Below are 54,279 nucleotides of genomic sequence, written 5' to 3' on the forward strand. Positions count from 1 at the left end.
GGCAGAAACATTTGGTTCTTCGCCCTGAAACTCAGCTGAAATCTCGGAAAGGTTATCGCTAAGTTTGTACTTCTCTGACGACCACACTACACCCCAAGATACTGCTGGGTCTTTCGCGGGCAAACCGTACCTGGTTTTGAGGTCTAGCATTAACGGCGAAGCGGTCTGACGTACGCTTTCAAACCTCATCTGCACCATGCATAGCTGCCCCTCAGGACTAAATACATACTCGTATGTATCGGCCGCGGAGGTCATCGAGGGGGCTTGTTTAGAGCTAAACATCGTGGTGCCGATGTTGTTACTTCCGACAGACTCTAGAACTGAATATTTTCCTAACTGCTCTTTGCTGATTCCCATTTTTGTGCCGGCAGGGCCGCTCCACGGACCGTCGTCCGAGCACCCGGAAAGCGCTACGCAAATGGCAATCGAAGACATCCATGATTTCACAGCGACCCCTCCTATAATTAAGCCCGAACTCTACCATTCGTGGCGCACGGCCACCATTGGGCAGGGCAGGCCTGTAGGCGCTACAGGCAGATATACCTTTCCACGGCTATAGTGGAATTTCACAACCCAATAAGAGAGAGCGTTATGAAACGATCAGTTCTGTTTGTTTTAGCCGGCTTAGTCGCGACTCCCATTTTTGCTGCCGATGATATGTGCACCATCAATCTACAGAAGCTGTCCGACTACAAGGCCACTGCCAGCACCTTGGGGCAGCCGCTGCTCGACCAGATCCGCGATGCGAGAATCGAGGCACAAAAAGCAAAGGCGGCAGGTGACACACAGAAATGCATCAGCCTGACTAACAAAGCGCTGCAGGATGTTGTGAACTCACAAAAAGGCCAGTAGCTGAAGGGACTGGACGCCCATGCTACTTAGGTCGCTAGTCGTCCATGCTTTCTCACAGGCACAGCAGTGGTCAGCGAATAACAGGCAATAAAAAGCCCGTACAGGCGGGCTCTATACAACACTAGGGACGCTGGTCATTCAGCGCGACTAATGTGAGGTTATGCTGAGTGCCTGTTCAATGGTTGGACGACGATACGTAAAGCCCGGCGCTAGGACAGGGCTCTCGCATCGATATGATGCTTGGCTCATCGGCGGTTCTTGTTCTTGTTCTTGTGCTTGTTGTTTCTCTTGTGATGCTTGCCACTTGAGTTGTGCCTGCTGCCGTCGTCGGCAAGGTTATTGCCTACTGCGCCGCCGGCAGCACCGCCAAGACCAGCGCCTATGGTGGAGCCAGTAGAGCCACCTAGTTTATTGCCGATAACCGAACCTCCAGCCGATCCAATGCCCCCACCAATAGCAGCTTCGGTTTTGTTGCCTTTTGGTGCGCCTATAGCGCTACCAGCAGCACCACCTATGCCCGCACCTACCGCTGCGCCAGTTGATCCGCCTAGTTGTTGGCCTACGATATTGCCAAGTGAGCCACCAACGCCGCCTCCAAGTGCAGCTGTGCCGTCTCCGGCGGCCATTGCGCTTTGAGAAATCAGAGCACCCAAAGCTAGGGACGCTATTGTCATTTTCATTTTTTTGAACCTATATGGGGTCAGTAGGCGCTTACGGTTTAAAGGACGCCTAGTATTAAGATCAACGGGAAAGCTCAAAGTTCTATGCAGTCAATGCCATGAAGTGAGTGGTTGTAACAAGATATGCCGTGATGGATTCGGCTGCAGAACTCCTCGATTTGTTGGGTGCTCTTGGGCAACAAAAAGCGCGTATACGAGCTAAAGTCGAGCTTCCTGGGGGAGGGTGATCAAGGAAGCTCCGGCTGGGCGAGGAACTAGATAAATACGGGTAAAAAAAGCCCGCCCTGGTGGGGTGGACGGGCTAATACCGAGAGGATGGAGCCTCGACTCAGTGTTTGGAGTCTAGGCGGGGTGCGGGGGATTGCAAGGGGTGAAAAGCCCAGCGCGGGCCGGACTTAGCTTCCCGTAGGCGTGGGCTTGGCTGTGCGAACGGACAGTTTCTACTTAGCAACTGACTTGTGATACGAAGGGGCACGGATGGCAGCGGAATCGCGTGGCATCTAGTGTTCCTTTTTAATTGGCTTCTTTTTTTTGCTGGTGTGAACTTTAACAAGGTCAGCAATTATGTTCTCGGCAAGTTGCTCATGACTTATAAATGGGACTATGTAAGCCCCCCATGGGGCGCGGGAAGTTATAGAAGAAATGATTTCCCGCAGGCTTCCGATAAGCATAGTAGAGATGTCAATAGCTATTTCTTTTCGAGCTTTATCCGCTAGCTTGTACAGGTCGGTATTGCAGTCAAATGTTGCATAAACATGGACGTCTAATTTGTATGGTAGGTTGTTTTCGATATGGTCGTTATTACTAAGTCCAATGTTTATTTGGATAGTATGCTCTTTGTCTTGGCTAGTGCTACTGCTAAGATTAATCTGTAGGTCCTCTACGGACTCATCTGTGTCGTGCTCGGGCACAGCCTCAATATTGACCTTAGGGAAGACAATCCACGCAGGACTTAATAGTAATTTATCCATGAGCTAGCACTTTGATTTGTTTTGGCGCATCTGCAGGAAGCGCGGTCCAGAGTTTAGGGTGCTTGTCTACGATTTTCTTTTTAGACGAAACAACTCCCATCCACTGTATAGATTCGTGAGGGTCAGATAGATGAATGCAAAGTTTGGTGTTTAATGCTTTTGATATTTTCACCATGGTTTCTATGGTGAAATTCGCATCACCTTTTAGGATTTTGGTTATATAAGCTGCAGAGCATCCGATATTTTCTGATAGTTCGGATTTTGATACTTTTTCTTTTGTCATTATCGAATGTACGGAAATCATAAAGTCTTGCTTTGCTGATTCAAACCAGAACTCTAAGCTTTCCTTGCTTTTAGATTTCAATGCGGCATAGCTGTTCATAGTGATCTCGATAATTCATGGGTCTTCTTTAAATAGAGGGACTTCTATATTAGCGTCTAGTAATTTAAAGTAGGCTCTTTTGATTTTTGTAGCGATGGCTTTCTCAGGAGGAGGGGTTTTTCTACCCTTTTTAATGAAACAGTGTGAGCAAATAACAATTTTATTGCCCTTGCCATAGAACCAAATGAGTCGTAAGTCGCCCTTAATAAACTCAAAAAGCTTCTCGTTTTCATCGATTTCATGGCAAATACCATCATTCAGCATCCTTTGGCCATGCTCGGAAAATTTACCAAGCATACTAATCAATCCAGCTATCGATTTCTGATAGTTAGATCCGAGGCTGATAAGAGACTCAGTCAGCGGGCAAAAAAACTCTCCGGCGGCATTGAGTTCTTGGGCTGCGGTTACTGTCCATTTTCCATCCTCTAAGATAAGCAGCCTCATCATGTTAACCTATAGGTTAATAGTAGTCTATAGCTAGATCTGGGGTGGGGTGAGGCTTCACATGGCAGGTTCTTGCTTCCGACAGCTGATTTTCGCGTGCAGGCTGGCACCTTTAACTCCCTGTAAAACGCATTTTGCGTAGGACCTGAATCCTACAGGATAACGCTGCACGATGGCTATTTGCGACCATGAGGCTAGGGGCACGCTTGTATTGGGGTGGTGGCGGGATGGTATTTTCTAACAGCCTTCGCCCTAGTGATGACTCCCGCCTTCACCTCATCCGCATACCCCGCCAACCGACCCTCCCCAGCCTGAAACAAAGTGCACATTTTCAGTACTGCCTGCGCATCCGCCTCATGCCCCGATTGACTCAGTCTCTCGGCGATCCTCTTCAACTCTACGGCCGACCACTTCAGGTCTGAGGCGATGCCCTGTAGGTCGCGCTTTCGGTCTTGTTCTGGTTTATTGAGCGCCATGAATCCCCCTGAAAGTCGTGACTACGCCAAATCACTCAGTCTTCGCCCTGGTGATGACCTCTGCCTTCACCTCATCCGCTAGCGCCGCAACCCGGTCCGCATCCTCATACAGCTTCGCAATCAGCTTCAGGACGGCCGCTACTTCGACATCTCGGCAGTCCTTGGTGATTCTGAGTACTTCGTCCGCAGCTTGCTCAAGGCCAAATACTAACTCCTTGAGTTCGTGGCGCAGCTCTGGTTGGGCGTGGTGAGGGGCATAGGGGGATTTCCCAGTTTCAAATGAACAGGGAGAGGATCAGTGGCAGTGCCGAGTTCCGGCTTTTTTATCGTTATGGCATCCCTGCTTATCGGTTCGACCGCCGTGAGCGATAGCGGACACAGATGTGATTGCCAGTGCAGCAGCCAGTATCAAGGTGAAGATTTTCATGACGCACTTCCTGTGGTTATTGAAAAAACTACAAATCCCCGCCGCGCCAGATGATTCGGCCTCTTGGACTAGAGGAGAGCGTCACTTACTCGGTCACTTCCGGCAAGAAGGCTTTAGGTATGGTTGGTACAGTCGCTACTCGGCCGTCCTTGAACTCAAACGAAACTGATTTCGCTCCGCCGAACGCTGTGGCATGACTCCACACCCACATCTGCGAGTCGCCTTTGCTTACAACTGAGTAGGGATTCCCCATCAGCTCGTAAACCTGCTCCTCGGTCATGCCGACTTTCACCTTGCTGGCTTCGCCAAATGTAAATGGTGTTCCGGCGCATGCAACCAGAAGGGCTGCCGCTGCGATTATAAGAACTGCTCTCATGCTGTTTCCTTGATGGTAAGGGTCGCTATCCAGCGCCGCCAACGCGCCAGATGATTCGGTCGAGGATGTGGTGCTCAGCCATTAAAGCCTTCTAGCGTTCCAAGCAAGCAGAACGCGGGCGTGGACTACCAGCGACTCAAGTTCCGCGCCTTTGATGTCGTAGGTTGGAAAGGCCTCGTTATCTGAAATCATGCGAATCATCTTAGGTAGCCTCTGCAATCGCTTGATGTAGAGCATTCCGTCGAGGGTGAAGGCATAGACACCATCAACCACAACCTCAGTGATGCCTTTATCGACAATCAGCGGGTCTCCGCTTGAAAACGTAGACCCCATGCTTTCGCCGAAGCCTGTAATGACCGCAAGATTTTCGGCGTGAGTGTAAATAATGCCTTGCTCGCGCAAGTACTCACTCCGGACGGTGATATTTTTCACCGTTTCAACGTATTCCTTGGGCGAAAATTGGCCAGGTCCCATCGACGCTCGCACATCGTATTGGGGGATGCAGATGTCACCTTGGCGAGGCTTTTCGATACCTACTGTTATCGCTGTTACTTCCTCATCCTGCGCTCCCATAGGGGCATCAAGGGCATATCTTGTCAGGCCAAATGCCTCTTCTATCTCGCGCGCAAAATCCTCTCCAATCGTCTTGGCGCCGTTTTTCTCTGGCTCAAAAAGACATCTAGATATGAAATTCTGCGGTTTTTTGAGCTTCTCGGCTAGGCGTGACTGAGCGCCACGAGCGCCTAAGCCGAACTCTTTGTCCATCAGCTTTTTTAAGTTGTGCCTGCGCACTTCACGAATATCCATGAGGTGATTCTCTATGGGTCATTACTGATTGGTAAATGACCATTCGGTATTGATTAAATGGTTACCGTGAGGTAATAATTGCGTATCACATAGGAGAACCGTGATGCGAACCAAGCACACCCAGCTTTTAGAGTGGCTAAAAAGCGCCTCAGATGAAGTCATTGGGCGAACCGGTACTACTCGGGGCTACTTGAAGCAAATCGCCTACGGCAACAAGCAAGCTTCAGCCGCGCTAGCTGTTTCGCTTGAGCGGGAGTCCCTTGGCGCTACTAGCAGAAAGTCCCTGCGTCCTGAGGATTGGAGCTTGATTTGGCCAGAGCTAGCATCTGCCGCCTGACACCCCCGTCTGCCGCTCCAGTGGACATATGTTTATCAATCCATCTGGCAGGGCGCTACGGAAACAGAGTTGAGGTTTTACGAATGGAAGATTTTCTGCGGGCCTGCCAGGGCGCCGTTCTGGATAACGAGGCGAAAGCACTGGCAGCCAAAATGGGGGTGCCACACGTAAGCCTGCTTCAGCGCGCCAACCCGGACAACGATGCTCATCACCTGACGATTGAGCATCTGTTCGGGATTTTGCTGCACACCGGCGACCTGCGACCGCTTGCGGCGCTGGCCAATGAGTTTGGCTTTGATCTGATATCGAGATCAGCGCCGGAGCCGCAAGCACTCACCAAGTCGCTGATCAATGTAGGCAAGGAAGTAGCCGACCTGACTATCGCAGTTCACCAGGCCCTGGATGACGACCACGTCAGCAGCTTCGAAAAGAGCTTGATCCGCCAAGAGATCAATCACGTTCGTCAAAGTCTCGATGTGATGGATGCGTCGGTTAAGGCTGCCTGAATTTCAGGCACAAAAAAGCCGGGATTACGGCCCGGCTCATTGCTACATCTGCGAGGCGATCATGAGTCCACAATTTATCCCCGTCAATACCCCTTCAAGTGTCGCGACACGTTTTGCTGATTCTGAAAACGTGTCGCGCGCTCATTTCGGTCGAGTTATCGGCTGATGAGCAACTTCAATGTCATTCCACTCAAAACGACCGGGGGATTCACCCGGATGGACAACAAGCTCATTGAAGCCCTGATGGTCGTCGACCTTCCAGGGCGTGAGCTGAAGGTGGCTCTGTTCGTCGCGAGAGCTACCATCGGCTATCAGGTGGCCGAGACCCGCATTCAGGCTACAGAAATCGCCAAGGCTACAAACGTGCACCCTGACGTTGCTTCCAAGGCTATCAGCCACTTGTTGAAGCGCCGCATCCTCTACCGCATAGGCGGATCAAGAGGGGATATTGGCATCAGCGATCCGTCTGAATGGGTTTACTTCGACCAACCAAAACAATGTCCGACTCAGACCATATCGTCCGACTCGGATCAAAAGGGCCGAGTCGTCAGCATCACGAGTCAGACCAAATCCGACGACTCCCTTCTTTATACAAAGAAAAACCCCCTATTAACTCTTTCTTCGAAAGAGATTAATCCGCCCCCAGCTGAATCTCCTGCTGTCGTGGAAGGCAAGCCAGCCCGCAAGCCACCGTTCGGCATGGTCCAGATGCTGGCCGACAACCCGCACCAGATCCCTGATCAACTGCTTGTGGATTGGCTGGCCCTGCGCAAAACCAAGCGCGCCGCCGTCAGCCAGACCGTATGGGGATCGCTGAACGCTGAACTGTCCAAGTGCGTCGAGCTGGGCATCACCGCCTCTGACGCGATGACTGAGGCGCTGGCTGCTGGCTGGCAGGGGTTCAAGGTCAGCTGGATTGTTAACCGCCTAACTCTGTCTGATCGGCCCCCAACCATTGCATCTGCTGGCCCCGATTTCTACAGTCAGGCATGGCGCACCGACATGAGCGACGAGCTATGAGAATCGTCAAGTCAGTCCTGCCTGCTGCCGCAAGCGCTGTACGGGCTGGTCAAGGTTATGTGCCGCCCCCCGTGCAGCTTGGCAGGGTCGACAACCAGACCGCAGAAGTGGTCGAGAAGATTTTCCGTCAGCTCAAGGCGATTTTCCCCGCTTGGAAAACGGCATGGCCAGACGAGAAGGCGCTCGGTTCTGCTCAGCGCAGTTGGACCAAGGGCTTCATTGACGCCGGCATCTGCGACATCCACCAGGTTGAGTTCGGTATCAAGCAATGCCGCAAAAGCGGATCACCGTTCGCGCCAAGCATCGGCCAGTTCATCCAGTGGTGCACACCCGGCCCGGAGGCCTACGGCATGCCTACCGCAGCTGATGCGTGGCTGGAAGCCCTGATGGGTACCGCCAGCCACGATACGGTGCGAATTGCGGCCAATGCGATAGGGCTTTTTGATCTGCGGGCAGCCAAGCAGGAAGACAAGGCGATGCGTGCTCGTTTTGAACGCAATTACGAAATCGTTCTGCGCCGCGCCCAGGCCAATCAGCCGCTAGACGGCAAGATCCTCACGGGTATTGGTCACGACAGTCAGAAGTCGGAGCTGGAGAGGGCTGAGGAGTACGCCAATCTCCGGCAGACCAAGCTTCTGGAAGTCCAAGGCATCCCATCTGCTGGCGGGGCCGCACGCGCCCAGTTGCTGGCACGACTGAACATCAAGCGCGAACCACAGCGCAGCAAGGAGAATTTCTGATGGCTGATGACGTCGATTTTGCAGACGAGCGTATTGAAAAAGAACTGGCCTCAGCCCTTGCTGCTCGCGTGGTTTACCGCGGCGAAAGCGCTCATGAGTGCGAGTGCGGCGAAGTGATTTCAGAAGGGCGCCGTGCTGCGGTACCGGGCGTTCAGGACTGCATCACCTGCGCTGAGCGGGCTGCACTGAAACTGCGAGGTGTTCGCCGTGGCTGAAGTCGCATTGATCCGCACTGCGCAAGGGCTGGTACCGGCAACCGAGGCGGACCGCGAACTGACCCAGAAGTGGAAACTTGGCCAAGTCATCCATGGACGGTTCACAAAAATGCGCAACGCCAAATTTCATGGGAAGTTCTTCTCAATGCTCGATCTGGCGTGGGAGTACTGGGAGCCTGTCGGAGGGCTGATTCCGCGGCAAGAGCTTCGCGGCATTCAGGGGCTGGCCAAGTTCTTCGAAGCGCAGAGTGGAAAGCCCGGGCAGTTATCGGATGCAGTGGCGGCGTATATCGCAGGCCTTGAGTTTGCCCGGGCTGAGCGCTTCCCGGCGGTTGATAAAAGCCGCGAAGCCTTTCGTGAGTGGGTGACGATCGAAGCTGGCCACTTCCACCTGGTGCGCACCCCTGAGGGCATCCGCAAAGAGGCCAAGTCGATCAGCTGGGCCAACATGGATGACCTCGCATTTGAGCCGCTTTATCGCGACGTTTTTAACGCCTGCTGGCGACTTGTGCTGTCCGCGCACTTTGAAACGGAGCAGGACGCCTTGAGTGCTGCGGATCAGATTGGGAGTTATGGATGAGCATTTCCCCAAGGCAGCCCAAACCAAAGAAATGCCGAGTCGCAGCGTGCGGGGTTTTATTCGTCCCTGCACGTTTGGGCCAGGCCGTATGCAGTCCTGCTTGCGCGATTCTGGATGCTCCGAAGAACCTTGAGCGGGCGCGCAAATCTCTGGCCCAGATCGAACGCCGGGAGATCAAGGTTCGCAAGGAGAAGCTGAAGAGCAGGGCGGATCACTTGCGCGAGGCTCAAGCCGCCGTAAACGAGTTTATCCGCCTGCGTGACGCCCACCTGGCATGCATCAGCTGCGATTCGCTGCCCAACGATTACGACCTTATGACCGGCAGCCGTTGGGATGCTGGGCATTATCGATCCGTAGGCGCCTGCCCTGAACTGCGTTTTGAGCCGATGAACATCCACCGCCAGTGCGTGAAGTGCAATCGCAACTTGTCGGGTAACGCCGTTGAGTACCGCATCCGCCTGGTGCTTCGCATCGGCGCCGAAAAGGTGGATTGGTTGGAAGGGCCTCATCCGGCCCGCAAGTACACCGTAGAAGAGATCAAGGCCATCAAGGCTGACTATCGGGCAAAGACCAGAGAACTGAAGAGGGCGGCGGCATGAAACTGATCAACGCAAGGCAGGTATGGACTGAGGCTCAGCACGAATCGAACGCGTCGATCAGCGCTGTGGCCATCGATAAAGCGCAATCAGCACCGATCAAGAAGGGTCAGCGGATGCGTCGGGCCGAGGCAGTTTTCGCTGCACTGGGTGACGACAAGGAAGAGCGGATTCAGATCGTGCGCCAGAAGATCAGTATCAGCGAGACGCGCGGCACGCCTATTGGTCGGTCTACCGCCCGCGCCGCGCACCTGGCGACCATCGGTAAGGTGTTGCGCGCCATCGACACACTGCCGTTCCAGGTGCAGCAGTTCGGCCACTATCTCTACCATCCCGCAATGAACATGCGGCACCTGCTGAATGCGGTGCTGCTGATCACCGCTAAAGCTGCGCTGCCAGACCTGACATCGTCCAAGCGCGTGAAGGCGCAGTACCTGGTTACCCTAGCCCTGCAATCGTACAAGGGGGAGGTGGTCGGGTCTGCCGAGTGGGGGCCTGCCCGTGTTGCCGCTGAGATGCTGACCTTCTTCGGCGTCACCATTGATCCCAAGAACTGGACGCGTGACTGGCTCGACCTATGGGAATCCCTGAAAGAGGTGATCAAGGAAGTGGATATTCAGGCTCAGCAACCTATATGGCAGGTGATTCACTCGGAAAAAGATCAAGATGCGGCATGATCATATTGACATGACGGGGTTTTGCGCGTAGTTTTCCCATAGTGCACAAGTAACGCGAAACGCACGCGAAATTCGAAGCCCGGCTTTAAGCTGGGCTTTCTCGTTTTATAGAGTCCCGTTTCACCTTGCGTGATGGCATTATGACTCCTATTTGATCTAGGAGGTTCGTGATGGGTGACGCTATGATCACCGCGATTGCTACGGGGCTATTGGTTCTCGTTGGTTTAGCGCAAGTTGTAATTTTAATTGGGCAGCGCAGACAACTGCGTCTGGACCTTGCCGAGTCGTACCGTCGCCGGTGGACTGAGTGTCGCAAAGACTGGGCAGGCCTTGTATTTATTGGTCGCGCTTCTGGCGAATTTTATCAAGTTGGAGATCGAGAAACTGTAAAGATGCTTGAAAGAGCGGTCGAACAGTATGACGGGCGTAGCCGCGATGCTTGGGTTTCGGACTCAGTGCGCTCAGTAACTTCTATGCTTAGTGACATATCTTTGCGAATCCTTCAAGGTCAGCTTCACGTGAGTGATGTGTACCCTATTTTTGGAACTGAGCTACTTCGACACAGCAGAGCATTGCGCGTACTGTTGGACGTCGAATATATGCACAGTGGTTATGGGCTCTGTGATGACCCCGATCATGTCTGCAAGCATGACTACCTGCGAGGGCATGTGCAGGAGTGGCTTATTTATCACGACGGAATTCGTCGCAGATGTCTTATCCTGATTGATTTGTTATGGGCTGAGGCATCTAGGCTTGAGGACTTGCCTCCGCCGGAGCTGAAAAGCGCAGCTGATGCCAAAAAACTGAGCGGAAAAGACAGCAGAAGTAGGCTCTTTAGCGAGTTCAGACGCTTAAATGGTGTTACGGCTTTCCGTCGGGGCTTGCAGTTGAGAAGTTTTCTTCGTCATGCCGAGTATCGTCAAAAACTCTCAAAAACAGGCATTGATCCGAAGCGGCTGGCTATGCTCGAAGCGAAATGGTTGGATCGGTTATTACATAAGCAGCGCTTAACATTTAGCGGTGCGGGCAAATACGGGCGATAGATCCACTTTCACAATCACTACAGGCCTCTGCAAATGCAGGGGCTTTTTCATTTTCGGCTCCACCACACCCATTGCTCCGAACTGGGAGTGCTGCTGGGGCTGATTCAAATCTTGTCATGCCCCACGGAGTCGAGCGCATGGATTTACTGCACCGCCTGCTCGACAGGCTCGACCTCCTAATAGCGGGTCTATTTGGGGTGATCGTCGCCAGCTGGTGGCACAAAGATGATCTGACCGATTGGCGGGCCTGGATGATCTTCTTGATCACTGGGGTTTCCTGCTCGCTGTACCTGACAGGAATGGTGAGTGCTTACCTGGGCGTAACTGAGCCAAGCATCGTCGCCGGCATTGGCTTTCTGCTGGGCACATTCGGCGGCTCTCTCCTAGCAGCAATCAATCGAGCCATCAAAGCGGCCGACCTTTGGGCGCTTATCCGTCAGAGGTTCGGGGGAGGCAGAAGCGATGAGCCTTGATCTGATCAACTCCATAGCCTGCGGCCTGATCGCCTTGTGGGCATTCTGGTGCGTAGTGAGCGGGAAGGTGCGGGACGGCATCCTTGGCAAGCTGATCTATTCGATCATCGCGATCAGCGGCTTTGTCGTGATGTCGCGCAACCAGAATATCTTCCTCGCACCGACTACGGCAGGCACGACGCTTCTTGTGTTCCTAGCTCTGGCCGGCCTACGTCACATCTTCATGGTCATGTACTGGCAGCGGGTTAAAGCCTGGCTGTGCCGTACGCTGAACTGTGAGCAGTGCATGGGCTGTGACAAGCAGAAGTAGCCGCGACACGTTTTCGAATGCGCCAAATCATGGCGCGGATCGGCATTCGCGTTCACCGCAATGGATATGGGTGCCACTGCTTATCAGGCGGAGGGGATGGCTGCAAAGCGTGACACGAACACCGGGGGGGCGATACGGACATTTTTGGTTACCAGTCCAGCTGTGGCCCAGTCGCTCTCCTGTTGAGTTTGGGCTGCTTGCTGTCCATGATGGCCCTTCAACTATCCAAGGAGTAGGGCGATGTCGGAATTCAGCAATGGTGATGTGGTACAGCTCAAAAGTGGCGGGCCAAATATGACGATAACGGACATTGACGATACGCCAAGCTCAGATGACATCTACAGTTCTGGCACGCCATTTCGTGTCGAGATCTATTGCAAGTGGTTTGATGCCAAGCATGCCCTTCAAACAGGTACGTTCTATCCGGAAAGCCTTATCAAAGTTTAAATTTGACCCAGATAGGGTTTGACAGCATCTCTGTCGAATTCAGGCCTCGCCAATAGCGGGGCTTTTTATTGAGTGGAATTCAATATGACAACCAAGCAACCCGACTGGGAGCGCATTGAACAGCTCTTCCGGGCTGGTTAGCTGTTCAGGCAGGTCGGCCAAATCGAAGGTGTAGACCCGCGCCTGCAGGCCTTGGCCAAGATCAACTTGCAGCAGGGCTTCATGCAGTTTGTGCGCTCCATTGCCAAGCCTGCTGATCCGTTCGATTAAGATTTAATTCGTCCAGCTCATAGCAGTGTTAACTGCTAAACCGTAGCCTTTACTAAGCACTTCGCCGGCTAGTTCTTTTAGTTTAGAGGTGGCTCCGTCTTTGGCGGCAGCCGTTAGGCGCCCACCAAGAGTTTCGCCGCCAACACTTTGCGGAATTGCCTTCAACACTTCCAGGGCTTTGGCAGTGAGTGTGCAGCTTGCGAAGGTGCAGGGGTATGAGGAAGAGTATCGAGACACAACGTAGCCAGACTCAATTAGCCACTGAATAGTGTTCTCGAAAAACTCATATGGCTCACCACCGCTGCGCTGCTCATGCTCCGATATCGGCGCGTCGTAGATCAAAGCCTCCGCAAATTGCATGACGTTGAGGTCGATAGCGATTGGGAAGCTCTGGTATAGCTTCGAGAAAACTAAGCCGGTTAGCTGATCGAATCGATCAATGTTCGAGTCTTGCATTCAATTCTTCCTGAGCTTTTGAATTTGAAAGCATGTAGGCCAAAGGTGTGCCGCAGGTGAGTGCGGCACAGGTTGATCACTTCACTTTCAAGGCTTCTTGGATCTGATCCGCGTACTTGCTGAGGTTATTGAGTTCTACCGCCAGTGAGACGTTGGTGTTGGAGCCAGAAACGGCAGCCTCAATGAGCTGTGTGGCCGCAGCTACGGCATATGCCCTGGTCCTTTCCGCGCTGTGATCATGATGCGAAGAGGTTTGGTAAATGTTTTCTCCTACTGCATTTGCCATGGTGCTTTCCTTCCGTTGAGTTGGTCCTCACCAATACCGGCAACGCGCCACCATTTCAAGTACTGCCCGAGCGAGGCACCAGAATCTTAAGGAATTCCCATGGCGCTGACAGCAAAACAGCAGCGCTTTGTCGATGAATACCTGAAAGACCTGAACGCCACGCAAGCTGCTATCCGTGCGGGCTACAGCAAGAAGACGGCAAATGTCATAGCTGCTCAGAACTTATCAAAACTTAACATCCAATCCGTGATTGCTCATCGCATGGCTGCAAGAGGCCAGAAGGCCGCCATTACTCAGGAAATGGTGCTTGAGCGGCTATGGATGATTGCCACTGCGAACCCTAATGAATTGATCGAGCATCGGCGCGGCTGCTGCCGGCATTGTTTCGGTATTGACCATCAGTATCAGTGGAAGGATGAAGAGGAGCTGCTGAAAGCGGTATCTGATGAGGCTGACCCCGAGGATGTGTCGGAAGATGGCGGGTTCGGATTCGATCCCACGATACGACCTCACCCAAAGTGCCCTAAGTGCAGGGGTGAGGGGTTCGGCTCAGTTCATGCTCACGACTCTCGCGATGTGAGCGCTGCCGCATTGGCGCTGTACGCCGGCGTGAAGCAGACCAAGGAAGGATTCGAGATCAAGATGCATGACCAATTGGCCGCGCTCGACAAGGTTGCCAAGCACTTGGGCATGTTCACCGACAAATCCAGTTCGCCTCTCGATGATGAGATGAAACGACTGAACATCGAGAAGCTCCGCCGCGAACTGGAAGACCCGAACAAGGGCTTGCCGGAACCCAAGCAAGTCATCATCGGGGTAGAAGATGCAAGCGACCCTGAAGCTGAATAAACCCCAGTTCGATTTCATCAGTCACCCCAAGAAGTTCTCAGCATTCGTTGGCGGCTACCGTAGCGGCAAGACGTTCGTTGGCTGTGTTCGGATGTGCATAAACGCACTGGAGCACCCAGGCATCCCGCAAGGCTACTTCGCTCCGACCTATCCGCAGATCGCCGACATCTTCTACGACACCATGCCGGTGGTTGCTGAGGCGTTCGGTCTGTTCGCTGACATTGTGCCGAGCAGGAAGCGGGTGTACCTACGCGACAACCGAGGTCGATGTCTATCGACGATTGTCTGCAAGAGCATGGAGCACCCGCACCGTATCGTTGGCTTCAACATCGCTCATGCCTTAGTCGATGAGATCGACTGCATGCCGATAAAGAAGGCCGACAGTGCCTGGAAGAAGATCATTGCGCGGATGTCGACTGTGCAGCCGGGCAGGGATGAGAACACCATCGACGTCACCACGACGCCAGAGGGGTTCAACTGGGTCTATCGCAAGTTCGTCAGAGAGTTGGCAGAGGATCCTGAGCAGCGACCGCTGTACGGGATTGTGCATGCCAGCACACGACAGAACGCCAAGAACCTGCCGAAGGACTACATCTCGTCGCTGCGTAAGTCATACCCGGCCAACCTGGTTGATGCGTACATCGACGGTCTGTTCGTTAACCTGACCTCTGGCAACGTGTACCCGAACTTCTGCCGGCGCCTCAACCACACGAGCGAGATGATCCACCCGGGCGAGGCGCTGCACATCGGGATGGACTTCAACATTAACCGGATGGCTGCCTGTGTGTTTGTCCTGCGGGGTGGTCAGGCCATGATGCTGGAAGAGATCACCAAGCTATTTGACACACCTGCAATGGTCGCAGCGATCAAGGGGCGTTATTCAGGCCGCAGCATCACCATCTACCCAGATGCCAGCGGCAAGAACCGCAAGAGCGTTAATGGCTCTGAGTCTGATCACGCGCTGCTTCGTCAGGCTGGTTTCAACGTCCAGGTGAATCCGTCAAATCCGTTTGTACGTGACCGAGTGCTCGCAGTGAATGCCCAGTTCCTGAACGGGCAGGGTGAGCGCCGACTCTTGATCAACACCGATAAATGCCCTCATACCACACAGGTGCTGGAGCAGCAGGCCTATACCGATCAGGGTGACCCTGCCAAAGACGGCACGGAAGACCCGGCAGACGCCTTTGGGTACTTCGTTGTCCAGCGCTTCCCGATCATCCACAACATCGCCACCGTGCAGCCGCTGAGAATCTAATCATGAGCAATGACCCGTTCGCCGTATCTGATGCGATGCAAGGGATGCGCGCCGAATGGGCCGTCACCGAGCCATTGATGGGCGGCACGCTTGCGATGCGCAAGTCTGGAAAGACGCTGCTGCCCAAGCATCCGGCCGAAGAAGATGAGGCCTACAGTGAGCGCTTACGGGTTGCCACGCTGTTCCCGGCTTACTCGGAGACGGTCGGTTCAATGACCGATAGGGTGTTCGCGGAGCCTATTCAGCTAGGTGACGATGTGCCGTCGGAGTTGCAAGCGTTTGCATCCAACATTGATCGTCAGGGTAATGACCTGAACGCCTGGGCGGTTAACTGGTTCCGTGCAGGCCTTTCATTTGGGTTGTGTCATGCCCTAGTTGAGTATCCAAACGCTGAAGGCGTGCGCACCAAGGCTGAGGAAGATGCGGCAGGTCTTCGTCCGTACGTCGTCATGATTCACCCGATGCAGATACTCGGCTGGCGTGATGACGGAGCTAATTTGACGCAAGTCCGCTATATCGAGTTCGTGACTGAGCCTGATGGTGATTTTGGTTCTATTACTGTCGAGCAGGTTCGAGTGCTTGAGCCGGGAGTCTGGAAGACATACCGCCGTAGCCAGGACGGAACAGTCATCCATGATCAAGGGGTGACGAGCCTTAGTGTTATCCCGCTGGTAACGTTCTACTCCAAGCGAATGGGGTTGATGCAGGGCAAGCCGCTTCTGATGGAGCTGGCACACCTCAACATCAAGCACTGGCAGGGTCAGAGCGATCAGGACAACATCCTTCATGTTGCCCGTGTACCGATGCTGGCGGTAATTGGGCCTACTCAGAACCATGATCAGAACGGGAACATGCTGCCATTCAAGCTTGTTGTGGGGTCTGGGGCAGCTACCGTTCTGCCTGCGAACTCCGACATGAAATTTGTCGAGCACAGCGGCAAGGCTATCGATGCAGGCCGTCAGTCGCTGCAAGATCTGATCGATGAAATGCGCATGGCTGGTGCTAAGCTGCTGCGCAAGGACCAATCAGGTACCAAGACGGCTACGCAAGCTCAGGAGGACGCGAGCCAAGAGACAAGTCCCCTGATGAGATTGGCCGGACACTTTTCTGACTGTATCGCCCAGATGCTTCAGTTTATGGCGGACTACCGTGGTCTGCCGGAAGGTGGCCACGTCGAGATCAAGGGTAACTTCGATATCGATTACGCGCCTGAAACCAGCATTCCAAGTCTCGTTACCATGACCAATACCGGGCTGCTGAGCAACGAGACCTTATTCTCAGAGATGCAGCGCCGAGGGGTTATCAGTGACGAGCTGGACTGGTCTGAAGAGCTTGGTCGTATTGAGGCGCAGGGGCCGAAACTGGGGGCTATGTAGATGCCAACGGTAAACGAGATGCTTCAGGCTGCCGCTATTGGCCACGCGATAGATCTGTTACACCTGAGCAATGCCGAGGTCCGTAAGATCATCGCTTTGCTCAACAGTGCTGATGCCGAATTGCGAGCCCAGCTAATCTTGGCCATTGCGAGCCTAGGGGTTGAGTCATTCACGGTCACGCATTTGAACAGCGTGTTGGCCTCGGTACTGGAGATCAATAAATCCATTTACGCGGCCATCCAAGAAACAATGGTCGAGTCGGTAATTGATCTGGCCAAGTACGAGATCGGCTACCAGAAAGCACTATTCACTGAAGTCATACCACCGCAAGTACGGGTCACTGTTTCGTTAGGTTCCGTCAACCTGGAGCAGGCACGCCAGATCGCAATGTCGAGGCCATTCCAAGGGAAGTTGCTCAAAGAATGGATGGGCGATCTTGAGGTGAATCGGGCTGCACGTATTCGTGATGGTGTCCGTATGGGCATGGTCGAAGGGCAGACAACTGAGCAAATCGTTCGGCGTGTGATGGGGATCAAGTCAGAAGGTTACGCGGACGGGCTACTGAGTCGCAGCCGGCAAGACATTGAGGCCGTTGTACGAACAGCAATCAGCCACACAGCGCAAGGTGCTCGTGATGCCTTCTACAAAGCCAATGACGACCTGATAGCTGAAGTGAGCTGGCTTAGCACTCTGGATAACAAAACATCCGCCGACTGCAGGTTACGCGACCGTCTGCGGTACACGAATGACACGCACGAACCTGTAGGGCACAAAATCCCATGGAAAGCTGGGCCCGGTCGCATCCATTGGTGCTGTCGAAGTACTTCGACGCCGATCATCAAGGGCTGGGAAGAGTTACGCCTCTCCAAAGGATTGCCGGAAAGCACTCGGGCAAGCATGGATGGTCAGGTACCGGTTTCGACCAATTACGGCACCTGGCTGAAAGCGCAAAGCGCGACGCGACAAGATCAGATACTTGGCCCGAACCGCGGCAAGCTCCTACGTGATGGCGGGCTCGATGTCAGCAGCTTTTACAATGACAAAGGCAAGTTCCTCACGCTCGATGAGTTGCGCGAGCGGGATGCTGCTTCTTTTGTAAGGGCCGGGATATGATGTTGTATGACCGACAAGCCGAAACTCCATGTAATCACCGGAACGCCTGCCCCTGACACTCCAAAGGAGCAGGCGATGAAGCGTGCTCGCTCAATGCCTAGACCGCCATCCATGATTTGTTGTCATCGATGTGGCGGGGCTGAGGTCATTCAGACCAAGATCGGGATGATGTACAAGGACGGTAAGGCAACAGGCGGTACACGACAGATCTTGTGCGCGCTCTGCTTCATGAGAGGCGAGAGAGTTGTCCTGAGCAAGTAACGCTGGACTCAAAGAAGCCCGCCGCGCGCGGGTTTTTTATTACCCAAAATTCAAGCCTCGGCATTTGCTGGGGCTTTTTTATGCCTGTAGCTCCGGATGGGGCAGGGCGCCGCGGTGGATGCCGTATTCGTTGGCCGGATGGCCTAGGAGCAAATTTTGAAATTGAAATTAGACGAGCAAGGTCATGTTGTTGTGCAAGACGGTAAGCCTGTCTATGTGATGGAAGATGGACGCGAGCTGCCACACGACGCCGCTTCGACCGTGGCCACCATTGGCCGCCTGAATGGCGAGGCCAAGGCGCACCGCGAAGCGAAGGAAGTGGCCGAGGGCAAGCTTAAAGCGTTTGAGGGTATTGAAGACGGCCCTGCGGCCCTGGCTGCTCTGGCTACCGTCAAGAACATCAAGGACGGTGAGCTGATCACCGCCGGCAAGGTTCAAGAAATCAAGGATGCCGCGGCTAAGTCGGCTCGAGAGTCTGTTGAGGCCGCCACTCGGACAGCTGCTGAAGAGAAGCGCGTTCTGGCAGAGCAGAACTCCCAACTGACGCAAAGCCTGAACGATCACGTTATCGGCAACAGCTTCGCCAGCTCCAAGTTCATTGCCGAGAAGCTGGCCATCCCTGCAGACATCGCACAGAAGGTCTTCGCCGACAGGCTGAAGGTTGAGAGCGGCAAGCTGGTGCCTATGGATGGCAATGGCAACCCATTGTTCTCGGCAGTACGTCATGGCGAACACGCCGACTTCGAAGAGGCGATTGAAGTGTACGTGAGCCAGTACCCGAACAAGGACAAGATCCTGAAAAGCTCGGGCGGCACCGGCGGAGGGGCACCGAACGGTAAGGGTGATCATTCGAATCAAACTAAAGGGAATCTGGGTGGCACCCGGCAAGAGCGCTCTAGCGCGATTGCCAGTCGCTTCCCAGAGCTTAGTGGCGGGGCATAAACCTACCACTCAATACAGGGCGGCTCGACAGGGCTGCTTTGCCTGCTGGCATCTCGGATGAGATTCGGCGCACGAGGCGGACGCCTCAACTCCATAAAACCCTGCTCATCCGAGCTAACCCCAGAAAGGAACGATCATGCCCCTCACGCAAATGCAGGTCTTCAACAAATACATCATGCCGGCGACCATCGAGACGCTGGCGCAGATGGTGGAAAGATTCAACGCGGCCAGTGCTGGTGCGATCCGGCTCACCACTGAAGGTTTTGATGGTGACTTCTTGCAGGAGTCTTTTTTCGCCGCCATTCACTCTGCTCAGCGCCGCGTAGATCGTTACTCTGCCAATGGTGCTGCTACGCCGACCGACCTGACTCAACTGAAGCACTCCAGCGTAAAAGTTGCTGGCGGTTTCGGTCCGGTTCGCTTCGAGCCGTCTCAGTTGACCTGGCTGAATAAGCCGACTGCCGAAGGCATTGAGGTCGCTTCTCGCAACTTCGCTGAAGCTCTGATGGCTGACCAGTTGAATACTGCCATTGCCGCGCTGGTAGCCGCTATCAGCAACAACGCCGAGGTGGTCAATGATGTGTCGGCTACAGCTGGCATCAGCTACGTTGCAATCAACGAAGCTCACGGCAAGTTCGGCGACCACAGCGGCAACCTGGTGGCGCAGATCATGAATGGTGTGACCTTCCACAAGTTGATCGGAGCCAACTTGGCTAACGCCGGTCAGCTGTTCCAGGCGCAGAGCGTGCGAGTGGTCGATATCCTCGGCAAGGCAGTGATTGTTACAGATGCTCCAGCTCTGTCGTCTGCTGCGGTAGTTGACCCTGCAGCGCCGGCGAAGCTGAAGGTGCTGTCTCTGACCGAGGGTGCAGCCAGCGTGTTCGATGGCTCTGACCTTGTCAGCAACATCGAAACCTCCAACGGTAACCAGCGCATCGAGACCACGATGCAAGTGGACTACTCCTTCGGCCTAGGCCTCAAGGGCTACACCTGGGATGAGGTGAGCGGCGGTAAGTCGCCGAGCGACGCGGGCCTGGCTACTGGCTCCAACTGGGACAAGAACGCCACTTCGAACAAGCACACCGCTGGCGTTATCACCATCGGCGACGCCTCCAAGTAACCCCCAGATGCCGAGTCGAGCCATGCGCTCGGCTCGGCGAGGATGCGGCATGAACAATAATATTTGGTATCTGCCTGGCCCGTTTCATCGGTACCAGGAAGACGTGAAAGCTTTGGCCAGAGAGGCTGGTCTGCGCATCATCGATGCGAACGTGACCGCAAGCCGTGACGGTGAAGCCATGGATGTTCCGGCGGTGACAGTGAAGCCGGTCGCGCGGAGTGATGCTAAGAGTCGACTGGCACTCGTCACTGAACAGACATCTCCGGATCAGGAAGAGCTGATTGGCAGGCTGCGAGCCGAAAGCGGCGCTATTCGCGTGCTGATCGAGTCCGCTGAGGGTTTGATCCCGCTGGAGCACCCGGAAGCCGGCGAGCTTCCGATCCGCTTGTTTGATGCCCTCAGTGGTATTCATCAAGGTATCGCCGGGATCAAGGCTGAGCGTGACAACCTCGCATCTGAAAACGAAAGCCTGCGTGGCGAAGTTACTAGCCTCAAAGCTGCGGCGAGTAAGCCTGCTGATGACAGTGCCGAGATCGAAGCTCTCAAGGCCGCACTCGATGCAGCCAAGGTCAGCTATCGCGCCAATGCCTCGAAAGAAGCGCTGGAAAAACTGGTGGCTGAACTGTCCAAGGAATAACCCATGACCGACTTCATCACTGTCGCGCAGGTGGATAGCCTGCTGGGCGTCGAATGGACGACCGAAGACAAGAAGCCTCGCGCGGTGCTGATGGCGAACACCTGGCTCACTGAGCGAGTGCGCGAGGTGTGCATTCCGACACCTGACGCAATCATCCAGGCTGGGGCCGAGATTGCTAGGGAGGCTGCATCAGGGTCGTTGTATGGCGCCCAAGCTCGTGAAGTCGTTGGAACATCCGTCAAGGCCGGAAGCGTCAGTACCAGCAAGACGTTTTCCGAGGGCTCAAGGGCTATGACGGCAGGCGAGGCTTTCGCCTTGGCACTGATCAGGCCTTGGATATCGACTAACCAGATAAAACTGGTAAGGGGCTGATATGGGATTGCGTGAGGATATTCAGGCCGATATGGCCGAAGCTTTCGATACTGACTTGGCTGACGCAGTGAAAGACTTCACGGGCGGTATCACGTTGCCGGGCACATGGGATCCGGTAACAGAGGAGTCGGCGGGAGAGGTGGTTATCGCCTATTCGGGTCGAGGCGTCTTTGATGCATACGAGGTGCGACTGGTGGACGGAATCAACATCAAGTCAACTGACCAATTGCTGATCGCACTCACCAACGAAGTAACCGGCGCGCCGCAGGTTGGCCACAAGATCAATGGTTTTGATGTGCTGAACGTCCTGCAGGACCCAGCTGGTGCGCACTGGGAAATACAGCTGAGGGCTGTGTAATGGTTGGCTGGAGCATTCCGCCCTCAGTGTTTGCGGATCAGATAGACGAGGAAGTCAGCAAGCGAGTTCGGACAATCGCCCTAGCCCTGCTCAACGAAGTGATCGAGCGATCCCCCGTGGGTAACCCAGACCTGTGGAAGAATCCGCCGCCCCCCGGGTACGTTGGCGGCCGATTCCGTGGCAGTCACATCGTCAGCATTGGCGCACCGGTTTACACCGTTACAACCAATGTCGACCCGAGCGGGTCGGACACGCGAAGCAAGGGGATGGCCGCGCTATCTGGTCTTGAGCCTTACACGCAGATTTTTATTCAAACCAATTTGCCGTACGCCGAACGCTTGGAGCGGGGCCATTCAGGCCAGGCTCCAGACGGCCTCTACGAACTGGCATTCATCAGCGTATCTGAGGTTTATCGATGACCTACGAAGATATTCGCGTCGCCCTCACGGCGCGCGCTGCGACCTTCACTGGCATCGACAAGGACAGGTTGTTTCGTCCCAATGATCAGCTCACCGCAGCCAATCTGGATGCGTCAGGCATCTTCAAGCCTCCCGCTGACGGCCTCTGGTGTCGAATGATCATTCAGCACGGTACGGCCTTTATGGCGGGGATGGCTGACAAACCCTACTCCCGCAAACCGGGACAGATCGTCTTCCAGTGCTTCGCCCGGCCGCGCACAGGTATGAAACCACTGAATGTGCTGGCCGATGCGCTTGAAGCTCATTTCGGCTACTGGAGCTCTGGTGACCTTGAGTGCATGGAAACCAGCCAGGACGTTGTTGGTGATGACGGGGGCGGCTTCTACCAAATCAATACAAGAGTCCGGTTTCGCGCCGGCTGAACCCGCAGCACCCATCCCACCCGCCCTGAGCGGGTTTTTTTATGCCCACACAAAGGTGGAAAAAATGAGCTCCGGCGCAAAGATCGTCAGTCACATCATTCCTGAAGTGACACCAGGTATTACCCCAGCAATCGGCACGTGGAACACTCTGCGCCTGACAGGCAACGCGCTGACTCCGACCGTCAACACTGTTGCAAGCGACGAGATCACTGCGTCTCGTGTAAGCCAAGGCTCGGTGGCCACTAGCGTCGATATCGCTGGTGATTTGGCAGCTGAGTTCTCTTATGGCTCGTTTGACGAGCTACTTGAGGCTGCTTTCTACGGTGAGTGGACCGCTAACGTGCTGACTGTTGGCGATGTTCGTCACACCTTCAGCATTGCTAAGGGCTACACCGACGTAGGCGTTTACAGTCTGTTCAAGGGCGCTCACGTATCGACCTTTGCGCTGGATATCCCGGCCGACGGCAAGATTACCGCCACTTTCAACATGGCGTGCTTGGACTACGCCGACAGCGAGGAACCGCTTGCAGTAGCACCAGTCGATCCAACCACCACTCCATTCCTGAGCCAAAACAACGTTGGCACCATTCTTGTTGATGGCGCCTCGCTGGAGGGAGCGGCCTGCGTATCGGCCATGACCATTAACTTGGATAACAGCCTTCAGGCGCAGCGATGCATTGGCAGCGACAAGCTCGGCCCGGGCGCACAAATCGCCACCGAAGCAGCCATCACCGGAACTATCACGCTGGCGTGGTCAGCCCGGGCGTGGGAGATCTGGAAGAACACGTTTACCCGTGTGCCAGTGGCTATTCAGTTCCCGATCACTGACAGCCTGGGCAACAAGTACATCTTTGACTTCCCGGCAGTAGAGGTTGATGGCGAGTTGCCAAGCGGCGGCAAGCGGGACTTGGTCGAGGTGTCGCTCAACTACACCGTGGCCAAGATCAGCCCGACCATCACTCGAGTTCCGTTCGTGGCGGTCAACAGTGTTTCTGTCGCGCCAACGACCGCGTCGATCGTAGTTGTAGCAACTCGTCAGCTGACCGCCTCGGCGCTTCCGGTTGAGGCGGCGCAGAACGTCACATGGAGCAGCGCGACTCCTGGTGTGGCGACTGTGAACAGTTCAGGCCTGGTAACCGCTGTCTCGGTCGGCTCTGCAGTGATTACTGCCAAGAGCGTATCCGACCCAACGAAGACCGCAACGTCGACCATCACCGTTACCGCTTAATCGATTGCAAGACTTTGACCGCTCCGGTGCTCACGCCTGCCGGGGCGGTCCTTTTATGGCATGGCGTTGAGGAATCATCATGGCTCTGAAACTGAAGAAGAAAGACTCTGTACAGGCTGGCGCTAAGTGGGTGGACTTCGATGCGGAAACGAAGGTGCTGCTGGCGGGCACGGACAATATTGAATACCGCGTTGCCCTGGAGCGTCACAACCGCCGTGTCCAGCGTAACGATGCCCGCTTCGGCGAAGGGCAGGTTGGCGTCGTCGAAGGCGAACTGACCGATTTGCAGAACCATGCAATGCTGCTCGCGCACTTCATCGTCAAGGACTGGAAAGGCGTTCAGGATGACGAAGGCAATGAGTTGGAATACTCGACAGGCGCTGCCGCCGAGCTGTTGGAGTCCAACGTGGAGTTCCTCCTGTTCGTGCTCCAGGGTGGCACCAAAGTGGCTGCGGAAGCCGAGAAGGAACTGGTTGAGACCGTGGGAAAGCCGTCGACCGGTTCGAGTGGGAGAAAGACTGGTCGGGCGGCGAAAAGCGAAAGCTCATCTACCAGCGCCTGAAGATAGCGGTTCCGGATGAGCCGCCCACCGACACGATCACCAGCTACTTGCTGAATACGTTCAGCAATGTGTGTCGCAGTAGGCGATTCATCTCGACCATGGCCGGCGCATTCCCGCTGCCGCTTTCTGCCAGAGATATCTCGGACTGGCTTGATGCTCACCCATCGCCATTGCCGCGCCGCCACGTTGACGAGGTGGTGTTTGCGCTGGATGCGATATGCCTGGCTGAAGAGGAGGGATGAGGCTCGAAGCTTACCTTATAGGTTGATAGTTTTTCTGTAGCTCTCTATCGAGCCTCTAGGCTAGGGATTGCTTGGGGGTCGTGCATGCAGACGTGTTGGCTAGCCTTTAGGAGATGCTTAGCAAATAGTTGCTCAAATATGAGTAACAGTTATAATTCGTTAACGCTGATGTCAACTTACTATCAAGCTGGCTAGCGACGTGATTTTGTCACCAATTCGGCGACAGAACCCAGGAGGGCCCATCACGATGATTGCCACCTTCACCGCTAAAGACGCTCAACGTACCGAGAGACGCACCAGAAAAGTGCGTCCGGCGTATCTGAACCCAGAAATTTTAGCTCGAGCCGTAGAAAATGGCGAAGCTCGTCTTGTCGCACGCGTGCGTAAGCAGCGTGGTGAATGACGGCTATAGTTGTTAGTCGTGCATTAGTTTCTGACCTTGGCAATGAAGCTGCATTAGATCTTGCTCAAGACTTTCAGGCTTATAAAGCGGGCGGACCATTCGGCGATCCATTTGGGCGTGACAAAAAATTTGCATGGCCCACCGAAGTGGTCGAGAACGAGCTATGGCACGTTCATATTGAAGACCCATCTGTGTATCAAGCTTGGGACAGCCTTTGGAGTCGGAATTTCCCTCAAGAAAATTTCACCTCAAATACTATTCTGGTTTACGGCCGAGTTTGGCACGTTCAATACTCGCCGCATCTGTTGTTGACGATTCTAAAGCCTGATGGTCATGCTCAGATGGATGACAAGGAGAGAATGAAGGCTATTGGCCAGGAGTTTGAGGCCGAGGTGGATGCTTATTCCCGTCGACTTGAAGGTGAGCCTTGGCTCATTCTCAGATAGGTTGTTACCAAAAAAGCCCAGCCTCGCGCTGGGCTTTTTGCATCTGGTGGGCATGATCTCAGATGAATCACTCTGCCATGTAGAGAAAAACAAACAGCGAGCCGGCCATTGAGCCGGTTTTTTTACGCCCGGAGAAACCCATGGCTGAGCAAAAATCCCGCCTCGTCCTAGAAATTGACAGTCGTGACGCGGAGCAAAAAGCGGAAGACGTGCGCAAGGCTCTGGGCGCACTCGAAGATGCAGGTATCCGCGTCAAGCCAGCCATGGATAAGGCCGGGGCTGGAATTGATGGCGTTGGAAAGACGGCATCGAAGGCCGGTGAGAGCCTTGGCCAACTAGGCAAGTCGGCAGATGGATCAGCCAAATCAACTGCCAGCAGCTCTGAAAGCTACGCAGAGGCGAGTACTCGACTGCTTGCAATGGCAACCAACTCCCTGCAGGCCAGCGATTACGTCAAGGCATTGTCTGCCAGCACATCCGCAGCATCTGTCTCCTTCGACGCGGCCAGTGACAAGGTTAGAAGCCTTTCGTCTCTCGCTGCTCGCCTGCGGGCTGAATCGGATGCTCTGGTTGGATCAACTGACAAAGCCGCGGCATCTACTAGAAATGCCTCGGTCGCCACCGACCTGCAAGCGAGAGAACTGGGCGAACTACTCGGCAAGATCAATCCGGCTGTGGCTGCACTGGGTCGTCTCGATGATATGCAGAGCAAGCTCGGGCAGTTTCACAAGGCTGGCCTGCTCGATACGGAGACGTTTAAGGACTATTCGACCCGTCTCGATAGTACCCGCAAGGGCTTGTCTGCCTTTGACGAGGGACTTTCGAAAACAGGCATCAGCGCCAAGCAAACTGAGGCGGCGCTGCGTCAGCTCCCAATGCAGTTCACGGACATTTTCACCAGCTTGGCTGCCGGACAAAACCCTCTTCTGGTGCTGCTGCAGCAGGGCGGGCAGATCAAAGACTCGTTTGGCGGTATTGGCAACACCGTCGACGTGCTTGGCGGAAAAGTTAAAGGTTTATTCTCCTCAATCGTTGGCGGCAGTGGAGGCATTGCTGGCGCTGGTGCCGTCTTGGGCGAGCTGGCATCCCAGCAAGAGGCGGTAGCTGAAGGGTCGGAGGCTGCGGCTGATGGACTTGGAGGTATGGCAGAAGGTGCAAACACAGCTACCGACGCGGCAAAGAACGCCAAGGAAGCGGTAACTGCATTGGGAGCCGGTGCGGGCGGCGCAAGTGTAAGCATGCTTGCCATGGTAGGAGGCTTGACAGCTGCGGCAGCTGCCATAGGAATTTTGATCTACGGCTATAACAAGGGAAGCCAAGAGGCGGACGCCTATAACCAAGCAATTATCCTTACGGGGAATGCAGCTGGGACAACTTCAAGTCAGTTGGCTGGTATGGCTCGAAGGGTTGGTGATGCAACTACGACAGTGGGTGATGCCGCCAAAGTTTTAGCGCAGCTAACGAGTTCTGGAAAAATTGCGGTGGCCACTTTTGAGAAATTAGCTTCTGCTGCGATCAATATGGAGGATGCGACAGGAAAAGCTGCAAGCGAGACCGTAGCTGAGTTCATCAAGATCGCAGAGAGCCCAACTAAGGCACTGGCAGCGCTAAGTCACCAATACGGAATTGTCACGGCTGCGACTTATCAGCAGGTAAGGGCACTTCAAGAGCAAGGCGACAAACAAGGAGCGGCAATAATTGCTGAGGATGCCTATGCGAGCGCTATGGAAGTTCGCTCAGCAAAGATCAAAGCAAGTCTTGGGACTATTGAGTTTGCATGGGACGCAATCAGCAGCGCTGCTAAAAAAGGCTGGGATGCCATCCTTGATGTGGGGCGTGACCAGTCAATCGACGAGCAGATACAGAATACTCAGAAGATATTGAATGACCGTAAAACAGGGTTTCAAGCTTGGTTGTTCGATAGCGAAAGTGGTGACAGATCATCCAGGTTCCTTGAGGAAAGACTAAAGGATCTCCAGAGCTATAAGAAAACTACTGAGGGGCAAGCTGCCGCCGAAGGCAAGGCCACTGAAGTTCAACGCGAAGGGCTGGCGGCATACGAGAAATTCCAACAAAGCATCGCGGCCAATGCCTCAAAAGCCCAGAAGAGAGACAAGGCGCTCAAGGATGCACAGGATCAAATTAATAAGTCTCGGCTCGCCGGATACAAAATCACGACTGAGCAGGAGGCGGCAGCACTAAAGGCAATCCGCGACAACCCTTCCTACAAGGTCGCGAAGACCCCTGCCACAAAGCCCTACACCGAAGACGCCGGCCAGAAGATGCTCGACCAGGCGCGGCAGCAGTTCGCGGTTCTTCAGCAGCAAAACAACCTTATCGGCCTGCAGAAGGGCGAAGTCGATAAGCTCGGCGCATCAGGCCAGGCCTTGATCAAGTGGGAGCAGGAACTTGCTGATATCAAGGGCAAGAAGACCTTAACGGCTGACCAGAAATCCCTGATTGCCAATCAGGACCTCATTACTGCTCAACTTAAGCGCAACGCTGGGCTTGAGCGGGAAAACGAGCTGCGCAAGACCGCTGCTGAAGAAGTGGCGAAACTATCGGCTTTCCAGGCGAATCAGGACAGTCGACTTGCCACGGCTCAGGATGGGCTAGACGCGAACATTGCAGGTATTGGCCTAGGTGACAAAGCCCGGGCCCGCCTCAAAGAAGATCTGGCAATCCAGAAGGACTACGCACGCCAATCAGCAGCTCTGTTGGAGCAATTCAACACAAAGCGCATTTCCCCTGACCTATATGCGAAAGAAAACGCCATTGTTCAGGAGGGCCTTGCGAAGCGGCTGCTGATGCAGCAAGACAACTATAACCAGCAGGATGCCGCGCAAAGCAACTGGCTAGCAGGTGCTTCCAGTGCCTGGCAGAACTACTTCGACATTGCCACTGACTACAACCAGCAAACCCAAGATGCGACAGCTCAGATGCTGGGCAGCACAACGACATCAATTTCTGACCAGATCCAAGGCCTGATCAAGGGAACAACAAGCCTCGGTGATGCATTCATCAACCTTGGCTCGACCATGGGCAGTTCTGTGCTCCAGGCTCTATCTGACATTGCTGCAAAGTGGGTGGTGGTGCATGCGCTGAAGATGGCGGGAATCGGGGCGGAGACAACGGAAACAGTTGCGTCGGAAGGTATTAAAGCTGCGGCTAAGGTCTCCGGTGATGCAATCGCAACCGGCTCAACGCTCGCGTCTCTGGCCACCACAGTGGCAGCCAACGTTTCGGCCGCGGCTACAACCATCGCTTCTTGGCTGCCTGCAGCTCTCGTAGCTTCCATCGGTTCATTCGGTGCCGCTGCAGTTGTAGGTGGTACAGCCTTGATTGCTGCATACGCATTGATCAAAGGCTTCTCGTCTGGTGGCTATACAGGCGCCGGAGGAGTTAACGAACCTGCGGGCATGGTGCACAAGGGCGAGGTCGTTTGGAGTCAGGCGGACATCAGCCGGTTCGGAGGTGTTGCAGCTGTTGAGTCGCTGCGTAAGGGCAACGTTACACCATTAGGAGCGGCGCGTTCAGGGGCTGTAGGCACCTCTGCAAGCAAGGCCTCTGCTGTTTCAGCATCCACGTCATTGACTGTAAACCTCATCGAAAGCCCAAACAAAGCTGGTCAAGTTGAACGCGGGAGAAACTCAGACGGCACGGAATCCCTGAGTCTGTTTGTGGCGCAAATCCGATCTGGCGGTAACGAAACGTCTGATGCATTTGAGTCTACTTACAACCTGAAACGCCATGCAGGATAGGAGGCAGTAGTGAACCCGATCGAACAATGCTACGCCTCCGGCGGCGACATGATCATCAAGACCATCGAAACCCGGGCAGAAGGTGAGCCTGACTCAATGCTCTTTTCTCAGGGCTTCGATGACTGGACCTGCGGTACGGAGGACGGCAGGACGCTGACCTTTCCGGGCATCGCAATTGAGGATGCGTTACCCAAGAACGACAGCAGCGGCTACCAGAGTCTGAACATCGCGCTGGATAACACCACGGGCGATGTGCAGAAGGTCGTCGAGGGCTACAAGGCTGCAGGGAAGCGGATCCTCATGATTCATCGCGAGTATCTCGAAAGCGACCTCAGCTATCCGACGTCGGTGTACCACTTCACGGTGCTCAATCGTGAGTACGCCGACAACACGGCCACGTTTTCCTGCGGTTTTTTCGACCTGCTCAATACCGGATATCCGCGCGACAAGCTCACGACGCTGGTCGCGCCTGGCCTGACGTACATCTAACCATGCTCAACAAATTCTTATCCGCCCCGTATCGGAATGGCGGCCGGGGTCCTGCTGCCTTCGATTGTTGGGGGCTGTGTATTGCGGTGCGCCACCAGTTGCTGGGGTTGCCGTTGCTGCCCAGCCTCGGTGCCGTGGGCAAGGACCGGCTACGCGAAAACACTCACGCCTATCACGACCTCAAGCAGGGCATGGAGGAGTGCGCGCCAGAGGTGGGCGCCATTGCTGCCGTGTTCCGTGGGGCTCTGTGTCTGCATGTGGGAGTGGTGATCGAGGCCGATGGCCGGTTGAAGGTGCTGGACACGAACCCGGGCGGTGCACGAATCCGCACGGTCCGTGAGTTTGAAACTGACTTTCCAAGGGTGGTCTTCTACCGTGATCGAATTTTTCCCGAACAAGATGGCCGGCTCGGCGCCGATGGTCACGTATCAGACTGACCGCCGCATGACGCTGGAACAATGGCTGATCGATCAGTCGCCCAGCTACGAGCGCATGGAATCGCCACCCATCAGCATCATCCTCAACGACGAAGTGATCGAAGCAAAGCGCTGGCATAAGGTGGTGTTCAAACCCTCCGACCAGGTCGAGATCTATCGCGAGCCCAAGGGTACTGACCCATTCAGCATCACCTATGCACTGTTCAAAGGTGCGCAGGCGGTCATGAAAGCCATGATGCCGAAGATGCCCGGCATGCCGACAACGTCGACTGCCCAGGGCAACCCGCTGACCGAGGCAAGCGCCAAGGGCAACAAGGTCAAACTGGGCGACACCATTCGCCAAATTGCCGGCCACCAGAAGGTCTATCCGTCCTATCTGGCTGAGCCGCGCACCTGGTTTGTTTCCCCGCGAGAGCAGTGGATCGAGATGCTGTTGTACGTCTCGGCCGGGTATCTGGAAATCCCGATCAACAAGATCAAGGTTGGCGAAACGCCGCTGATCTCGTTGGGCGCCGATGCGAGCGTCACGATCTATCCACCTGGTGCCAACGTATTGGGCGATAGCGCCTCAATGCTCTGGTTCAACGTGGGCGAGGTGGGTGCGAGCTCAAGCGGAGCGGCAGGCCTCGAGCTGACTGTGTCGAGCAACATCACGCCGTCGGCCACGGCATCGGCTTACCAGTTCAACGGGGAGACCATTGCCATTCCTGCGGGAGCGGGGGCGTTCCCGACTGACTGGGCCAGTGGCTTGGTGATCCGGGTGCTGGCTTATTACGAATACGCAGTCATCGATGGCGGTTCCGGGCGGGATATTGTCCAGGGCCCACTGGAGATGCTCAACCCCGAAGTGGGAATGCCGATTGAGGTAGTGGGGGCTAATGGTGGACTGTATGTCGTCAACAGCTACACGCCTTTTGCATCGGCAGTGCCGCCAACGGCCGGCACCGCTTCAACGTTACGCGGGGCGAGTGGCCCCACCCGGTATGACTTCGATGTGACGCCACTGTCGTTCACCGTGAGTCGTGGCGCTACGGCATACCCTGTCATTCTGGACACAGCGACGACCGATCTCGCGGGGCTGGTGTCAGCGTTCAACAATGCCAAGGGGGCTGCACCTTTCATTGCCAGCGCTTCATCTGGACGGCTGCTGATCACTGAAACTTCCGTGTTCACCGGTTTGCCGCTGACAACCTCGGCTTCGACACTTTTCGGTACCAGCCCGGTTAGCACCACCGGCACTGCAGCCTCCAGCGGCACGCCGGAACAACCCGCGCAGATGACCCTTAACTATGAAGGGGGCACCCCGGCCAACGGTTTAACGCTGGGCACTGGGTTGGCCAGCATTGGTCCTCGTGGTCTTCGGTACCGCATTACGGCTTTCGGGCCCGCCATCATGGAGGTAGAGCGCCTGACTTCTAAGGGCTCTGCAGATGAAAATTGGCCCGGATTCAAGCTGCTGGAAAGCGTCAGCGGGGTGATCAACCTCGATCCTTCGAACCTTGAGGGTGGGTACCGCGGGCCTTTCGTATGCAGCCCGGTAGGGGAGAAGGTCACCGCCATTGAGTATTCAGTGTCTGCGACTAATGGCCTGATCGGCATTGGCAAGACGGGCTATGAATATGCGGTCACCTCGTCGCACCAGTTTGAGTACCGGGATATGGACGTGGCGGGTGCCTGGACGGTGCTACCACAAACAGTAAGTGGCCACTCTCGCGATGTTCAAGGATTCACGTTTCGGCATGAACTGCCTTACCCGATGAGGCCTGAATGCCGCATCAAGCGCATGCCCAAGATTGGCGGAGTCAACTCGGCCGAAGTCATGGATGACATGATGTGGTACGGGCTGCGCGGCCTGCGCCAGATACGGCCAGCCAGTTACCCTGGCATGACCGTGATGACGGTGAAGATTCGTGGTGGTGACCGCCTTTCAGCGCAATCAGAAAGCCAAGTGAACTTGGAGGCTACCCGAATGCTGACTTTGCGCAGTGGGGGTGCCTGGCTGGAGGGGCTTGTGCCGACTCGCGACATCGTGCCGTGGGTTCTGAATGTGTTGAAGTCATCGGGCTACACCGATGACGATATCGATCTTGAAGAGTTTGATCAGTTGCACGCGTCCTGCGTCGCCGATGGCCAGTTTTATGACGAGACCATTGATGACACGAGCATCGTCAAAGAGGTGCTGAATAACGCACTGGCCTGTGGCTGGGCTGAACTGACGATCGCCAACGGAAAGATCAAACCGGTGCGGGACGTCCCTCGAGCTGTTTTTGAGCGCGAATATGGCCCGAAGACACAGACCTATTCGCCGCAGAACATGACGCAGTCCCTGAAAATCAGCGGGCCGCTGCCCTCGATCAATGACTATGACGGTGTGGACGTTGAGTATTTCTCGAGCAAAAGCTGGGCATGGGAACCCGTCAAATGCCGCTGGCCGGGTGATTTCGGGCTGAAGGTGGAGAAGATCAAGCTGCCCGGGGTGACGGATCGAGACCGGGCCTACCGGTGGGGGATGCGCCGTCGCGGGCATCAGCTGTTCAGGCAAGACACGTACAGCTGGTCGACAGAACTGGATGGCCGTAACTCTGGCTATCTGAGCTTCTGCGCCGTGGCCAGCGATACTCCCGGGCTTTGCCAGAGTGCGATTCTGCTGGGCACCGAGACGGTGCCTGGAGGCGTTGTACTGGAATCATCTGAACCCTTGGACTGGTCTGCGGGCGGTAATCATAAAGTAGGCATCAGGCGGCTGGACGGCACATTGTCCGGTCCGTATCCGGCCTATCGGATTGACGAATTCCGTATCCGGGTAGACGAGTTGGACTTTGAGCCGGCTGATGACATCGTAGTTCTTGAGCCGCCTCACCTCTTGTTTGGCCCCTCCGACAAATGGGCCTATCCGGTGCTGGTGACTTCTGCCGATCCATCGAATGGCGGGGTGGCGATGAAGGGCATGCCGTACGACTCTCGGGTCTACACCTACGACCACGCAACTGCACCAGAGGCTGCCTGATGCTCACTTATCCAGAAGGCCTGCCCCTGCCACAGCGGGAGGGCTATGGCTTTTCGCAAATTAGCCCGATCGCCAGCACGCCAATGGTTACCGGTCGATCTCGCCGCCGCCGCGTCTGGCGAAGTACTCCTGCACGGGTGGCAGTGTCTTGGTTGATGGAGGGGCCGGAAGCCAAGCTGTTCATGGGTTGGTTCGAGCACGGTATAAATGGTGTTGATTGGTTCCTCTGCCCGGTTAAGAGCCCAATGGGCCTTGAGCTGGCAAAGGCCCAGTTCACCGATATTTACCAAGGCCCATTTCTGGTTGGCGTCGACTTGTGGCGCTTCACCGCTGAGCTTGAATTGTTCAAATTGCCAATCATCAGCGAGGCCGAACTTACTGACCTGCTGGCAGGCATGGACGTTGGCGTCATGAATGCGCAGCTGCGCAGTCTGCTGCAGCGCTGGTACACGAAGTCTTGGCCCGGCGCGACTTAACCGTTCGATCTACAGATTATTTTTCAATTCTATAGCCCACCACTGAGTGGGCTTTTTTTCGCCTGGAGTAAATATGAGCGGAGCAACTGACCTTGCGCGCCTGACGGGAACGATCGACATCTTGAACGAGATCACGATTTCACCCGAGATCAAGGATGTTGACGTGGGGAATGGGGAGACACGGCCAACGGTAACCAAGGCGCTCTCTATTGCTGCCAGTCAGTTCGGCGGCGCAATGCCTTATACCAGCATTGAAGAAGCTCTCACAAAGACGGTCAGTGGCACAGTATTCTCAGTGCCAGCCAAATTGGCCCTGTCGCCCGACCCACTCAAATACATCGACATGTACCTAAATGACGAGGGCTCTCCAGTACCTCTTGGTGATTATCCAAATGGTTTTGCGAATCGTCTAAGCATCAATCAATCATCCTTGGCGCTTGAACTGGCGCCGTCTCGGATGCTGTCTAGCGAATTCGCTCAGGCATTCGCTGACGACTTTGGTACGCCAATTCTAGGCGTGAAAAAGGGCGGTACGGCGTTCGGTCTGTTCGATGAGCTGCCTGGTCTTTTCTTTTTGAGTGGGGAATGGCGATACGTCCAGACCGACGAGGATGGAGTAGTTCTATTTGGTCATCGCTGGGATGGCACAACCGTTATTTACGGGGTTGGGTCTGACACTGGCGTGTCGCCGTATGTCATTACTGATTCGGGACAGCCAGACATTTGGTTGTTTGCTGAAAACGCAAGCTTCCAACTCACTACCCACGGGAGCAACTGGAACCCTGTAGCAGCTGATGGCGTTGTTCGGTATATGTCGCGCGCTGGAACTAATGTGCAGAAAATCCAGGAGGAACTGCCAGCTGTAAACAAGCTTGCCGCGTACATCAGGAAACTGTTGCACATTCCAAGTCACGGGCAGTCCCTTTCCCTTGGCGTCCATTCTATGATCTTGACGACGCAGTATCCGGTAGCAAACCGGGCATTCACCATTGCCGTAGGTTTGCGTCAGAGTGATTCCCAGCAATCGCTCGCTCTCGACCCTGGAAACGTATTACCTCTGAAATCGCTAATGTCCAACCTGCAGGAAGCGCCTCACGCCCAACTTTGTGCTGGCTTGGCTCGCCATCGCAGTCTGCCTGCAGACGCCGGTGTTATCGGTAGCTGTCATGGAGTGGGGGCGACTACTATCTTGGGGCTGTCTAAGGGCACTGTCCCCTACAATAACCTGATCACCGCCGTAGCTCAGTGCAAGGCTGACGCGACGGAGCGAGGACTCGACTACTCGGTACCGTTCGTAGACTGGATCCAGGGAGAAGCGAACTCCACCGGAAGCCAAGGGGGATACCTAACGGTCCTCCTTCAGCTGCAGTCCGACCTGGAGGCTGACATCGGTGTCATCACCGGCGATGAAAGAATCCCGCTCGTGCTGTGCCAGATGAGCAGTTGGACGACCAAAAATATCATGACCAGTTATGTTCCTCTGGAGCAGCTGCAGGCATCGCTTGACCACCCTGAGAAATTCATTTGCGCCGGGCCAAAGTACTGGCTCGATTATCACACCGACGGTGTTCATCTGACAGGCACTGGATCAGTGCAGTTGGGTGCAATGCATCGGGCGCCTGGTCACGCCGCTGTTGAAGGATTGGAGTGGAAGCCGACTCATTGCACGAAAGTTGTGCGCGATGAAGCGACGGTAACGATGACCTTTCACACCCCGGCTGGGCCGCTGGTGCGCGACACCGTCAATGTAACTGACCCGGGTAACTTGGGCATCCGCTGGATCGACAGCACCAATAGCGCGACCATTTCTTCTGTGACGGTCAACGACGACAACTCCGTGACACTCACGCTCTCGGGCATTCCGACCGGTGCCAACCCCCGGGTAGGTATCGCCGATGCCGGCATAGCGGGCGCACTCGGCGGCCCGACTACTGGGCCGCGGGCCTGTCTACGCGACAGCAACACCGAACTCGATGTATTCGGCAATCCCTTCTACAACTGGGTTTGCCACCAAGTAATCAGCGTGGAGTAATAGAGGACATGGGACAAATCATCATTCTGTCTGGCGTGAAGGCTCAGGCAGGGGGCAATGCTCCGCGAATCATTATGTCTGCAGCTGATCGAGTGGCGATGCGCATGCCGTTCCTCAAACATGCGGTAAGCCCGCGGGAGCTGACCGCAGTGACCGGCGAGGGTCTCACTGGTCGCTGCCGAGTTACCCTAGAGGCGCTGTCCAGCATTGGAGGGGGTGCCGCGAACATGGCCTTGCTCAATCGAGCAGGTCACCTAGGAATAGGTGGATCTGTGCTGTCCAGTGCCATGGGCCTTAAGCTGCCAGACTGCAGTGCAACGGCGTCTTACACGATCGTGGTCGCATTCAATATCGGCACCTCGACTGGCAGCATTTACACGACCACGCGACAGCTACTCAACGGATTTAGTGCGGAAGGTGTGCTAGCCAACCAAATGCTTACGGCATCCGGTGCGGCCAACCCAACCGAGGCTTACAAGAGCAAAATGCTATCCGTAGGTATTGGCACGTTTTCTCCTTTCTCTATCGTTAACATGCCTCCGTCTCTTAGTTGGGGCGTAGTCGCGATTGATTTCAATAACGACACTGGAGTGGTCAGCCTCTCACTCGATGGCATTACTTGGAGTTCAGTACAGCGTGTCGTGGGCGGCAACACAATTGGCGGTACCGGGTACGTGACAATCGGGATGCCAACTACAACGGCTGGCCTGACTGATAATTTGGTAGGTGACACATTCATCTTCGGCGAGTCGCTGCGTGCCAAGTCCTCGGACAGTGCGATCGCGAGTCTCATTGCTGCGATGAAGGCTGATTACGACATAGTCTAAGCTAGTCCGCGAATTGCGTTCGCCTAAGCGGTGATGCGCGTCATTTGTAAGCCCGTATCACGCGGGCTTTTTTCATAAGCAGGAGATATGCATGCCCGTATACGATGCTAACGCAGGTCTGTTTTTTTACGCAGCTTCGCTCTCGGGGCCAGGAGGCAAAAGTATAGGCGTTCAGTCGTTTGCTTTCGATGAGCGCACGCGAAACATCTACACACTCCAGCTCAACGGAGTGAGTAATGACAATATGTCGACGATTAACCGGTTTTCGCTCGATGGTGAGATCCAGCAAAACTCCGCGGGGTACTCGACGCCGGTAAGCTCTGAAGTAGGTCATCAAGGGCTTGGCTTGGAGTATTTGGAAGGGAGTGCATTTCGCCTGTGGACTACTGGGCATGCAAACTCCCGTCAGGCCGTCCGCTATAGCTACACAGACGGGGGCCCATTGGCGGATATTGAAGTTTACACTTTGTTCGGCTCCGACTTTAAGAGCAACACAAGCTGTACGCCAACAATAAGTCATGGTCAGTCTTTGTTGGTCGCTTACGGAACACGCACAGGCGGAACGAATACAACGGTACGAATCTGGCGTTTGGCCGATGTTGTCGATGGTGGGCCTGGTGATTACTCTGGATCGTGGCTGTATGAGTGGGATACCCAGGGCCTTGTAGACAGCGACCATCCAACGCAGGGAATTGCGAGCGATGGACAGGTGGTTTGGTTGCTGGCAGGGAACAACAATATTAATTTGGGGAAGCGACTTCAGGAGTACACCATTGAAGGTACTCTGATTTCTTCGGATGAAGATTTCCAGACGGGAAGACGCCAAGCACTTCTTGATGGTGCGGGTGTTGTTTATGAGCCGGAAGGCTTGGCCGTGTTGGGGAATGGTCCGGCCTTAACTCTGTGTGTCGGCGTTATTAGCGGTGATCTTGGTACGCGCTTTGCTCGTATATACGGGATTGGAATGAAAAACTCGCTCTACGCATCAACGATCTTTCTGGATGGGAATCGTCGCGGCGCTATTACCTCATCGACTTCAGCCGGGCGCCAGTTCCTGTCTATCCGCGGTGATATCGACGGTGCGCATGGCGCAGGGATTAATCTGTACGGGGCTGGTGATTCCGGCTATCCCAACAAAGTGGGTATTGTTGCAGGTGGGGTTACCTCTACCGTAGGGACATTCGCGCGTGTTGGAAATAGCCTAAATCTAGAGTCTACCTCGGGAGAACTGCGCCTTGATGCGCTCGCGGGTACGGCGGTTCGCCTCCGAGTAGACGGGGTAACCGGCCTGGCTGTGAGTACAGATACGACAATCACGTACAAGAATTTTCGGCCAGTGAATGCGAATGCCTTTACTTGCGGTAGCTCGTCACACCCTTGGTCAGGCGGTGCTACTCAGGTTGCATTTACCGTTACTTCTGATATCAGAGCCAAACAGGATGTTGAGGCGCCTACCGATCAGATCTTGGACGCTGTCGAAGAGACTGGCATCGTCACATATCGACTCATTAATAGAGTGGAAGATAAGGGCGATAATGCCAGGCACCATGCTGGAGTGATTGCCCAGCAGCTCGAGGAATGTTTCGAACGTAACGGTGTTGATCCGTTTAAGCTGGGTGTTCTAGGCAAGGATGTCTGGGAGGCAAAAGAAGCGGTTTACGACGATGACGGAACACTTTTGGAGCCAGCTCTAGAAGCCGGAGACATCTACAACGTTCGCCTGACAGAGTTCCTTGCTTTGAAGTGTGCAGCACTGTCTCGCAACCTAAAGCGGCTAGAAGAGCGTTTGGCAGCACTTGAGACGAAGTAGTAGATCTCTCCAGTCAGGGGATACGCTTAGTCACGATAGCTTGGAGTAATTCCAACAACGCCCGCATTGCGCGGGCGTTTTTAATTAGGAAGAGCCATGCCCGTTACCGTGCAGCAGCTGCTGCAGATCCTCCCGAACGCTGGCCAGTCGCTTGCGTTTTTGTTCCAGTCTTAAATACGGCCAGAAGGGCAAAGGCAAGTCCAAAGGCAAGAGGCCCGATAAGATTCAAAATCGTTTAGCTAAGTCCTAATTAAACCCGTAGCCAACCTGGCTCCCGGGTGAAATCGAGCGAGAATTTAGCGACGCAGGCGGAACTCGTTATAGGTGGTTTCGCTGTAAAACGTCCCTGTATCGCCTCGAGTCACGTACAGCGTTGCCCTATAGGCGGCAGTCAGTGGGGAGCACTTCACGCTGCGTATTAGTCGGTACGCCCAAATCCAGCCCCTCTTAGGTCTTTTATTCATGTCTTCGACCTCGTATAGCCACCATTGGCTGAGTAAGCATAGCAAGCAAGCTTTCATGACCTCTATGCCTGCAAGGTTAGGACTTTCCATTTTTGGAGAAATGTAATGCCCATCACTACGCTGCAGCTGCAGCAAATCCTTCCCAACGCCGGCCAATCAGCCGGCGTTTTTGTTCCTGTCTTAAACACTGCGATGGTGCGCTATCAGATCGTAGGCTCACTGCGCGTGGCAGCGTTTATCGCCCAGATCGGGCATGAGTCTGGCCAGCTCCGTTACGTGCGCGAAATGGGCAGTGACCAATACCTGAGTAAGTACGACACCGGTTCACTCGCCAGACGCTTGGGCAACACGCCAGAGGCTGACGGTGACGGTCAGAAGTACCGTGGTCGTGGCCTGATCCAGATAACTGGCAGGGCTAACTACATGACCTGTGGCGAGGCGCTTGGCCTTGACCTGATCAATCATCCAGAGCTGCTGGAGATGCCGCAGCACGCCTGCATGTCTGCAGCTTGGTACTGGGCATCCAAGGGACTCAACAAGCTGGCTGATGCAGGCCAGTTCGACAAGATCACCCAGCGTATCAACGGTGGCCAGAACGGCGCGGCCGATCGGCAGGCGCTGTATGCCCGGGCGCTCAAGGTGTTGGCGTGAGGATCGATGCTGTGAAGTGGGGCGGGTTACTGCTGATCATCCTGGCCCTGATGGCGGGCAGCGCGTGGGCCGCATGGGCGTGGCAGGCCAGCACCTACGGCCAGCAACTGGCCAAGAAGGAAGCCGACCGCCAAACCGAGCGCACCAATCTGGCCAACGCCAACTCCGCGCAAATTCTGGCAGAGCAGGGCAAGCGCTTCGCCCTAGAGCAATGGCTGGCAGCCATCGATCAATCCCATTACCGAGCCCTGAGCGATGAACAAACCAAACAAGCACGCCTGCGTGATCGCCTTGCTACTGCTGACCTGCGGCTGTCAGTCCTACTCGACGCCACCGACTCAGTTGGTCGTGACGGAGTGCAAGCCACCACCGGCGTCGGCGGCGTGGTTCATGGAACCGCGAGAGCCCAACTTGACCCAGCGCATGCTCAACGAATTATCGGAATCACCGGCGATGGCGATCAAGGACTGATCGCGCTGCAGGCCTGTCAGGCTTACGTCAAAGAGGTCTCGGCGATGAATTGAAGGCTGTCATTTGCTGGCAGGGTATCGTTTTCAAGCCACGCAATACCGCTTGTTTTTTTGTATTTGAAAAGTAAATAGTGCTCGTATTCACTGAAAATAAATGGCGTGTGTCCAGAGGTGAAACCAGATATCGACTCGCTCCATTTGTCAGATGACTCCCAGGCTTTAAGCCCTCTGGAGTTACACCAAGAAAGCGTAACTACATACATGGGTGGTGGCGTTTCTAAATTCCAGCGCTCACGGCAGTATGCCGGTATCTTGCTATCAATCAGGCGACGCATTCCTCCGTTGGTGCCATGTACCCGCTCAACTTGACTGTTTAGAGATTTTATTAAATATGTTGTATTAGAGTGGAATGTGGTTTTTCCTTCTACAAGCAAAATACCTTCTGGCGAAATGATCAATAAATCAATTCGGCCATTGTCAATCATGACCTCATAAAAGGCCGTGGCTTCTTTCCAGGTCTCTGCTGCTGCATTTGCAAACCGAGCGAGAATGTTCATTTCATTCGGGGCTGAATTTTCGTTATACCAATCGATAACCGTGTTGTGTCTCCAGGCTGTCGTTAACTGTTCTGCCGTTTTGTCGATGATGGTACGAATCATTTTTTATCCTTGGTTTAGCAGATAAGCGGAAGGACTGGGGTTCAGGATTTAAGCTAAAAAAATGAGTGGCCTCGGACGGGAAGACCGGGTGTTAAAGGTCCTGGAGTATCCGAAAATCGCGTGGTGGCTAAGGTAAGACAAAAAGCCATCTCCTGATAGTCTCGGAGGTGCCAAGCTGGATTCATTTCGTTGTCAGTGTCGGAGGGGGGGCAGGAAATAGTGCGTAAGCGGTAGCTGGAACACATCAATCAGTCCGGGCTAATTCGCATTTAACTCGATAACCGCTGAAACTCTGTTGCACTTCGTCGCATTTGAAGAGGTACACCAACGTGAGATGGGGTCATGAATAACGTAATTTTACAGGCGCACAGGCAGACATAAATGAAACAGACAATACTGGGAATGATCGAAGCAGGAGAACCGTTGCTCCTGCAGGCTATCGAAGCCATGCGTCAGCATCGAGAGGCCGAAGCAGCAGGTAAACCTTTAGCTGAGATTGAACGACTCCGCTTGTTGGCTGACTCGCTCTACCAGGCGGTTACCGACTATCATCCCCGAGCGATTGCAGATGGATCGCAGACACTGCATTAGCACTGCGGAGTACAACTTCCACTGCAAATTTTCGTGTTTATGACTGCAGGGGCCTGACCAGCTCGGGCCCTTGGTTTCTCACATTTCCCACCGCGTTTCCAACCGGGTACCACTCAAAGTCCTCAGTTGGCTGGCAACAGCTCAACGCCAACTCTTCCGCGACTTTCCGATCGAGGTTTCTGCCCATCCACTCTTGCGCATGCTCGGGTGAGAACACCACCGGCCGTCGATCATGAATATCGACCATCCCTTGATCACTGGCAGCAGTGATAATCACAAACCCATCCCCTTCATGAGGCTCCAGCCCAGTGTGAACCTCGGCCAACGCCGCGAAGAACATCGGAGCTTGAGTTTTCAGGCGAATGAAGTAGGGCTGTTTCTTCTTGGGATCATCCGGATCCTTGACCCACTCATACCATCCGTCAGCCATAACCAGGGCACGGCCTTTGGGCCAGAGTTGCTTGAAGAACTTCCCGGTTGTGACTGTTTCTACTCTGGCGTTGATCGGGTCAGGGCGTTTTCCCTGGGCCCAAAACGGCGCCCATCCCCAGTGGATGGGATCAATCCGCAGCCCCTCATCGACGCTGTGAAGAATTCTGACGCGCGTGCCAGGAGCGACGTTGTAGCGACCTATGGGCTGATTGTCGTACCCGCTGACGACGACCCGGTCAGGTGCCAACACCTCCAGATAATTAGAAATGCCCTGATACTGCACAAATCGTCCGCACATGGTGGTGACCTCTTGCAAAGGGAACCCTCGCAAAGCGTAGCTTGAAGTACTCTGGGTGTTCCTCTCGTCGAAAATCCCCACAGACAAATTGACCAAAATCACGCGCCGCAGTTAACTGTACGTACATACAGTTAATTTAAGGCGTGCGTCATGAGCTTCACTTCTCTGGGTCCAATTGCTGAAGGAGGCATTCGCCTGCCTCTTGGTTCTTTCAAGGTCCCGGCCGGATTCCCGTCCCCAGCTGCAGACCATCTCGAGAAGGAAATATCGTTAGACCAACTACTGAATATCCGAGCTCCGCACGTTTACCTGGTATCAATCGATGGCGATAGCATGCAGGGCGCCGGGATCTATTCTGGGGATGTGGCCGTTGTCGACCGCTCACTCGAACCCGTCCACGGCGATGTGGTTGTCGCGCTGCTCAATAACGATCCGATTTGCAAACGTCTTTGCTTACGTGAAAAGAGCGTCATTCTCCAATCTGAAAACCCGAAATACCCCGACCGGCATGTACTGGAAGGCGACGATCTTTCCATTTGGGGTGTGATTACTTACACAGTGCGCAGCCATGGCAATTAAGCCAGATCCAGTTTTCGCGCTCATCGATTGCAACAGCTTCTATGCCAGCTGTGAGCGTGTGTTTCGTCCTGATCTGGCCAAGGTGCCCATCGTGGTACTGAGCAACAATGACGGTTGCGTGATTGCTCGCAGCTATGACGCCAAGCCCCACGTGAAAATGGGGGAGCCGTACTTCCAGATAAAGCATCGCCTGGAGAAGTTGGGCATTGTGGCCTTCTCATCGAACTATGCGCTGTATGGCGACATGAGCGAGCGGGTCATGAGCTTGATCGAAGCGATGGTCCCGGCGGTGGAGGTCTACAGCATTGATGAGTCGTTCGCTGACCTGACCGGCATAGCTGATGTTTCATCCATGGGCCGGAAAATGCGCAGCCGCATATTTCAATGCACTGGTATCCCTGTCGGTGTAGGGATCGCTCATACCAAAACCCTGGCCAAGCTCGCCAACCACACAGCGAAGCGATTGCAGGCCCAAACCGGCGGGGTCGTGAACCTTTGCGGGGACTTCGAGCGCGACTGGGTGCTACGCAATACAGCCGTATCTGAGGTGTGGGGAGTAGGGCGGAAAATGACCGCACACCTTGAAATAATGGGCATTCGTACTGCCATGGACCTAGCCAAGGCTGACCCGTGGACGCTGCGCAAGAAATTCAGCATCGTTATTGAGAAGACCGCTCGCGAGCTGGCCGGGACGCCTTGTCTTGAGCTGGACGAGCCGGATCCGCCAAAGCAGGAAATCTGTTGCAGCCGTATGTTCGGCAAACGACTGACTGAGCTGGCACCAATAAAAGAGGCGGTGGCCACCTACATGATGCGGGCCTCAGAAAAGCTACGTGCGCAGAAGTCCTACTGCAAAAAGGTCCGGGTCAGTATCCGCACCGGGATGTTCAATCCTGATGAGGCTAAATACGCCAAGGGAGTGGTGGTAATACTTCCGTACCCAACAGATGATGTGCGGCTGCTGACAAAGGCTGCAGTGGATGCACTCGACCATGTGTTTCAACCCGGGTTTAAATACAGCAAGGCAGAAGTCTTGCTCCTGGATCTTCGGCAGCCTGGTGAGTTTTCCGACGATTTGTTTGCAATTAATCAGCCGGCAGAAGCATCCCGGGTGATGTCGGTGCTGGATGAAATCAATGATCGTTGGGGAAGGGGTACGCTGCGTGCTGCGAGTGTGCCGAGCAATCCCGATTGGGGGATGAGGCGGGAGATGATGAGTCAGAGCTATACGACACAGATGCAGCAATTGTGGCAAGTGTCTTGTAGGTAAGGTGGGTGTAGGTTTTAGTCGGTCCGGACACTGGGGGGAGTGTAAAGTGGAGGTTTGATTGGCCGTATGATCGTCAGCAAACGGCCAGAAGCAGTCTCTTCCTACCAAGCTGTTCACTCAAATCATGGATTCGACATGCGATCTAGTTTTTAGTCATTTGAGCTCAAATGAAAATCGACCGCTAACGACTTTTCAAACACCCGCGCCTTTGACATCATCGCGCCATCAAATGGAGGCTGGTATGCAAATTGGCGATCATCTAGTTTCGACTCGGCTTGGATACACTCATCACGGCCTGTATCTGGGCGATGATCAGGTCATTCATTATTCAGGGTTAGCGGACGGCCTATCTTCAGGCACGGTCGAAATTACGACCTTGGAGCTCTTCAGTGGTGACGGCGGCGTATCAACAAAGTCGCACCTTCTAGCCGTCCATAACATTGAACAACGCATTGCGCGCGCGATGAGTCGGCTCGGTGAAGACCAGTACAACCTGGTGACGAATAACTGCGAGCACTTCGTGAGTTGGTGTATCGACGGCAGCTCCTCCAGTCGTCAGGTAAGTCGAACCATGACAGCACTCGCATCTCCATTGACATCCGTATCCCCTATAACCGGCTCCACCCTTGCTGCATTAGTGGCAGCTACTCAAGCAGCCCAGTCATCCGAGAAACCGGTACAAGCGGCAGCAGTGTCGTTGACTAAAAATGTCGCATCAAGCGCCGCGACAGTAGCAATTGCTGCGGTAGTCGCTCCTGCCGCAATTCCAGTTGCAATAGTTGCGGGTGTAGGTGCAGCTGCGGTTTATGGAATCAAAAAGCTGTTCAGCATCTTTGACTGAGTGATTAGTGGTCTACCGGCTGGTCGTGTCTGAGTTCGGGGAAGCGAAAAATCTGACTTTTTAATGGAGTAGGCTATTTTCAGTCTGTCCCGACAGGCCGCTTTGGGTCGATTGCGGCTCTTCCTCACGGGCAGCTACCGACCCGTAACGGACACTACGTTTCACCAGCGCTCAGGGGAGAAATTGCTGTCTGCCGATTCCATTGATTCGGCTGCCTTCCGCGGTTTTGGTGTCCAGCGTACTGGTCCGATCATCAGCAGCGATGATCTGGCCGGTGGCCGAGCCCTGGTTCGCGCAACGCGCCATGCTTGGCACTTGGCGGGGTTCTGGATAGATCAGGAAGCAGATGAGCTATGCTTCCGCTGCAAGGCAACTACTGATGGCGCTGCTGATGCTGTCTGCTTTGGCGCGGGCGCTATCGACGTATTGGTTCGCCTCACTCGTTCCCGGCAGGGGAGTTTCATTAGCAGTCCACGTTCCTCTAATTTTCAGATTCGTGAATTCGTAAACTTGACCTACAGCAGACTGGCTTTGAGTCAGGGAAAAGGCTATTGCATAAGTTAGAGGCGTACCCATCGTCATTGGGACAATGAACGTCACCTGATCCTTACCCTGAACAGTGATTCTGGTCTTGGAGGGGTTGAACAACGGGGCGCCGTTAATCCCAGGCACATTCTGCGCAAAGCAGAACTGAAGTGCATCAGTGCCCGCCTGCTGGCCTGCCTTTGCGATCCTAATGGACTCTACGCTGTAACTGCCGTATTGATTTTTGACAATAGAAACGCCATCAGGCGCGGGCTGATAGGGTTTCACTTCCATTGCAGCACAGCCCACAAGCGATGCTGTGAGGGCGCAAACACCCAGAGCTGGGAAAATTTTCATGAAGTTCCATTTCCAAAAGTTCCAAGAACCCGAAGATATCAAATTGCCAGCTATTTGGTCTACGCCTACTCAGTAGTGTCGGCGCGATATGAGATCGATACCGGCAAGATAGTGGTCGCGTAGCCCGCAAGCGATGCTGCGTTGGCCAGCGGTGACCGCACGATTGCTGCCGTCGTGACCGTCAGTAATCGGCCAAAAGCAGCCGCTCAAAGGTGTCTAGGAAAGCCGGGGGACTCAATTAGAATTTATGTCGAGCGGCATAAAGGCAGATCATTTCCATAGCCAGCGCGGAGGCAGCCAGAGCGGTTATCTCTGCATGGTCATAGGCGGGTGCGACCTCTACTACGTCCATACCTATGACATTAATCCCGCGTAGTCCACGCAAAATTTCAAAGGCATGAAAAGTAGACAAACCTCCGCATACCGGAGTACCAGTACCAGGTGCAAACGCCGGATCGAGGCAGTCGATATCAAATGTCAGGTACACCGGATGGTCGCCGACCCGCTCACGGATAATGCGTGCAATATGCTCTGCAGAGTTTGTATTGGCTTGCCGTGCATCTACTACTTGAAACCCCATCAGATCATCGTTGGTCATGCGTTGACCGATCTGAATCGATCGGCTTGGATCTACCAGTCCTTCTTTCACTGCGTGATAAAACATTGAGCCATGATCTATACGTTTTTCATCGCCATCACACTCAGTGTCGTGATGTGCATCGAAATGGATCATGGACAATGGACCATGTTTTTCGGCGTGGGCTTGCAACAGCGGATAGCTGATGAAGTGATCTCCACCTAGCGTCAACATGGCTGCACCGGCTCCCAGGATTTTATCGGCGTGGGCTTTGATCGCAGCGGGGGTGTCCTGAGGTGAGCCATAGTCGAAGTAGCAGTCGCCGTAATCGATACAAGCCAGCAAGTCAAAGGGGTCAAATTCCCAGGGCCAATGACGGGTCCAGGCCGACTGGACCGAGGCTTCACGTATGGCGCGTGGACCGAACCGGCTACCAGGGCGGTTGCTGGTTGCGGTGTCGAAGGGGATTCCACTGATTACCAGGTCCACTCCTTGAAGGTCCCGGCTATAACGTCGACGCATGAAGCTGGTGATACCACCATAGGTAGATTCAGCCTCAGTGCCATAAAGGCTCGTGCGGGTGATTGCCTGATCGGTTGGGTTGTTGTTATCCATGAGAATACTCAGTGTTGACTACGAAAGGTGGACCAGACTCTAGTGCGCTCACGCATCAGCGACAGAGACATGGGTTCTTCACCGAATAAGGTGTTGCGCACAGCGTCGGAGGGATAGATACCCCCGTTATCAGCAATAGGCTTGTCGATCAACTTGGTTGCTGACGTGTTGGAGTTTGCGTAATACAAATTGTTGGTAAGGTCCGCGAGAGATTCCGGTCGCGTTAAAAACTCAATAAAAGCCTTGGCCTCTTCTGGATGAGGAGCGTCGGCAGGAATGGCTAACGTATCGATCCAGTTGAGGGTGCCTTCTCGGGGAATCATGTAGTCGACTTCAAACGGTTTCTTGGCCTTTTCAGCCATCATCCTGGCGAGGACGGCATCGCCGCTGTATGTCAGTGCAAGACACAAATCTCCATTGGCAAGGTCACTGCTTTGCGTGCCTGTGCCGATGTAACGCAGCGAGGGGTGCAGCTGCGTCAGTAACGTCTGTGCTGCTACGAGGTCTGACCGATTTTTGCTATACGGCGATTTACCCAGATAGTTCAGTGCCATGCTGATGACCTCTTGGGGCGCATCAATCACCGAAATTCCGCAGTCTTTTAACTTGCTTGCATATTCGGGCTTGAACAACAAATCAAGGCTGTTTATTGGCGCGTCAGGGATTCGTTTATCGATTTCCTGACGATTAATTGCCAGGCCGACGGTTCCCCATGTGTAAGGCACTGCGTAGAGGTTACCTTTGTCGACCGTGGCTAGTTGCGACAGGAGTACGGGGTCCATTTCAGCAAGCCGTTCAGTTTTCTGGATGTGGCTCGGTTGGAGCGCTTTGGCCTGTAGCAGTCGATCCAGCATGGCGATGCTGGGAACCACTACGTCATAACCGCTGCGCCCAGTAAGTAGCTTGGTCTCAAGCACGTCAGCACTATCAAAGGTGTCGTACTGGACCTTGATACCCGTCTCGGCCTCAAAGGCTTTGAGAGTTGATACGCCTACATACTCGGCCCACCCGTAGAACTGCACCACCCGTTCAGCAGCGTTAACAGGTAAGGCCAGAGTTGCCAATATCAGCACAGAGATGGCTTTCATGATTCACCCCCCCGCAGCGAGCGACTCAGCAAGTCCTGCACATCTGCTGGCTCGCCCCCTTGTTTTAGAAGTTTCTGAACGACTGTCATAGGATGGGCTCTTAGAGTTGTTGTTTTGGCTTGACCACTCCGCGATTGTTGATATTGTTTCAAAGACAATCAATCTATATAAATTGCCACGCAATTTAGTAGAAAAACTAAACAGTTGATCCTTATGCCCTTGCCTCCGTTACATGCCTTTCGAGTATTTGAATGTGTTGCACGCCTCGGCCATGTGGGCGCTGCTGCCGCCGAGCTACACGTAACCCCTGGTGCCGTGAGCCAGCAGATAAGGTCGCTGCAAAGCACCTTGGGCATTGAACTGTTTTGTAAACAGGGTCGTCATCTAGTTCTCACCGAAAGCGGCCTTGCGTTACAACGCTCCGTTAGCAGAGGTATTCAAGAGATCACTGAAGGCGTGCGTCTGATATCGCAGGAGCACTTTAAAGAGCCTCCTGCCAGAGTTCTGACGATCTCTACAGAACCCATTTTTGGAGCATCCTGGCTGATGCCGAGGCTATTCGCTTTTCGCGCGAAACACCCTCATATCAAGCTAAGAGTGATCAGCGCCGACGGTCTGGACTTAGTGGACTGGCGCAGAGCTGACATCGCTGTGCTATATGACGCACCGATCTGGGAAGGTTTCTGGTGGCGGCCCTTGCAACCCCTTCATATGTTTCCAGTCTGTTGCCCACAGTTGTTGCGGGGCCAGCATGCTTTACGCCAGCCGTCGGACTTGAGGCACTATCGATTGCTGCACGAAGATGATGGTTCTCAATGGCGACGATGGCTTCTCGAGGCAGGCTTGCCATATCCCGGAGACGCGGATGTTCATATCGAAGACCTTGGAATAGCACTACAGGCAGCTAGAGACGGGTACGGAGTAGCGTTGAGTGATGAGATCAACTCATCCCGGGATCTGGAGGAAGGTCGATTGGTACAACCCTTCTCCATGAAAGTGCCTGCGGGGATGGATTACTACTGTATATGCAACGAAGAGAGTCGTGGAATTCCCGAGATAGTCCTGCTGATTGACTGGCTGCTTGAGCAAGCCAAGCCAACCCAGTTGAGTCTGCGTGATCGTGCTCGGAATAACTGATTCGCCATTGCAGGCTACTCGGCATCACCATACTTATCGCCACTGACCCGCAGGGTCGAAACAGTACGTCGCGACTGACCGCTTCTGGCCGTTTTCTGCCCCCCCCCTTACAGATCGCATCTGATCCTGAGTTTTTAAAACGCTTTCTCGAGCACTTGCTAAGATTTCTGAGGGGCGCATGAGGATAGCGTCACCCCTACCAAAACCCGGAAAGCCTGTGTATCACCCGAGCAGTTTCAGGAGAGAGCTTATGAGTGGTACGGATGTATCTGAGGGGCAAGTAGTACAAGGCTACATAACCTTTGTTGGGAGTGCCGCATCCTGGACCGGACCGCAGTTCATAAGCTTTAGCTATAGCGTCAATGGGCAGCGATTTCACAAGTCTCTCGGCGAAACTGTTGACGCCTGGTCAACTGCCACCATTCGTAAGGACTCATACGGCCTGAAGGTAGGAGATCCAGTGTCTGTATGGTGCTCTCTCTCCGATCCGGAAGTGTGCTGTATCGGCGAAAAGCCAGTCGAGAAACCAGCAATTGTGCGTTTAATAGAGGCTCTGGGTTCGATAGGGGGTATCTGAAATTGATCCACGTCTTGCAGAGTTTTAGTTCTGCGTTTTCCATGCCGGGACATTCGCAGCTTTGCGGACGATTCTAAGCCCTGTTCTTGCCGCGGAGTGATTGTTTCTGGTCAACAGCTGGACTGATGTGACTACTGAGAGGGTAGGTATTGATGAAGAGGACAATCCAGGGAATGACCGCGGCTGGCGAGCCGTTGATCTTAGAGGCCTTAGAAGCCCTGCGTCTTTATAGTGAGGCTAAAACTTCAGGATGCCCACAAGAAGAAATTGATCGCCTGCAAATATTGGCTGAGTCGCTAGTCCATGCAGTAACCGATTATCAGCTTTTAGCAGTTGGTGCAGACTCCATCAAGCATCACTAGAACTTTTTTCTAGTAATTTACTCTAGGTAAATGCACCTCCGCATCAGTTACGCTTGTTCATTCAGGTGGCATGAGCGTTTTTAGTGAAGCGTTGATGAACTCTTCATTCTGGGTAATTACATTTAGCGCGCCACGAACATTGCCTCCTACCTCAGATGAGCCTTGCAGCTCAATCCATAGCGTTAGCTCCATTAAGGCAGCTTCAAGGGCAAGCTGATTTTCATTGAGTTTGTAAAGGAGGGCGGGAATTAGGTCTGGGTTAGTCATATGTGATCCTCTGTGAGGAAAACTTTAGCCGATGATGTGGGGGCGTGAGTGTTTTACGATTGGTAGGATGCCGGGGGGAGGGGTTCAAAATCAGTTCCGCACCTCAAAACGAAGCCCTTTATATGCTTGACGTTCAGGAGCAAAAATATGGAGCGCTTGCGGAATCGAATTCGTCGTAAGCTTCAGATTTGTAAGGGAAAAATAGCGGATTGCAAATCCGTTGTAGTGGACATGAGCTATTTTGGTTTTGTGTTGGTGCGGCAGGACGCCGGCGGAGGATATGCAATTTAGGCATGAGATTTAAAACACCCGCCGGGACCAATTCGGGAACCATCGGGTGCATTGTCATGCGCAACTACTGATTACTTGTGCTTACTTCGCCTAGCAAACATTGATCCCGAGTAATCACCAAAATGCACTTCATCCTGCATCGTGATGTTAGCTGTGGAGATCAATTACTTTACCTATCAATGGGTTGCGGGCCGCGCATTTGGCGCTTGGGCCATTCCTGGGGCATTTTGGAGCTTATCCATCTCTCCCCAGTCGCCGCTTGAGTTCAACCAGCGGGCATAAGTCGAGAGCAGCATCTGGACGCTGTGTCCAAGCTGTTGGGCAATAAAGGCGGGATTCATGCCAGACATTACGCATATTGTCGCATAAGTATGACGGTAGTTGTACGGCGGGCGATAACGGGTCTTCAGCTTCTCTGGCGCCGGCCTCCCATTGTTTGTGCCGGTCCCGGGGGCTGGCGGACGTACTGGCCCGCCCTGGCGGCTGGTTTTCCTGCGTCAAATCGCGCTCCGGCGCCCAGATCCAGAACCGGCCAGAACGCCTGCGGGATTTGCTCCCGGAGGGTGACGGTTTTTTGGTGATCACAGGCGGTGATCACGGAATCAACATAAACGATTGGCGTCCCGGGGAGGTAGCGGTTGAAAGTGGCGGCATTGACCCACTCATCGATCCAGGGAAGGAGATGGACATGATCGACAGCTTTCGCCGCCAGTCCCTGTTCGTCGAGGGTGGCTTGAATCACGTCGTCTGACTCCCACGCCAAGGACTCTGCTATGCCTCAATCCCTGCCAACGCTGTGCGGCTCTATCATGGGGTCGCCGTTTTCACTCTCGGCAAAGATCCACAACGCGGCCTATGCGGCCCTGGGGCTGGACTACACCTTTGTCTGTTTTGGCGTCGAAGACCCGGTTGCTGCCGTGGCGGCCATTCGCGCTCTGGGGGTGCGCGGCATGAATGTCTCCATGCCCTACAAAACTGCGGTGATGCCTCATCTGGATGCCATCGACGAGTCGGCCCGGGTGATTGGCGCGGTCAACACCATAAACAATGTCGACGGGGTGCTCACCGGCTACAACACCGACTACCTGGGGGCGATTCGCGCGTTGCAGGAGGTTACCGGTCTGCGGGACAAACGTATCGCCGTGATCGGTGCCGGCGGCGCCGCCCGTGCGGTGGTCTTTGGCTGCTTGCAAGCGGCGGCCCGGGTCACGCTGTTCAACCGCACTGCCGAACGCGGTACTGCCCTGGCCGAGGATCTGGGGGCCCGCTGGGGGGGCAGCGTCGAGGCATTCACGGCCAGCAACTTCGATATCGTGATCAATGCCACCTCGGTGGGCTTCAAGCAGCCGGACAGCAACCCGCTGGACGGGCGCCTGGCCAGCCATCTGATTGTCATGGATGTGGCGTTCATGCCGGTGCACACCGCTCTGCTGCAGCAAGCCAAAGCCCTGGGCTGCACGACCGTGGCCGGCACCCGGATGCTGGTCCATCAAGCCTGTGGGCAAATCGAGCTGTACACCGCAAAAGAAGCGCCCCTCGACATCATGGAGCAGGCCATGCTTCAGGAAATACAGCGGTTGAACTTGTAACCAGCCCCACCACCGGTCAATAACAAGATGCCGTAAAGGCACCTGGAGGTCCCCCTATGTCTCTCGATAACGCCCCATCCGACAGCGCCTTGATCCCCGACGGCCAGGCGCGCAAGCAAGACCTGAACCGTGCCGCCTGGGCCTGCTCCCTGGGCAGTGCCCTGGAGTACTACGACTTTGCGCTGTATACCCTGGCTTCGGCGCTGATCTTCGGGCCGTTGTTCTTTCCTGAGCAGACCCGGGCCATGAGCCTGATCGCCAGTTTCGGCACCTATTTCCTGGGCTTTGCCGTACGGCCCCTGGGCGGCGTGCTGTTCGGCATGATCGGCGACCGCGTCGGGCGCAAGTTCGTGCTGACGTCGACGGTGCTGCTGATGGGCGTTTCCAGCACCCTGATCGGAGCCCTGCCAAGTTTCCATCAGGTCGGTTATCTGGCACCGGCACTGCTGGTGATTCTGCGTCTGCTTCAAGGGCTGGGCGCAGGCGCCGAACAGGCCGGTGCGGCGGTGATGATGACCGAATACGCACCCCGGGGTCGGCGCGGTTTCTATGCCGCCTTGCCGTTCCTTGGCATCCAGCTGGGCACCATCCTCGCGGCAGTGGTGTATTTCATGGTGGTCAGCGGCAATGACGATGTCATCGAGAGCGGGCTATGGCGCGTGCCGTTCTTCAGCAGTGTGGTGATCGTGGCGCTGGGGCTGTACATGCGTCTGTCTCTCAAGGAGTCGCCGACCTTCATCCGCCTCAAGGCGCTCAAGCGCGTCAGCGTCAACCCGCTGAAAAGTGCGATGAAACACTCCCGGCCCAGTTTGCTGATCGGTATCGGCCTGCGCCTGGGGGAAAACGGCGGTTCATCGATTTACCAGGCCCTGGCTGTGAGCTACATCGTTGGCGTGGTAGGTCTGCAAGGGCCGGTGGGCGTGCTGACACTTATCTGCGCCGCCAGTCTCGGCGCGCTCACCGTACCGGTTGCCGGCATGCTCAGCGACCGGTTCGGGCGCGTGGTGGTTTACCGGGCCTTCGCCCTGCTGCAACTGGCCCTGGCCTTCCCGGTATGGTGGGTGCTGAGCCTGGGCAACGTGGTGGCGAGCATCATCGCCATCTCCATCGCGCTGGGCATCGGTACATGGGGTATGTTCGGCACCCAGGCGGCACTGATGCCTGAACTGTTCGGCTCGCGCCACCGCTACATGGGGGTGTCGATCGCCCGGGAAGCCTCGGCAGTGATTGCAGGGGGGATTGCACCGCTGATCGGTGCCGGTCTTATCGCCCTGGTCGTGGCCAGCCATGACGGCGACGCCAGCGCCGGGGTCGGTGCCTGGCTGCCGATTGCCTGCTATCTGACCCTGCTCACACTGATCACCCTCTATACAACCTTCAAGACCCCGGAAACCCTCAATCGCGACCTGGACGAGCCCCGTGATGCCTGGGAAATTGCCCACCCTGCAACAGCGCCGGCAAACGGCTCCAGCACCGCGACAGGCACTGCCTGATCAGCGCTTTGGCCAGGCTGCCTGTTACCCCGGGCAGCCCTGGCTGGCAGCTCACAGATGCTGACCGCGCAGGATGCTAGAGTCTCCAGTTCGGGAGTCTGGTTAAACCGGACCACCTTCGAGTCCTGGAGTCAGCATGCGCAATCTGGATTTCAGTTCCTGGGAGGGCATCCTCTCAACGCTTGCAGGATTAGTCCTGATCACCGTTATCGGGGTCGGGATTCGTCTGCTGGCTATGCATACGATCCAGCAACGGCGGGAGCGGGAAAACCGTCAGATCAATGAACGTTTGCGTACCCTCATCGCGGCCTACAAAACCCTGGGTGGCTCCTTCACCGGAAATCTTGAGGTTGATCCCACTCATCTGCGGGATTTGCGCCGCAGGACTGCGACTGCCAACACCAGCCCGGATCAGGCTGCCGAGAGCGTGACCCTGACCCAAGCTGTTGCCGTGCAGGGCAATGGCGACCGCTCAAGGCGGGTACGCGATGCGGTTGAAGCGGCGCTGTCCGATATCATTCTGCTGGGTACCGAGGAGCAGGTCCGGATGGCGGCAGTAGCAGCCACGGAGCTGGTGGCAGGGCGTCCCATTCATACCGCCGAACTGGTCACCTCGCTTCGTGACTTCATTCGCGCCGTGCTTGATCTTGATCCCGTACCCGCCGAGCTTTCGATTCCAAAGCAGGGGCCGGTTCGCCCGTCTTCTTCAGGTGGCGGCAAAGGTGATAAGGGCGACTCCAGAAGTGCTGGCAAGGGCGGGGGAGCCGGGGGCGATGGTGCAGGGGGTGGCAGTGCGTCGCACAGCGATTCCTGGCAGGAGCCGCATCATTGAAAGTGGCGCATATTCCTTTACTGCAATGATCCGTGGCACAGGGGCGTTATATTCGGCTGGCAAGCCCGTTCAAGGCAGTTTGTAGGGGGGCAACTGTTT

At 54.9% G+C, this 54,279-nt stretch carries 65 protein-coding genes and 1 pseudogene (1 of these 66 only partly in view); 48 read left to right on the forward strand and 18 right to left on the reverse strand.

Going from position 1 to position 54,279, the window contains the following annotated elements:
* On the reverse strand, window positions 1-447 hold the 5' portion of the coding sequence (locus JQ845_RS04640; protein WP_203008539.1) for a hypothetical protein. It extends 51 nt beyond the left edge of the window; 447 of the gene's 498 nt are visible here — the first part of the coding sequence; its start codon is at window positions 445-447; its stop codon lies off the left edge, out of view.
* 144 nt (window positions 448-591) lie between these two features.
* Between JQ845_RS04640 and JQ845_RS04645 the strand changes: the two genes are divergently transcribed.
* On the forward strand, window positions 592-852 hold the full coding sequence (locus JQ845_RS04645; RefSeq protein WP_203008550.1) for a hypothetical protein: 261 nt from the start codon (window positions 592-594) through the stop codon (window positions 850-852).
* Between the two features lie 245 nt (window positions 853-1,097).
* Here the strand turns inward: JQ845_RS04645 and JQ845_RS04650 are convergent, their stop codons facing one another.
* From JQ845_RS04650 to JQ845_RS04680, 8 genes are all read right to left on the reverse strand, one after another.
* Window positions 1,098-1,532: a hypothetical protein gene (locus tag JQ845_RS04650; protein ID WP_203008553.1), complete on the reverse strand. Its 435-nt coding sequence runs from the start codon at window positions 1,530-1,532 to the stop codon at window positions 1,098-1,100.
* A gap of 500 nt (window positions 1,533-2,032) precedes the next feature.
* On the reverse strand, window positions 2,033-2,503 hold the full coding sequence (locus tag JQ845_RS04655) for a hypothetical protein (protein ID WP_203008555.1): 471 nt from the start codon (window positions 2,501-2,503) through the stop codon (window positions 2,033-2,035).
* Window positions 2,496-2,885, reverse strand: coding sequence for a helix-turn-helix domain-containing protein (locus tag JQ845_RS04660; protein ID WP_203008557.1), 390 nt, complete (start codon window positions 2,883-2,885; stop codon window positions 2,496-2,498). Before JQ845_RS04660 ends, JQ845_RS04655 begins: the two co-directional genes overlap by 8 nt.
* A gap of 15 nt (window positions 2,886-2,900) precedes the next feature.
* Window positions 2,901-3,329 (reverse strand): type II toxin-antitoxin system RelE/ParE family toxin, encoded by a 429-nt coding sequence (locus tag JQ845_RS04665; protein WP_203008559.1) that lies wholly within the window; start codon window positions 3,327-3,329, stop codon window positions 2,901-2,903.
* A gap of 194 nt (window positions 3,330-3,523) precedes the next feature.
* Complete coding sequence (locus JQ845_RS23025) at window positions 3,524-3,805, reverse strand: hypothetical protein (protein ID WP_236010183.1); 282 nt, start codon at window positions 3,803-3,805, stop codon at window positions 3,524-3,526.
* A 295-nt stretch (window positions 3,806-4,100) separates the two neighbouring features.
* On the reverse strand, window positions 4,101-4,232 hold the full coding sequence (locus tag JQ845_RS23235) for a YHYH domain-containing protein (RefSeq protein ID WP_095021058.1): 132 nt from the start codon (window positions 4,230-4,232) through the stop codon (window positions 4,101-4,103).
* A gap of 85 nt (window positions 4,233-4,317) precedes the next feature.
* Entirely contained in the window at window positions 4,318-4,608 is a 291-nt protein-coding gene (bamE, locus tag JQ845_RS04675) for an outer membrane protein assembly factor BamE domain-containing protein (RefSeq protein WP_203008561.1), read from the reverse strand.
* A gap of 81 nt (window positions 4,609-4,689) precedes the next feature.
* Window positions 4,690-5,415: a S24 family peptidase gene (locus JQ845_RS04680; protein WP_203008563.1), complete on the reverse strand. Its 726-nt coding sequence runs from the start codon at window positions 5,413-5,415 to the stop codon at window positions 4,690-4,692.
* Between the two features lie 420 nt (window positions 5,416-5,835).
* Between JQ845_RS04680 and JQ845_RS04685 the strand changes: the two genes are divergently transcribed.
* From JQ845_RS04685 to JQ845_RS23350, 12 genes and pseudogenes are all read left to right on the forward strand, one after another.
* The gene (locus tag JQ845_RS04685; RefSeq protein WP_203008565.1) at window positions 5,836-6,258 is read left to right on the forward strand and encodes a phage regulatory CII family protein; all 423 of its coding nucleotides are present in this window, start codon (window positions 5,836-5,838) and stop codon (window positions 6,256-6,258) included.
* A 165-nt stretch (window positions 6,259-6,423) separates the two neighbouring features.
* Entirely contained in the window at window positions 6,424-7,278 is an 855-nt protein-coding gene (locus JQ845_RS04690; protein ID WP_203008567.1) for a replication protein, read from the forward strand.
* Entirely contained in the window at window positions 7,275-8,018 is a 744-nt protein-coding gene (locus JQ845_RS04695) for a replication protein P (RefSeq protein WP_203008569.1), read from the forward strand. Before JQ845_RS04690 ends, JQ845_RS04695 begins: the two co-directional genes overlap by 4 nt.
* Window positions 8,018-8,233, forward strand: coding sequence for a TraR/DksA C4-type zinc finger protein (locus JQ845_RS04700; RefSeq protein ID WP_203008571.1), 216 nt, complete (start codon window positions 8,018-8,020; stop codon window positions 8,231-8,233). Before JQ845_RS04695 ends, JQ845_RS04700 begins: the two co-directional genes overlap by 1 nt.
* Complete coding sequence (locus tag JQ845_RS04705; RefSeq protein WP_203008574.1) at window positions 8,226-8,813, forward strand: DUF1367 family protein; 588 nt, start codon at window positions 8,226-8,228, stop codon at window positions 8,811-8,813. The genes JQ845_RS04700 and JQ845_RS04705 overlap by 8 nt, the downstream gene beginning before the upstream one ends.
* Entirely contained in the window at window positions 8,810-9,412 is a 603-nt protein-coding gene (locus tag JQ845_RS04710) for a recombination protein NinG (protein ID WP_203008577.1), read from the forward strand. The genes JQ845_RS04705 and JQ845_RS04710 overlap by 4 nt, the downstream gene beginning before the upstream one ends.
* Window positions 9,409-10,086 (forward strand): hypothetical protein, encoded by a 678-nt coding sequence (locus JQ845_RS04715; RefSeq protein ID WP_203008579.1) that lies wholly within the window; start codon window positions 9,409-9,411, stop codon window positions 10,084-10,086. The genes JQ845_RS04710 and JQ845_RS04715 overlap by 4 nt, the downstream gene beginning before the upstream one ends.
* Window positions 10,087-10,256: 170 nt before the next feature.
* Complete coding sequence (locus JQ845_RS04720) at window positions 10,257-11,129, forward strand: hypothetical protein (RefSeq protein ID WP_203008580.1); 873 nt, start codon at window positions 10,257-10,259, stop codon at window positions 11,127-11,129.
* Window positions 11,130-11,266: 137 nt separating this feature from the next.
* Window positions 11,267-11,602, forward strand: coding sequence for an MFS transporter (locus tag JQ845_RS04725; RefSeq protein WP_203008581.1), 336 nt, complete (start codon window positions 11,267-11,269; stop codon window positions 11,600-11,602).
* Entirely contained in the window at window positions 11,592-11,912 is a 321-nt protein-coding gene (locus JQ845_RS04730) for a hypothetical protein (protein ID WP_203008582.1), read from the forward strand. The genes JQ845_RS04725 and JQ845_RS04730 overlap by 11 nt, the downstream gene beginning before the upstream one ends.
* A gap of 240 nt (window positions 11,913-12,152) precedes the next feature.
* Window positions 12,153-12,359, forward strand: a complete 207-nt coding sequence (locus JQ845_RS04735; RefSeq protein ID WP_203008583.1) for a YodC family protein — start codon at window positions 12,153-12,155, stop codon at window positions 12,357-12,359.
* Window positions 12,360-12,500: 141 nt separating this feature from the next.
* Window positions 12,501-12,629 (forward strand): annotated as a pseudogene (locus JQ845_RS23350) (DUF7681 family protein); the annotation flags it as partial.
* A gap of 3 nt (window positions 12,630-12,632) precedes the next feature.
* Here JQ845_RS23350 and JQ845_RS04740 read toward each other — a convergent pair.
* Complete coding sequence (locus JQ845_RS04740) at window positions 12,633-13,085, reverse strand: hypothetical protein (protein WP_203008584.1); 453 nt, start codon at window positions 13,083-13,085, stop codon at window positions 12,633-12,635.
* 76 nt (window positions 13,086-13,161) lie between these two features.
* Complete coding sequence (locus JQ845_RS04745) at window positions 13,162-13,371, reverse strand: hypothetical protein (RefSeq protein WP_203008585.1); 210 nt, start codon at window positions 13,369-13,371, stop codon at window positions 13,162-13,164.
* 99 nt (window positions 13,372-13,470) lie between these two features.
* On the opposite strand from JQ845_RS04745, the gene JQ845_RS04750 reads away from it, so the two are divergent.
* The 25 genes from JQ845_RS04750 (at window position 13,471) to JQ845_RS04870 (ending at window position 39,854) form a co-directional block, all read left to right on the forward strand.
* Window positions 13,471-14,220 (forward strand): terminase small subunit, encoded by a 750-nt coding sequence (locus JQ845_RS04750; RefSeq protein ID WP_203008587.1) that lies wholly within the window; start codon window positions 13,471-13,473, stop codon window positions 14,218-14,220.
* The gene (locus tag JQ845_RS04755) at window positions 14,195-15,475 is read left to right on the forward strand and encodes a terminase large subunit domain-containing protein (RefSeq protein ID WP_203008589.1); all 1,281 of its coding nucleotides are present in this window, start codon (window positions 14,195-14,197) and stop codon (window positions 15,473-15,475) included. Before JQ845_RS04750 ends, JQ845_RS04755 begins: the two co-directional genes overlap by 26 nt.
* A 2-nt stretch (window positions 15,476-15,477) precedes the next feature.
* On the forward strand, window positions 15,478-16,851 hold the full coding sequence (locus JQ845_RS04760; RefSeq protein ID WP_203008590.1) for a DUF4055 domain-containing protein: 1,374 nt from the start codon (window positions 15,478-15,480) through the stop codon (window positions 16,849-16,851).
* The gene (locus tag JQ845_RS04765) at window positions 16,852-17,964 is read left to right on the forward strand and encodes a structural protein (RefSeq protein ID WP_203008592.1); all 1,113 of its coding nucleotides are present in this window, start codon (window positions 16,852-16,854) and stop codon (window positions 17,962-17,964) included.
* Between the two features lie 417 nt (window positions 17,965-18,381).
* Window positions 18,382-19,167, forward strand: coding sequence for a DUF6651 domain-containing protein (locus JQ845_RS04770; RefSeq protein WP_203008594.1), 786 nt, complete (start codon window positions 18,382-18,384; stop codon window positions 19,165-19,167).
* Between the two features lie 136 nt (window positions 19,168-19,303).
* Window positions 19,304-20,287: a major capsid protein gene (locus JQ845_RS04775; RefSeq protein WP_203008596.1), complete on the forward strand. Its 984-nt coding sequence runs from the start codon at window positions 19,304-19,306 to the stop codon at window positions 20,285-20,287.
* A 49-nt stretch (window positions 20,288-20,336) separates the two neighbouring features.
* Window positions 20,337-20,924: a hypothetical protein gene (locus JQ845_RS04780; RefSeq protein WP_203008598.1), complete on the forward strand. Its 588-nt coding sequence runs from the start codon at window positions 20,337-20,339 to the stop codon at window positions 20,922-20,924.
* A gap of 3 nt (window positions 20,925-20,927) precedes the next feature.
* Window positions 20,928-21,296, forward strand: a complete 369-nt coding sequence (locus tag JQ845_RS04785; protein ID WP_203008606.1) for a hypothetical protein — start codon at window positions 20,928-20,930, stop codon at window positions 21,294-21,296.
* Window position 21,297: 1 nt separating this feature from the next.
* Window positions 21,298-21,654 (forward strand): hypothetical protein, encoded by a 357-nt coding sequence (locus JQ845_RS04790; protein ID WP_203008608.1) that lies wholly within the window; start codon window positions 21,298-21,300, stop codon window positions 21,652-21,654.
* On the forward strand, window positions 21,654-22,073 hold the full coding sequence (locus tag JQ845_RS04795) for an HK97 gp10 family phage protein (RefSeq protein ID WP_203008609.1): 420 nt from the start codon (window positions 21,654-21,656) through the stop codon (window positions 22,071-22,073). Before JQ845_RS04790 ends, JQ845_RS04795 begins: the two co-directional genes overlap by 1 nt.
* The gene (locus JQ845_RS04800) at window positions 22,070-22,495 is read left to right on the forward strand and encodes a hypothetical protein (protein WP_203008610.1); all 426 of its coding nucleotides are present in this window, start codon (window positions 22,070-22,072) and stop codon (window positions 22,493-22,495) included. Before JQ845_RS04795 ends, JQ845_RS04800 begins: the two co-directional genes overlap by 4 nt.
* Window positions 22,496-22,559: 64 nt before the next feature.
* Window positions 22,560-23,723: a phage tail tube protein gene (locus JQ845_RS04805; RefSeq protein WP_203008611.1), complete on the forward strand. Its 1,164-nt coding sequence runs from the start codon at window positions 22,560-22,562 to the stop codon at window positions 23,721-23,723.
* 79 nt (window positions 23,724-23,802) lie between these two features.
* Entirely contained in the window at window positions 23,803-24,285 is a 483-nt protein-coding gene (locus JQ845_RS04810) for a hypothetical protein (protein ID WP_203008612.1), read from the forward strand.
* 489 nt (window positions 24,286-24,774) lie between these two features.
* Complete coding sequence (locus JQ845_RS04815) at window positions 24,775-24,930, forward strand: hypothetical protein (protein ID WP_158497923.1); 156 nt, start codon at window positions 24,775-24,777, stop codon at window positions 24,928-24,930.
* Entirely contained in the window at window positions 24,927-25,376 is a 450-nt protein-coding gene (locus JQ845_RS04820) for a type II toxin-antitoxin system YafO family toxin (RefSeq protein WP_046810194.1), read from the forward strand. The genes JQ845_RS04815 and JQ845_RS04820 overlap by 4 nt, the downstream gene beginning before the upstream one ends.
* Window positions 25,377-25,516: 140 nt before the next feature.
* On the forward strand, window positions 25,517-29,137 hold the full coding sequence (locus JQ845_RS04825; protein WP_203008613.1) for a phage tail length tape measure family protein: 3,621 nt from the start codon (window positions 25,517-25,519) through the stop codon (window positions 29,135-29,137).
* Window positions 29,138-29,146: 9 nt separating this feature from the next.
* Window positions 29,147-29,626: a DUF1833 family protein gene (locus JQ845_RS04830; RefSeq protein ID WP_203008614.1), complete on the forward strand. Its 480-nt coding sequence runs from the start codon at window positions 29,147-29,149 to the stop codon at window positions 29,624-29,626.
* A 2-nt stretch (window positions 29,627-29,628) separates the two neighbouring features.
* A complete protein-coding gene (locus tag JQ845_RS04835) occupies window positions 29,629-30,063 on the forward strand; it encodes a hypothetical protein (protein WP_203008615.1) in 435 nt (144 codons plus the stop codon).
* Window positions 30,002-33,070, forward strand: coding sequence for a host specificity factor TipJ family phage tail protein (locus tag JQ845_RS04840; protein ID WP_203008617.1), 3,069 nt, complete (start codon window positions 30,002-30,004; stop codon window positions 33,068-33,070). The genes JQ845_RS04835 and JQ845_RS04840 overlap by 62 nt, the downstream gene beginning before the upstream one ends.
* Entirely contained in the window at window positions 33,070-33,546 is a 477-nt protein-coding gene (locus JQ845_RS04845; RefSeq protein ID WP_203008619.1) for a hypothetical protein, read from the forward strand. The genes JQ845_RS04840 and JQ845_RS04845 overlap by 1 nt, the downstream gene beginning before the upstream one ends.
* Window positions 33,547-33,619: 73 nt before the next feature.
* Window positions 33,620-35,578: a hypothetical protein gene (locus JQ845_RS04850; RefSeq protein ID WP_203008621.1), complete on the forward strand. Its 1,959-nt coding sequence runs from the start codon at window positions 33,620-33,622 to the stop codon at window positions 35,576-35,578.
* 8 nt (window positions 35,579-35,586) lie between these two features.
* The gene (locus JQ845_RS04855; protein WP_203008623.1) at window positions 35,587-36,405 is read left to right on the forward strand and encodes a hypothetical protein; all 819 of its coding nucleotides are present in this window, start codon (window positions 35,587-35,589) and stop codon (window positions 36,403-36,405) included.
* A gap of 91 nt (window positions 36,406-36,496) precedes the next feature.
* On the forward strand, window positions 36,497-38,215 hold the full coding sequence (locus JQ845_RS04860; RefSeq protein WP_203008624.1) for a tail fiber domain-containing protein: 1,719 nt from the start codon (window positions 36,497-36,499) through the stop codon (window positions 38,213-38,215).
* A gap of 569 nt (window positions 38,216-38,784) precedes the next feature.
* Window positions 38,785-39,330 carry a glycoside hydrolase family 19 protein gene (locus JQ845_RS04865; RefSeq protein ID WP_203008625.1) on the forward strand — a complete coding sequence of 182 codons (546 nt, stop codon included), beginning with the start codon at window positions 38,785-38,787 and terminating at the stop codon, window positions 39,328-39,330.
* A complete protein-coding gene (locus JQ845_RS04870) occupies window positions 39,327-39,854 on the forward strand; it encodes a lysis system i-spanin subunit Rz (RefSeq protein ID WP_236010184.1) in 528 nt (175 codons plus the stop codon). The genes JQ845_RS04865 and JQ845_RS04870 overlap by 4 nt, the downstream gene beginning before the upstream one ends.
* On the opposite strand, the gene JQ845_RS04875 is transcribed toward JQ845_RS04870, so the two are convergent.
* Window positions 39,824-40,459: a hypothetical protein gene (locus tag JQ845_RS04875; RefSeq protein WP_160627985.1), complete on the reverse strand. Its 636-nt coding sequence runs from the start codon at window positions 40,457-40,459 to the stop codon at window positions 39,824-39,826. The genes JQ845_RS04870 and JQ845_RS04875 overlap by 31 nt on opposite strands.
* A gap of 381 nt (window positions 40,460-40,840) precedes the next feature.
* On the opposite strand from JQ845_RS04875, the gene JQ845_RS04880 reads away from it, so the two are divergent.
* Window positions 40,841-41,050 (forward strand): hypothetical protein, encoded by a 210-nt coding sequence (locus JQ845_RS04880; protein WP_203008626.1) that lies wholly within the window; start codon window positions 40,841-40,843, stop codon window positions 41,048-41,050.
* 37 nt (window positions 41,051-41,087) lie between these two features.
* Here the strand turns inward: JQ845_RS04880 and JQ845_RS04885 are convergent, their stop codons facing one another.
* Window positions 41,088-41,780 carry an SOS response-associated peptidase family protein gene (locus JQ845_RS04885; RefSeq protein ID WP_203008763.1) on the reverse strand — a complete coding sequence of 231 codons (693 nt, stop codon included), beginning with the start codon at window positions 41,778-41,780 and terminating at the stop codon, window positions 41,088-41,090.
* Window positions 41,781-41,930: 150 nt separating this feature from the next.
* Between JQ845_RS04885 and JQ845_RS04890 the strand changes: the two genes are divergently transcribed.
* The 3 genes from JQ845_RS04890 (at window position 41,931) to JQ845_RS04900 (ending at window position 44,470) form a co-directional block, all read left to right on the forward strand.
* Window positions 41,931-42,359 (forward strand): LexA family protein, encoded by a 429-nt coding sequence (locus JQ845_RS04890; protein ID WP_203008627.1) that lies wholly within the window; start codon window positions 41,931-41,933, stop codon window positions 42,357-42,359.
* Window positions 42,349-43,629, forward strand: coding sequence for a translesion error-prone DNA polymerase V subunit UmuC (gene umuC, locus JQ845_RS04895; RefSeq protein ID WP_203008630.1), 1,281 nt, complete (start codon window positions 42,349-42,351; stop codon window positions 43,627-43,629). Before JQ845_RS04890 ends, umuC begins: the two co-directional genes overlap by 11 nt.
* Before the next feature lie 241 nt (window positions 43,630-43,870).
* Window positions 43,871-44,470, forward strand: coding sequence for a lecithin retinol acyltransferase family protein (locus tag JQ845_RS04900; protein WP_203008631.1), 600 nt, complete (start codon window positions 43,871-43,873; stop codon window positions 44,468-44,470).
* A gap of 351 nt (window positions 44,471-44,821) precedes the next feature.
* Here the strand turns inward: JQ845_RS04900 and JQ845_RS04905 are convergent, their stop codons facing one another.
* From JQ845_RS04905 to JQ845_RS04915, 3 genes are all read right to left on the reverse strand, one after another.
* Window positions 44,822-45,352 (reverse strand): hypothetical protein, encoded by a 531-nt coding sequence (locus JQ845_RS04905; RefSeq protein WP_203008633.1) that lies wholly within the window; start codon window positions 45,350-45,352, stop codon window positions 44,822-44,824.
* Window positions 45,353-45,590: 238 nt separating this feature from the next.
* Window positions 45,591-46,544 carry an agmatinase gene (gene speB, locus JQ845_RS04910; protein WP_203008636.1) on the reverse strand — a complete coding sequence of 318 codons (954 nt, stop codon included), beginning with the start codon at window positions 46,542-46,544 and terminating at the stop codon, window positions 45,591-45,593.
* Between the two features lie 8 nt (window positions 46,545-46,552).
* Entirely contained in the window at window positions 46,553-47,632 is a 1,080-nt protein-coding gene (locus tag JQ845_RS04915; RefSeq protein WP_203008637.1) for an extracellular solute-binding protein, read from the reverse strand.
* A 213-nt stretch (window positions 47,633-47,845) separates the two neighbouring features.
* Between JQ845_RS04915 and JQ845_RS04920 the strand changes: the two genes are divergently transcribed.
* The 3 genes from JQ845_RS04920 (at window position 47,846) to JQ845_RS04925 (ending at window position 49,708) form a co-directional block, all read left to right on the forward strand.
* The gene (locus JQ845_RS04920; protein ID WP_203008639.1) at window positions 47,846-48,769 is read left to right on the forward strand and encodes a LysR substrate-binding domain-containing protein; all 924 of its coding nucleotides are present in this window, start codon (window positions 47,846-47,848) and stop codon (window positions 48,767-48,769) included.
* 250 nt (window positions 48,770-49,019) lie between these two features.
* Window positions 49,020-49,346, forward strand: a complete 327-nt coding sequence (locus tag JQ845_RS23355; protein ID WP_459565134.1) for a DUF3592 domain-containing protein — start codon at window positions 49,020-49,022, stop codon at window positions 49,344-49,346.
* Window positions 49,347-49,498: 152 nt separating this feature from the next.
* Window positions 49,499-49,708 carry a hypothetical protein gene (locus JQ845_RS04925; protein WP_203008641.1) on the forward strand — a complete coding sequence of 70 codons (210 nt, stop codon included), beginning with the start codon at window positions 49,499-49,501 and terminating at the stop codon, window positions 49,706-49,708.
* A 57-nt stretch (window positions 49,709-49,765) separates the two neighbouring features.
* Here JQ845_RS04925 and JQ845_RS04930 read toward each other — a convergent pair whose 3' ends face one another.
* Together JQ845_RS04930 and JQ845_RS04935 are read right to left on the reverse strand one after the other, a co-directional pair.
* The gene (locus JQ845_RS04930) at window positions 49,766-49,975 is read right to left on the reverse strand and encodes a hypothetical protein (RefSeq protein ID WP_203008643.1); all 210 of its coding nucleotides are present in this window, start codon (window positions 49,973-49,975) and stop codon (window positions 49,766-49,768) included.
* Between the two features lie 697 nt (window positions 49,976-50,672).
* Window positions 50,673-51,008 (reverse strand): hypothetical protein, encoded by a 336-nt coding sequence (locus tag JQ845_RS04935; RefSeq protein WP_161719336.1) that lies wholly within the window; start codon window positions 51,006-51,008, stop codon window positions 50,673-50,675.
* Window positions 51,009-51,039: 31 nt separating this feature from the next.
* On the opposite strand from JQ845_RS04935, the gene aroE reads away from it, so the two are divergent.
* The 3 genes from aroE (at window position 51,040) to JQ845_RS04950 (ending at window position 54,180) form a co-directional block, all read left to right on the forward strand.
* Window positions 51,040-51,855: a shikimate dehydrogenase gene (gene aroE / locus JQ845_RS04940; protein ID WP_161719334.1), complete on the forward strand. Its 816-nt coding sequence runs from the start codon at window positions 51,040-51,042 to the stop codon at window positions 51,853-51,855.
* Window positions 51,856-51,911: 56 nt separating this feature from the next.
* Window positions 51,912-53,348: an MFS transporter gene (locus tag JQ845_RS04945; RefSeq protein WP_203008645.1), complete on the forward strand. Its 1,437-nt coding sequence runs from the start codon at window positions 51,912-51,914 to the stop codon at window positions 53,346-53,348.
* Window positions 53,349-53,484: 136 nt separating this feature from the next.
* A complete protein-coding gene (locus JQ845_RS04950; protein WP_127195350.1) occupies window positions 53,485-54,180 on the forward strand; it encodes a hypothetical protein in 696 nt (231 codons plus the stop codon).
* Window positions 54,181-54,279 lie beyond the last annotated feature (99 nt).

The organism is Pseudomonas paraversuta, from assembly GCF_904063065.1.
Lineage (GTDB): Bacteria > Pseudomonadota > Gammaproteobacteria > Pseudomonadales > Pseudomonadaceae > Aquipseudomonas > Aquipseudomonas paraversuta.

Excerpts from the sequence above, each read along its gene's own strand:
- JQ845_RS04875 (WP_160627985.1), bottom strand. The coding sequence starts at position 40,459 with ATGATTCGTACCATCATCGACAAAACGGCAGAACAGTTAACGACAGCC.
- JQ845_RS04645 (WP_203008550.1), top strand. The coding sequence starts at position 592 with ATGAAACGATCAGTTCTGTTTGTTTTAGCCGGCTTAGTCGCGACTCCC.
- JQ845_RS04750 (WP_203008587.1), top strand. The coding sequence starts at position 13,471 with ATGGCGCTGACAGCAAAACAGCAGCGCTTTGTCGATGAATACCTGAAA.
- JQ845_RS04695 (WP_203008569.1), top strand. The coding sequence starts at position 7,275 with ATGAGAATCGTCAAGTCAGTCCTGCCTGCTGCCGCAAGCGCTGTACGG.
- JQ845_RS04825 (WP_203008613.1), top strand. The coding sequence starts at position 25,517 with ATGGCTGAGCAAAAATCCCGCCTCGTCCTAGAAATTGACAGTCGTGAC.
- JQ845_RS04810 (WP_203008612.1), top strand. The coding sequence starts at position 23,803 with ATGGCTCTGAAACTGAAGAAGAAAGACTCTGTACAGGCTGGCGCTAAG.
- JQ845_RS04860 (WP_203008624.1), top strand. The coding sequence starts at position 36,497 with ATGCCCGTATACGATGCTAACGCAGGTCTGTTTTTTTACGCAGCTTCG.
- JQ845_RS04740 (WP_203008584.1), bottom strand. The coding sequence starts at position 13,085 with ATGCAAGACTCGAACATTGATCGATTCGATCAGCTAACCGGCTTAGTT.
- JQ845_RS04880 (WP_203008626.1), top strand. The coding sequence starts at position 40,841 with ATGAAACAGACAATACTGGGAATGATCGAAGCAGGAGAACCGTTGCTC.
- JQ845_RS04690 (WP_203008567.1), top strand. The coding sequence starts at position 6,424 with ATGAGCAACTTCAATGTCATTCCACTCAAAACGACCGGGGGATTCACC.
- umuC (WP_203008630.1), top strand. The coding sequence starts at position 42,349 with ATGGCAATTAAGCCAGATCCAGTTTTCGCGCTCATCGATTGCAACAGC.
- JQ845_RS04800 (WP_203008610.1), top strand. The coding sequence starts at position 22,070 with ATGACCTACGAAGATATTCGCGTCGCCCTCACGGCGCGCGCTGCGACC.
- JQ845_RS04820 (WP_046810194.1), top strand. The coding sequence starts at position 24,927 with ATGACGGCTATAGTTGTTAGTCGTGCATTAGTTTCTGACCTTGGCAAT.
- JQ845_RS04805 (WP_203008611.1), top strand. The coding sequence starts at position 22,560 with ATGAGCTCCGGCGCAAAGATCGTCAGTCACATCATTCCTGAAGTGACA.
- JQ845_RS23355 (WP_459565134.1), top strand. The coding sequence starts at position 49,020 with ATGAGTGGTACGGATGTATCTGAGGGGCAAGTAGTACAAGGCTACATA.
- JQ845_RS04885 (WP_203008763.1), bottom strand. The coding sequence starts at position 41,780 with ATGTGCGGACGATTTGTGCAGTATCAGGGCATTTCTAATTATCTGGAG.
- JQ845_RS04765 (WP_203008592.1), top strand. The coding sequence starts at position 16,852 with ATGCCAACGGTAAACGAGATGCTTCAGGCTGCCGCTATTGGCCACGCG.
- JQ845_RS04900 (WP_203008631.1), top strand. The coding sequence starts at position 43,871 with ATGCAAATTGGCGATCATCTAGTTTCGACTCGGCTTGGATACACTCAT.
- bamE (WP_203008561.1), bottom strand. The coding sequence starts at position 4,608 with ATGAGAGCAGTTCTTATAATCGCAGCGGCAGCCCTTCTGGTTGCATGC.
- JQ845_RS23235 (WP_095021058.1), bottom strand. The coding sequence starts at position 4,232 with ATGAAAATCTTCACCTTGATACTGGCTGCTGCACTGGCAATCACATCT.
- speB (WP_203008636.1), bottom strand. The coding sequence starts at position 46,544 with ATGGATAACAACAACCCAACCGATCAGGCAATCACCCGCACGAGCCTT.
- JQ845_RS04745 (WP_203008585.1), bottom strand. The coding sequence starts at position 13,371 with ATGGCAAATGCAGTAGGAGAAAACATTTACCAAACCTCTTCGCATCAT.
- JQ845_RS23025 (WP_236010183.1), bottom strand. The coding sequence starts at position 3,805 with ATGGCGCTCAATAAACCAGAACAAGACCGAAAGCGCGACCTACAGGGC.
- JQ845_RS04950 (WP_127195350.1), top strand. The coding sequence starts at position 53,485 with ATGCGCAATCTGGATTTCAGTTCCTGGGAGGGCATCCTCTCAACGCTT.
- JQ845_RS04760 (WP_203008590.1), top strand. The coding sequence starts at position 15,478 with ATGAGCAATGACCCGTTCGCCGTATCTGATGCGATGCAAGGGATGCGC.
- JQ845_RS04925 (WP_203008641.1), top strand. The coding sequence starts at position 49,499 with ATGAAGAGGACAATCCAGGGAATGACCGCGGCTGGCGAGCCGTTGATC.
- JQ845_RS04850 (WP_203008621.1), top strand. The coding sequence starts at position 33,620 with ATGAGCGGAGCAACTGACCTTGCGCGCCTGACGGGAACGATCGACATC.
- JQ845_RS04775 (WP_203008596.1), top strand. The coding sequence starts at position 19,304 with ATGCCCCTCACGCAAATGCAGGTCTTCAACAAATACATCATGCCGGCG.
- aroE (WP_161719334.1), top strand. The coding sequence starts at position 51,040 with ATGCCTCAATCCCTGCCAACGCTGTGCGGCTCTATCATGGGGTCGCCG.
- JQ845_RS04905 (WP_203008633.1), bottom strand. The coding sequence starts at position 45,352 with ATGAAAATTTTCCCAGCTCTGGGTGTTTGCGCCCTCACAGCATCGCTT.
- JQ845_RS04715 (WP_203008579.1), top strand. The coding sequence starts at position 9,409 with ATGAAACTGATCAACGCAAGGCAGGTATGGACTGAGGCTCAGCACGAA.
- JQ845_RS04785 (WP_203008606.1), top strand. The coding sequence starts at position 20,928 with ATGACCGACTTCATCACTGTCGCGCAGGTGGATAGCCTGCTGGGCGTC.
- JQ845_RS04660 (WP_203008557.1), bottom strand. The coding sequence starts at position 2,885 with ATGAACAGCTATGCCGCATTGAAATCTAAAAGCAAGGAAAGCTTAGAG.
- JQ845_RS04890 (WP_203008627.1), top strand. The coding sequence starts at position 41,931 with ATGAGCTTCACTTCTCTGGGTCCAATTGCTGAAGGAGGCATTCGCCTG.
- JQ845_RS04720 (WP_203008580.1), top strand. The coding sequence starts at position 10,257 with ATGGGTGACGCTATGATCACCGCGATTGCTACGGGGCTATTGGTTCTC.
- JQ845_RS04930 (WP_203008643.1), bottom strand. The coding sequence starts at position 49,975 with ATGACTAACCCAGACCTAATTCCCGCCCTCCTTTACAAACTCAATGAA.
- JQ845_RS04650 (WP_203008553.1), bottom strand. The coding sequence starts at position 1,532 with ATGAAAATGACAATAGCGTCCCTAGCTTTGGGTGCTCTGATTTCTCAA.
- JQ845_RS04725 (WP_203008581.1), top strand. The coding sequence starts at position 11,267 with ATGGATTTACTGCACCGCCTGCTCGACAGGCTCGACCTCCTAATAGCG.
- JQ845_RS04710 (WP_203008577.1), top strand. The coding sequence starts at position 8,810 with ATGAGCATTTCCCCAAGGCAGCCCAAACCAAAGAAATGCCGAGTCGCA.
- JQ845_RS04920 (WP_203008639.1), top strand. The coding sequence starts at position 47,846 with ATGCCCTTGCCTCCGTTACATGCCTTTCGAGTATTTGAATGTGTTGCA.
- JQ845_RS04790 (WP_203008608.1), top strand. The coding sequence starts at position 21,298 with ATGGGATTGCGTGAGGATATTCAGGCCGATATGGCCGAAGCTTTCGAT.
- JQ845_RS04945 (WP_203008645.1), top strand. The coding sequence starts at position 51,912 with ATGTCTCTCGATAACGCCCCATCCGACAGCGCCTTGATCCCCGACGGC.
- JQ845_RS04865 (WP_203008625.1), top strand. The coding sequence starts at position 38,785 with ATGCCCATCACTACGCTGCAGCTGCAGCAAATCCTTCCCAACGCCGGC.
- JQ845_RS04795 (WP_203008609.1), top strand. The coding sequence starts at position 21,654 with ATGGTTGGCTGGAGCATTCCGCCCTCAGTGTTTGCGGATCAGATAGAC.
- JQ845_RS04815 (WP_158497923.1), top strand. The coding sequence starts at position 24,775 with ATGATTGCCACCTTCACCGCTAAAGACGCTCAACGTACCGAGAGACGC.
- JQ845_RS04855 (WP_203008623.1), top strand. The coding sequence starts at position 35,587 with ATGGGACAAATCATCATTCTGTCTGGCGTGAAGGCTCAGGCAGGGGGC.
- JQ845_RS04730 (WP_203008582.1), top strand. The coding sequence starts at position 11,592 with ATGAGCCTTGATCTGATCAACTCCATAGCCTGCGGCCTGATCGCCTTG.
- JQ845_RS04755 (WP_203008589.1), top strand. The coding sequence starts at position 14,195 with ATGCAAGCGACCCTGAAGCTGAATAAACCCCAGTTCGATTTCATCAGT.
- JQ845_RS04680 (WP_203008563.1), bottom strand. The coding sequence starts at position 5,415 with ATGGATATTCGTGAAGTGCGCAGGCACAACTTAAAAAAGCTGATGGAC.
- JQ845_RS04700 (WP_203008571.1), top strand. The coding sequence starts at position 8,018 with ATGGCTGATGACGTCGATTTTGCAGACGAGCGTATTGAAAAAGAACTG.
- JQ845_RS04835 (WP_203008615.1), top strand. The coding sequence starts at position 29,629 with ATGCTCAACAAATTCTTATCCGCCCCGTATCGGAATGGCGGCCGGGGT.
- JQ845_RS04780 (WP_203008598.1), top strand. The coding sequence starts at position 20,337 with ATGAACAATAATATTTGGTATCTGCCTGGCCCGTTTCATCGGTACCAG.
- JQ845_RS04735 (WP_203008583.1), top strand. The coding sequence starts at position 12,153 with ATGTCGGAATTCAGCAATGGTGATGTGGTACAGCTCAAAAGTGGCGGG.
- JQ845_RS04915 (WP_203008637.1), bottom strand. The coding sequence starts at position 47,632 with ATGAAAGCCATCTCTGTGCTGATATTGGCAACTCTGGCCTTACCTGTT.
- JQ845_RS04845 (WP_203008619.1), top strand. The coding sequence starts at position 33,070 with ATGCTCACTTATCCAGAAGGCCTGCCCCTGCCACAGCGGGAGGGCTAT.
- JQ845_RS04655 (WP_203008555.1), bottom strand. The coding sequence starts at position 2,503 with ATGGATAAATTACTATTAAGTCCTGCGTGGATTGTCTTCCCTAAGGTC.
- JQ845_RS04665 (WP_203008559.1), bottom strand. The coding sequence starts at position 3,329 with ATGAGGCTGCTTATCTTAGAGGATGGAAAATGGACAGTAACCGCAGCC.
- JQ845_RS04685 (WP_203008565.1), top strand. The coding sequence starts at position 5,836 with ATGGAAGATTTTCTGCGGGCCTGCCAGGGCGCCGTTCTGGATAACGAG.